59 protein-coding genes and 1 pseudogene (2 of these 60 only partly in view) are annotated in these 53,948 nt (G+C 69.8%); 32 read left to right on the top strand and 28 right to left on the bottom strand.

Translation table 11 applies throughout. The features are described from left to right. The 3 genes from cofC to HFP15_RS25825 form a co-directional block, all read left to right on the top strand. On the top strand, window positions 1–328 hold the 3' portion of the coding sequence (gene cofC, locus HFP15_RS25835; RefSeq protein WP_168519340.1) for a 2-phospho-L-lactate guanylyltransferase. The gene continues 296 nt to the left of window position 1, outside the view; the window shows 328 of its 624 coding nt (coding positions 297–624); its start codon lies beyond the left edge, outside the window; it ends in the stop codon at window positions 326–328. Window positions 329–444: 116 nt separating this feature from the next. Further along, window positions 445–2,646 (top strand): RNA degradosome polyphosphate kinase, encoded by a 2,202-nt coding sequence (locus HFP15_RS25830; protein WP_376768893.1) that lies wholly within the window; start codon window positions 445–447, stop codon window positions 2,644–2,646. Further along, window positions 2,643–3,593: an NUDIX hydrolase gene (locus HFP15_RS25825; protein WP_168519339.1), complete on the top strand. Its 951-nt coding sequence runs from the start codon at window positions 2,643–2,645 to the stop codon at window positions 3,591–3,593. The genes HFP15_RS25830 and HFP15_RS25825 overlap by 4 nt, the downstream gene beginning before the upstream one ends. 339 nt (window positions 3,594–3,932) lie before the next feature. On the opposite strand, the gene HFP15_RS25820 is transcribed toward HFP15_RS25825, so the two are convergent. The 3 genes from HFP15_RS25820 to leuC all read right to left on the bottom strand — a co-directional run bounded on the left by HFP15_RS25820 (window position 3,933) and on the right by leuC (window position 6,805). Beyond that, window positions 3,933–4,553 carry an HU family DNA-binding protein gene (locus HFP15_RS25820; RefSeq protein WP_168519338.1) on the bottom strand — a complete coding sequence of 207 codons (621 nt, stop codon included), beginning with the start codon at window positions 4,551–4,553 and terminating at the stop codon, window positions 3,933–3,935. A gap of 217 nt (window positions 4,554–4,770) precedes the next feature. Then, the gene (gene leuD / locus HFP15_RS25815; protein ID WP_168519337.1) at window positions 4,771–5,373 is read right to left on the bottom strand and encodes a 3-isopropylmalate dehydratase small subunit; all 603 of its coding nucleotides are present in this window, start codon (window positions 5,371–5,373) and stop codon (window positions 4,771–4,773) included. A 16-nt stretch (window positions 5,374–5,389) separates the two neighbouring features. After that, window positions 5,390–6,805 carry a 3-isopropylmalate dehydratase large subunit gene (gene leuC / locus HFP15_RS25810; protein WP_168519336.1) on the bottom strand — a complete coding sequence of 472 codons (1,416 nt, stop codon included), beginning with the start codon at window positions 6,803–6,805 and terminating at the stop codon, window positions 5,390–5,392. Between the two features lie 140 nt (window positions 6,806–6,945). On the opposite strand from leuC, the gene HFP15_RS25805 reads away from it, so the two are divergent. From HFP15_RS25805 to HFP15_RS25795, 3 genes and pseudogenes are all read left to right on the top strand, one after another. Next, window positions 6,946–7,665, top strand: coding sequence for an IclR family transcriptional regulator (locus HFP15_RS25805; RefSeq protein WP_168519335.1), 720 nt, complete (start codon window positions 6,946–6,948; stop codon window positions 7,663–7,665). 150 nt (window positions 7,666–7,815) lie between these two features. Continuing rightward, window positions 7,816–8,063: pseudogene (locus tag HFP15_RS25800) on the top strand (alpha/beta fold hydrolase); the annotation flags it as partial. Between the two features lie 144 nt (window positions 8,064–8,207). Further along, window positions 8,208–8,834, top strand: coding sequence for an alpha-ketoglutarate-dependent dioxygenase AlkB (locus tag HFP15_RS25795; RefSeq protein ID WP_168519334.1), 627 nt, complete (start codon window positions 8,208–8,210; stop codon window positions 8,832–8,834). A 5-nt stretch (window positions 8,835–8,839) separates the two neighbouring features. On the opposite strand, the gene HFP15_RS25790 is transcribed toward HFP15_RS25795, so the two are convergent. The 3 genes from HFP15_RS25790 to HFP15_RS25780 form a co-directional block, all read right to left on the bottom strand. Then, window positions 8,840–9,481 carry an Rv1733c family protein gene (locus HFP15_RS25790; protein WP_168519333.1) on the bottom strand — a complete coding sequence of 214 codons (642 nt, stop codon included), beginning with the start codon at window positions 9,479–9,481 and terminating at the stop codon, window positions 8,840–8,842. A 211-nt stretch (window positions 9,482–9,692) separates the two neighbouring features. Further along, a complete protein-coding gene (locus HFP15_RS25785; RefSeq protein WP_168519332.1) occupies window positions 9,693–10,460 on the bottom strand; it encodes a crotonase/enoyl-CoA hydratase family protein in 768 nt (255 codons plus the stop codon). A 102-nt stretch (window positions 10,461–10,562) separates the two neighbouring features. Then, window positions 10,563–11,147, bottom strand: a complete 585-nt coding sequence (locus tag HFP15_RS25780; RefSeq protein ID WP_210717851.1) for a helix-turn-helix transcriptional regulator — start codon at window positions 11,145–11,147, stop codon at window positions 10,563–10,565. 130 nt (window positions 11,148–11,277) lie between these two features. Between HFP15_RS25780 and folE the strand changes: the two genes are divergently transcribed. The 3 genes from folE to HFP15_RS25765 are packed head-to-tail and all read left to right on the top strand — an operon-like array spanning window position 11,278 to window position 13,249. Next, window positions 11,278–11,874, top strand: coding sequence for a GTP cyclohydrolase I FolE (gene folE, locus HFP15_RS25775; RefSeq protein ID WP_168519331.1), 597 nt, complete (start codon window positions 11,278–11,280; stop codon window positions 11,872–11,874). A 1-nt stretch (window position 11,875) separates the two neighbouring features. Continuing rightward, on the top strand, window positions 11,876–12,232 hold the full coding sequence (locus HFP15_RS25770) for an ArsC/Spx/MgsR family protein (RefSeq protein ID WP_168519330.1): 357 nt from the start codon (window positions 11,876–11,878) through the stop codon (window positions 12,230–12,232). A gap of 24 nt (window positions 12,233–12,256) precedes the next feature. Further along, window positions 12,257–13,249, top strand: a complete 993-nt coding sequence (locus HFP15_RS25765; RefSeq protein WP_210717835.1) for a hypothetical protein — start codon at window positions 12,257–12,259, stop codon at window positions 13,247–13,249. Between the two features lie 15 nt (window positions 13,250–13,264). Here HFP15_RS25765 and HFP15_RS25760 read toward each other — a convergent pair whose 3' ends face one another. Continuing rightward, window positions 13,265–14,374 (bottom strand): NAD(P)/FAD-dependent oxidoreductase, encoded by a 1,110-nt coding sequence (locus HFP15_RS25760; RefSeq protein ID WP_168519329.1) that lies wholly within the window; start codon window positions 14,372–14,374, stop codon window positions 13,265–13,267. 170 nt (window positions 14,375–14,544) lie between these two features. Here HFP15_RS25760 and HFP15_RS25755 point away from each other — a divergent pair, with 170 nt between their 5' ends. Further along, window positions 14,545–15,102, top strand: a complete 558-nt coding sequence (locus HFP15_RS25755) for a hypothetical protein (protein ID WP_168519328.1) — start codon at window positions 14,545–14,547, stop codon at window positions 15,100–15,102. Here HFP15_RS25755 and HFP15_RS25750 read toward each other — a convergent pair. After that, window positions 15,099–15,830, bottom strand: a complete 732-nt coding sequence (locus HFP15_RS25750; protein ID WP_168519327.1) for an ANTAR domain-containing protein — start codon at window positions 15,828–15,830, stop codon at window positions 15,099–15,101. The genes HFP15_RS25755 and HFP15_RS25750 overlap by 4 nt on opposite strands. After that, on the bottom strand, window positions 15,827–16,561 hold the full coding sequence (locus tag HFP15_RS25745; RefSeq protein ID WP_168519326.1) for a GAF and ANTAR domain-containing protein: 735 nt from the start codon (window positions 16,559–16,561) through the stop codon (window positions 15,827–15,829). The genes HFP15_RS25750 and HFP15_RS25745 overlap by 4 nt, the downstream gene beginning before the upstream one ends. Before the next feature lie 192 nt (window positions 16,562–16,753). Between HFP15_RS25745 and HFP15_RS25740 the strand changes: the two genes are divergently transcribed. After that, the gene (locus HFP15_RS25740; RefSeq protein ID WP_168519325.1) at window positions 16,754–17,044 is read left to right on the top strand and encodes a hypothetical protein; all 291 of its coding nucleotides are present in this window, start codon (window positions 16,754–16,756) and stop codon (window positions 17,042–17,044) included. A 93-nt stretch (window positions 17,045–17,137) separates the two neighbouring features. After that, window positions 17,138–17,992, top strand: a complete 855-nt coding sequence (locus HFP15_RS25735; protein ID WP_168519354.1) for an SAM-dependent methyltransferase — start codon at window positions 17,138–17,140, stop codon at window positions 17,990–17,992. A gap of 60 nt (window positions 17,993–18,052) precedes the next feature. On the opposite strand, the gene HFP15_RS25730 is transcribed toward HFP15_RS25735, so the two are convergent. Continuing rightward, entirely contained in the window at window positions 18,053–19,270 is a 1,218-nt protein-coding gene (locus HFP15_RS25730; RefSeq protein WP_168519324.1) for an FAD-dependent oxidoreductase, read from the bottom strand. 150 nt (window positions 19,271–19,420) lie between these two features. Next, a complete protein-coding gene (locus HFP15_RS25725) occupies window positions 19,421–20,068 on the bottom strand; it encodes a PadR family transcriptional regulator (protein ID WP_168519323.1) in 648 nt (215 codons plus the stop codon). A gap of 133 nt (window positions 20,069–20,201) precedes the next feature. Here HFP15_RS25725 and HFP15_RS25720 point away from each other — a divergent pair, with 133 nt between their 5' ends. Further along, complete coding sequence (locus HFP15_RS25720; protein ID WP_168519322.1) at window positions 20,202–21,125, top strand: MEDS domain-containing protein; 924 nt, start codon at window positions 20,202–20,204, stop codon at window positions 21,123–21,125. On the opposite strand, the gene HFP15_RS25715 is transcribed toward HFP15_RS25720, so the two are convergent. Continuing rightward, the gene (locus tag HFP15_RS25715) at window positions 21,122–21,598 is read right to left on the bottom strand and encodes a MarR family transcriptional regulator (protein WP_168519321.1); all 477 of its coding nucleotides are present in this window, start codon (window positions 21,596–21,598) and stop codon (window positions 21,122–21,124) included. The genes HFP15_RS25720 and HFP15_RS25715 overlap by 4 nt on opposite strands. Before the next feature lie 143 nt (window positions 21,599–21,741). Here HFP15_RS25715 and HFP15_RS25710 point away from each other — a divergent pair, with 143 nt between their 5' ends. Next, entirely contained in the window at window positions 21,742–22,623 is an 882-nt protein-coding gene (locus HFP15_RS25710) for a helix-turn-helix domain-containing protein (protein ID WP_168519320.1), read from the top strand. A gap of 67 nt (window positions 22,624–22,690) precedes the next feature. Beyond that, complete coding sequence (locus tag HFP15_RS25705) at window positions 22,691–23,038, top strand: SAM-dependent methyltransferase (protein ID WP_168519319.1); 348 nt, start codon at window positions 22,691–22,693, stop codon at window positions 23,036–23,038. 4 nt (window positions 23,039–23,042) lie between these two features. On the opposite strand, the gene paaE is transcribed toward HFP15_RS25705, so the two are convergent. Genes paaE through paaZ form a run of 6 tightly spaced genes read right to left on the bottom strand, consistent with a single transcriptional unit; the run spans window position 23,043 to window position 28,717 of the window. Continuing rightward, complete coding sequence (gene paaE, locus HFP15_RS25700) at window positions 23,043–24,104, bottom strand: 1,2-phenylacetyl-CoA epoxidase subunit PaaE (RefSeq protein ID WP_168519353.1); 1,062 nt, start codon at window positions 24,102–24,104, stop codon at window positions 23,043–23,045. A 10-nt stretch (window positions 24,105–24,114) separates the two neighbouring features. Beyond that, complete coding sequence (gene paaD / locus HFP15_RS25695; RefSeq protein WP_168519318.1) at window positions 24,115–24,603, bottom strand: 1,2-phenylacetyl-CoA epoxidase subunit PaaD; 489 nt, start codon at window positions 24,601–24,603, stop codon at window positions 24,115–24,117. Beyond that, complete coding sequence (paaC, locus tag HFP15_RS25690; RefSeq protein ID WP_168519317.1) at window positions 24,597–25,466, bottom strand: 1,2-phenylacetyl-CoA epoxidase subunit PaaC; 870 nt, start codon at window positions 25,464–25,466, stop codon at window positions 24,597–24,599. The genes paaD and paaC overlap by 7 nt, the downstream gene beginning before the upstream one ends. Before the next feature lie 7 nt (window positions 25,467–25,473). Further along, window positions 25,474–25,755: a 1,2-phenylacetyl-CoA epoxidase subunit PaaB gene (paaB, locus tag HFP15_RS25685; RefSeq protein WP_168519316.1), complete on the bottom strand. Its 282-nt coding sequence runs from the start codon at window positions 25,753–25,755 to the stop codon at window positions 25,474–25,476. After that, complete coding sequence (gene paaA / locus HFP15_RS25680; RefSeq protein ID WP_168519315.1) at window positions 25,752–26,693, bottom strand: 1,2-phenylacetyl-CoA epoxidase subunit PaaA; 942 nt, start codon at window positions 26,691–26,693, stop codon at window positions 25,752–25,754. Before paaA ends, paaB begins: the two co-directional genes overlap by 4 nt. Further along, window positions 26,690–28,717 carry a phenylacetic acid degradation bifunctional protein PaaZ gene (gene paaZ / locus HFP15_RS25675; RefSeq protein WP_168519314.1) on the bottom strand — a complete coding sequence of 676 codons (2,028 nt, stop codon included), beginning with the start codon at window positions 28,715–28,717 and terminating at the stop codon, window positions 26,690–26,692. Before paaZ ends, paaA begins: the two co-directional genes overlap by 4 nt. 55 nt (window positions 28,718–28,772) lie before the next feature. Between paaZ and HFP15_RS25670 the strand changes: the two genes are divergently transcribed. From HFP15_RS25670 to HFP15_RS25645, 6 genes are all read left to right on the top strand, one after another. Then, window positions 28,773–29,552 (top strand): enoyl-CoA hydratase/isomerase family protein, encoded by a 780-nt coding sequence (locus tag HFP15_RS25670; protein WP_168519313.1) that lies wholly within the window; start codon window positions 28,773–28,775, stop codon window positions 29,550–29,552. A gap of 70 nt (window positions 29,553–29,622) precedes the next feature. Continuing rightward, window positions 29,623–30,021, top strand: coding sequence for a hydroxyphenylacetyl-CoA thioesterase PaaI (gene paaI, locus HFP15_RS25665; protein ID WP_168519312.1), 399 nt, complete (start codon window positions 29,623–29,625; stop codon window positions 30,019–30,021). Further along, entirely contained in the window at window positions 30,018–31,364 is a 1,347-nt protein-coding gene (gene paaK, locus HFP15_RS25660) for a phenylacetate--CoA ligase PaaK (RefSeq protein ID WP_168519311.1), read from the top strand. The genes paaI and paaK overlap by 4 nt, the downstream gene beginning before the upstream one ends. Window positions 31,365–31,388: 24 nt before the next feature. After that, complete coding sequence (locus HFP15_RS25655) at window positions 31,389–31,997, top strand: TetR/AcrR family transcriptional regulator (protein ID WP_168519310.1); 609 nt, start codon at window positions 31,389–31,391, stop codon at window positions 31,995–31,997. 68 nt (window positions 31,998–32,065) lie between these two features. Next, complete coding sequence (locus HFP15_RS43955; RefSeq protein WP_168519309.1) at window positions 32,066–32,695, top strand: helix-turn-helix transcriptional regulator; 630 nt, start codon at window positions 32,066–32,068, stop codon at window positions 32,693–32,695. 8 nt (window positions 32,696–32,703) lie between these two features. Then, window positions 32,704–33,486, top strand: a complete 783-nt coding sequence (locus tag HFP15_RS25645) for a 2-keto-4-pentenoate hydratase (protein ID WP_168519308.1) — start codon at window positions 32,704–32,706, stop codon at window positions 33,484–33,486. A 7-nt stretch (window positions 33,487–33,493) separates the two neighbouring features. Here the strand turns inward: HFP15_RS25645 and HFP15_RS25640 are convergent, their stop codons facing one another. The 3 genes from HFP15_RS25640 to HFP15_RS42245 all read right to left on the bottom strand — a co-directional run bounded on the left by HFP15_RS25640 (window position 33,494) and on the right by HFP15_RS42245 (window position 37,520). Beyond that, a complete protein-coding gene (locus HFP15_RS25640; RefSeq protein ID WP_210717834.1) occupies window positions 33,494–33,688 on the bottom strand; it encodes a ferredoxin in 195 nt (64 codons plus the stop codon). Between the two features lie 49 nt (window positions 33,689–33,737). Further along, window positions 33,738–34,925 carry an NAD(P)/FAD-dependent oxidoreductase gene (locus HFP15_RS25635; RefSeq protein ID WP_168519307.1) on the bottom strand — a complete coding sequence of 396 codons (1,188 nt, stop codon included), beginning with the start codon at window positions 34,923–34,925 and terminating at the stop codon, window positions 33,738–33,740. Window positions 34,926–35,003: 78 nt separating this feature from the next. Further along, on the bottom strand, window positions 35,004–37,520 hold the full coding sequence (locus HFP15_RS42245; protein ID WP_210717833.1) for a helix-turn-helix transcriptional regulator: 2,517 nt from the start codon (window positions 37,518–37,520) through the stop codon (window positions 35,004–35,006). 125 nt (window positions 37,521–37,645) lie between these two features. Between HFP15_RS42245 and HFP15_RS25625 the strand changes: the two genes are divergently transcribed. From HFP15_RS25625 to HFP15_RS25615, 3 genes are all read left to right on the top strand, one after another. Beyond that, window positions 37,646–38,230 carry a dihydrofolate reductase family protein gene (locus tag HFP15_RS25625; RefSeq protein WP_168519306.1) on the top strand — a complete coding sequence of 195 codons (585 nt, stop codon included), beginning with the start codon at window positions 37,646–37,648 and terminating at the stop codon, window positions 38,228–38,230. A 260-nt stretch (window positions 38,231–38,490) separates the two neighbouring features. After that, a complete protein-coding gene (locus tag HFP15_RS25620; protein WP_168519305.1) occupies window positions 38,491–39,357 on the top strand; it encodes a DMT family transporter in 867 nt (288 codons plus the stop codon). Continuing rightward, a complete protein-coding gene (locus tag HFP15_RS25615) occupies window positions 39,345–40,505 on the top strand; it encodes a glycosyltransferase (protein ID WP_168519304.1) in 1,161 nt (386 codons plus the stop codon). The genes HFP15_RS25620 and HFP15_RS25615 overlap by 13 nt, the downstream gene beginning before the upstream one ends. Before the next feature lie 35 nt (window positions 40,506–40,540). Here the strand turns inward: HFP15_RS25615 and HFP15_RS25610 are convergent, their stop codons facing one another. Then, window positions 40,541–40,972, bottom strand: a complete 432-nt coding sequence (locus tag HFP15_RS25610) for a limonene-1,2-epoxide hydrolase family protein (RefSeq protein WP_168519303.1) — start codon at window positions 40,970–40,972, stop codon at window positions 40,541–40,543. Between the two features lie 232 nt (window positions 40,973–41,204). Between HFP15_RS25610 and HFP15_RS25605 the strand changes: the two genes are divergently transcribed. Further along, on the top strand, window positions 41,205–41,654 hold the full coding sequence (locus tag HFP15_RS25605) for a nitroreductase family deazaflavin-dependent oxidoreductase (protein ID WP_246272028.1): 450 nt from the start codon (window positions 41,205–41,207) through the stop codon (window positions 41,652–41,654). A gap of 11 nt (window positions 41,655–41,665) precedes the next feature. Here HFP15_RS25605 and HFP15_RS25600 read toward each other — a convergent pair whose 3' ends face one another. The 3 genes from HFP15_RS25600 to HFP15_RS25590 form a co-directional block, all read right to left on the bottom strand. Then, window positions 41,666–42,421: an N-acyl homoserine lactonase family protein gene (locus HFP15_RS25600; RefSeq protein ID WP_168519302.1), complete on the bottom strand. Its 756-nt coding sequence runs from the start codon at window positions 42,419–42,421 to the stop codon at window positions 41,666–41,668. Then, window positions 42,418–43,761, bottom strand: a complete 1,344-nt coding sequence (locus HFP15_RS25595) for an MFS transporter (protein ID WP_168519301.1) — start codon at window positions 43,759–43,761, stop codon at window positions 42,418–42,420. The genes HFP15_RS25600 and HFP15_RS25595 overlap by 4 nt, the downstream gene beginning before the upstream one ends. 205 nt (window positions 43,762–43,966) lie before the next feature. After that, a complete protein-coding gene (locus HFP15_RS25590; RefSeq protein ID WP_168519300.1) occupies window positions 43,967–44,620 on the bottom strand; it encodes a TetR/AcrR family transcriptional regulator in 654 nt (217 codons plus the stop codon). A gap of 118 nt (window positions 44,621–44,738) precedes the next feature. On the opposite strand from HFP15_RS25590, the gene HFP15_RS25585 reads away from it, so the two are divergent. Together HFP15_RS25585 and HFP15_RS25580 are read left to right on the top strand one after the other, a co-directional pair. Then, window positions 44,739–45,602: a shikimate dehydrogenase gene (locus HFP15_RS25585; protein ID WP_168519299.1), complete on the top strand. Its 864-nt coding sequence runs from the start codon at window positions 44,739–44,741 to the stop codon at window positions 45,600–45,602. Beyond that, a complete protein-coding gene (locus HFP15_RS25580; RefSeq protein WP_168519298.1) occupies window positions 45,589–47,388 on the top strand; it encodes a bifunctional sugar phosphate isomerase/epimerase/4-hydroxyphenylpyruvate dioxygenase family protein in 1,800 nt (599 codons plus the stop codon). Before HFP15_RS25585 ends, HFP15_RS25580 begins: the two co-directional genes overlap by 14 nt. Here HFP15_RS25580 and HFP15_RS25575 read toward each other — a convergent pair. The 3 genes from HFP15_RS25575 to HFP15_RS25565 are packed head-to-tail and all read right to left on the bottom strand — an operon-like array spanning window position 47,372 to window position 49,759. Then, window positions 47,372–47,962, bottom strand: a complete 591-nt coding sequence (locus HFP15_RS25575; RefSeq protein WP_168519297.1) for a hydrolase — start codon at window positions 47,960–47,962, stop codon at window positions 47,372–47,374. The genes HFP15_RS25580 and HFP15_RS25575 overlap by 17 nt on opposite strands. Continuing rightward, a complete protein-coding gene (locus HFP15_RS25570; protein WP_168519296.1) occupies window positions 47,943–49,319 on the bottom strand; it encodes an MFS transporter in 1,377 nt (458 codons plus the stop codon). Before HFP15_RS25570 ends, HFP15_RS25575 begins: the two co-directional genes overlap by 20 nt. Then, window positions 49,316–49,759: a MarR family winged helix-turn-helix transcriptional regulator gene (locus HFP15_RS25565; protein ID WP_210717831.1), complete on the bottom strand. Its 444-nt coding sequence runs from the start codon at window positions 49,757–49,759 to the stop codon at window positions 49,316–49,318. The genes HFP15_RS25570 and HFP15_RS25565 overlap by 4 nt, the downstream gene beginning before the upstream one ends. Before the next feature lie 106 nt (window positions 49,760–49,865). Between HFP15_RS25565 and HFP15_RS25560 the strand changes: the two genes are divergently transcribed. The 5 genes from HFP15_RS25560 to HFP15_RS25540 form a co-directional block, all read left to right on the top strand. Next, window positions 49,866–50,270, top strand: a complete 405-nt coding sequence (locus tag HFP15_RS25560; RefSeq protein WP_168519295.1) for a GntR family transcriptional regulator — start codon at window positions 49,866–49,868, stop codon at window positions 50,268–50,270. Between the two features lie 19 nt (window positions 50,271–50,289). After that, a complete protein-coding gene (locus HFP15_RS25555) occupies window positions 50,290–51,177 on the top strand; it encodes an ABC transporter ATP-binding protein (RefSeq protein WP_168519294.1) in 888 nt (295 codons plus the stop codon). After that, entirely contained in the window at window positions 51,174–52,136 is a 963-nt protein-coding gene (locus HFP15_RS25550; RefSeq protein WP_168519293.1) for an ABC-2 membrane transporter-related protein, read from the top strand. Before HFP15_RS25555 ends, HFP15_RS25550 begins: the two co-directional genes overlap by 4 nt. A gap of 134 nt (window positions 52,137–52,270) precedes the next feature. Continuing rightward, window positions 52,271–53,446 (top strand): pre-mycofactocin synthase MftD, encoded by a 1,176-nt coding sequence (gene mftD / locus HFP15_RS25545; RefSeq protein WP_168519292.1) that lies wholly within the window; start codon window positions 52,271–52,273, stop codon window positions 53,444–53,446. A gap of 41 nt (window positions 53,447–53,487) precedes the next feature. Further along, window positions 53,488–53,948, top strand: the 5' portion of a protein-coding gene (locus tag HFP15_RS25540; protein ID WP_168519291.1) for a mycofactocin-coupled SDR family oxidoreductase. It continues 364 nt past the right edge of the window; 461 of the gene's 825 nt are visible here — the first part of the coding sequence; its start codon is at window positions 53,488–53,490; the stop codon falls past the right edge of the window.

Genomic DNA, 53,948 nt, shown 5'->3' with positions numbered 1-53,948 from the left:
GATCGGCGCGCTGCAGGCGGACCTGCCGGCACTGCGCACCGACGAATTCGCCGCGGCACTGGCGGAAGCCGGCGACGACCGGGCGTTCGCCTCGGACTGGGAGGGCACCGGCACCACGTTGCTGTTGTCCGCGCCCGGCGGCGCACTCGATCCCCGGTTCGGCCCGCGATCGGCCGATGCGCACCGCGATTCCGGTGCCGCGCCGCTGCGGCTGGCCGCACCGACACTGCGCCGTGACGTGGACACCCCCGCCGATCTCGCGCACGCGCGGCGGCTCGGTCTCGGTGAGCGGACCGCGGCGCTGCTGTTTCAAGGGTGCGTAGCATGAACGTCACCGGTCCGCTCGGCCAACTTCTCCGCACCGTCCTGCGGACGGGCGGCGGGGTGCTGAACGCGGCAACAGGCGTAACAGCATTTCGCGCCGAAGTAAGGAACAATGCTGGTGTGAGCAGCGACGAGACCTTTCCACGGGACATAACGGACGCGACAGACCGGTCGCCGGGCAACGGCGCCGGCACGGGGCCACGCTTCCGGGCCGTGCCCTCGGCGCCGCCGGCGGTCACCGCCCCCACCCCGGTCGCCGCGCCCGAGTCGCTGCCCGACGACCGCTACTTCAACCGCGAGCTGTCCTGGCAGGACTTCAACGCCCGCGTGCTGGCACTGGCCGAGGACGCGTCGCAGCCACTGCTCGAACGCGCGAAGTTCCTCGCCATCTTCGCGTCCAATTTGGATGAGTTCTACATGGTCCGGGTCGCCGGGTTGAAGCGAAGGGACGAGACCGGGCTGCCGGTACGCAGTGCGGACGGGCTCACGCCGCGCGAGCAACTGGCCTACATCGCCAAGCGCAACCAGGACCTCGTCGAACGCCACACGCTCGCCTTCGAAGATCACGTGCGGCCCGAACTGGCCGAGCACGACGTCCGGATCGTCACGTGGGCCGATCTCGACACCCACGACCAGCTCCGGCTGTCGAACTACTTCAGCGAGCAGATCTTCCCGGTGCTCACCCCGCTCGCCGTCGACCCGGCGCACCCGTTCCCTTATATCTCGGGGCTCTCGCTCAACCTCGCGGTCACCGTGCGCGATCCCGAGGAGGGCACCGAACGTTTCGCGCGCGTCAAGGTGCCGAACAACGTGCCGCGGCTCATTCGCGTGGAACAGCAACGGGGCAGCCGCGTCGCGACGTTCCTGCCGCTGGAGGAACTCATCGCCTCGCATCTGGGCGAGCTGTTCACCGGCATGGAGGTCACCGAGCACCACATCTTCCGGGTCACCCGCAACGCCGACTTCGAGGTCGAGGAGGACCGGGACGAGGATCTGCTGCAGGCGCTGGAGCGCGAGCTCGCGCAGCGGCGGTTCGGCCCGCCGGTGCGGCTGGAGGTCGCGCAGGACATGAGCGAGCACATGCTCGAACTGTTGCTGCGCGAACTCGACGTCGATCCGCACGACGTGGTCGAGGTGCCCGGCCTGCTGGATCTGACCTGCCTGTTCCAGCTGTCCGGTTTGGACAGGAAGGAACTCAAGGACCGCCCTTTCGTCCCGGCGACGCATCCGGCCTTCGGTGAGCGCGAGACGCCGAAGAGCGTGTTCGCCATGCTGCGCGAGAACGACGTGCTGGTGCACCACCCGTACGACTCGTTCTCCACGAGCGTGCAACGTTTCATCGAGCAGGCCGCGAACGACGACAAGGTGCTCGCGATCAAGCAGACGCTGTATCGCACCTCGGGTGACTCGCCGATCGTGAACGCGCTCATCGACGCGGCCGAGGCGGGTAAGCAGGTCGTGGCGCTGGTGGAGATCAAGGCACGCTTCGACGAGGAAGCCAACATCACGTGGGCGCGCACGCTGGAGCGGGCGGGCGTGCACGTGGTGTACGGGCTCGTGGGCCTCAAGACGCACTGCAAGGTTTCCATGGTGGTGCGGCAGGAAGGCTCGACCATCCGCCGCTACTGCCACCTGGGCACCGGCAACTACAACCCGAAGACGGCGCGGCTGTACGAGGATCTCGGTCTGCTCACCGCCGATCCGGCGATCGGGGCGGACCTGACGGATCTGTTCAACGTCCTCACCGGCTACTCGCGCCAGGAGACCTACCGCAACATCCTCACCTCCCCCAACGGGATCCGGCGCGGCATCCTGCGCATGATCGGTGAGGAGATCGAGCACGCGCAGGCCGGCAAGCAGGCCGGGATCCGGCTCAAGGTCAACTCGCTGGTGGACGAGCAGGTCATCGACGCGCTCTACCGTGCCTCGCAGCAGGGTGTTCCGGTGGACGTGGTCGTACGCGGTATCTGCGCGCTCAAACCGAGAGTGCCGGGCCTGAGCGACAACATCCATGTCCGCTCGATCCTCGGGCGGTTCCTCGAACACTCCCGCGTCTTCCACTTCCAGGCCGGTGGCACGCACTGGATCGGCAGCGCGGACATGATGCACCGCAATCTCGACCGGCGGATCGAGGCGCTGGTGTGCGTGAAGGATCCGAAGCTGACGGCGCAACTGGACGAGGTGCTGGACTCGGCGCTGGATCCGGCCACCCGCTGCTGGGTGCTCACGTCTTCGGGAGAATGGTCGCCCTCGCCCTCGGACGAGTCCGAGGTGCGCGACCATCAGGTGGAACTGTTGAAACGGCACGGGGCAACTGGGTGAGTTCTATCGTTCGCGCGGCCGGCGCCGTGCTGTGGCGGAATCGCGGCGACGGCGTCGAGGTGGCGGTGGTGCACCGGCCACGGTATGACGACTGGTCGCTGCCGAAGGGAAAACTCGATCCCGGCGAGACGCTGCCGTTCACGGCGGTGCGGGAACTGCACGAGGAGACCGGGTACCGGGCGGTGCTGGGGCGGCATCTGAAGACGGTGCGCTATCAGGTCGCCGGCGGGCCCAAGGTCGTCGAGTACCACAGCGCGGCGGCGGTGTCCGGTTCGTTCGTGCACAACGGTGAGGTCGACGACCTGCGCTGGCTGCCCGTCGCCGCGGCACGGGAACTGCTGAGCTATCCGGCCGACGCCGAAGTGCTGGACGCTTTCGAGGGCCTGCCTGCCGCGCTGAGCACCCTTCTGCTCGTGCGCCATGCGAAGGCAGGCAAGCGCGAGGAATGGAACGGAGACGACGATCTGCGCCCGCTTTCGCCCGCGGGCCAGCGGCAGGCGAACGCCGTCCGTGCGTTCGCGCCACTGTTCGGCGCGAACCGGGTGTACTCGGTGCCGCGGTTGCGTTGTGTCCAGACCGTGCAGGGCATCGCGGACGATCTCAGTGTCGATCCGCGTCACGAGCCGTTGCTGTCGGAGGAGGACTACTGGCGGGATCCGGCGCGCGGACTGGCGCGGCTGCTCGCCATCGTCGCCGCCGGGGGCACGCCCGTGGTCTGCAGCCAGGGTGGCGTCATTCCCGATGTGGTGGCGGGATTGGCCGAACAGGCCGGAGTCCGGCTGCCTGCGGAGAAAGGCGGGAACGCGCCGAGCAAGAAAGGCTCGGTGTGGGTGCTGTCATTCAGTCCCGGCGAGTCGAATGGGGGTCCGCATCTGGTGGCCGCGGACTACTACTCGAGCGCACTCCCGCATCCCGCTCCGACGCGATCGGGTAAGCGAGCCCAATAGGTCATTCGCTCTTTACCCGAGCCCCACGCTCAATTGACCGGCTCCATTCGAACGCCGCCGGTTCGACACTCACGATCGCGGTTTTACTGGGAGTGGAATTCCGGCGCCCGTCAGCCCGAGTCCAATTCAGTCGCGGGTCCTTCGCGGCGTGACTGCCGTGCGGGACGCCCTCGTGGCGCACGGGGCCGTGACGGGTTCCGCACGGCACGAGGAGGCAGGGGTCGGGTTTCGGCGCCCAGAGCGGGGATCTGGGCGCGCTGCGGCGTACCTGGAAATGCGGCAGGGCCCCCACGAGTAGCTCGCGGGGGCCCTGCCGGCCAAACCGTTCGTTGAACGGGGTTACTTCTTCTTCGCGCGGGTGGTGGTCTTCTTCGCCGCGGTCGTCTTGCTCGCCGTGGCCTTGGCCGCGGTCTTCGGGGCGGCCTTGGTCGCCGTCGTCTTCTTGGCCGTGGTGGCCTTGGAAGCGGCGGGCTTCGCGGCGGTCTTGGTGGCGGCGGCGGCCCGCGTGCGCGTGGTGGTGCTGCGCGTGCTGGTGCTACGGGTGGCCGTCGGGCGGGTCGCGGTCGCGCGGGTGCCGGCGGCGCGGGTACCGGTCGCACGCGTGCTCGCGGCGCGCGTGGTGGTGCCGGTGCTGCGCGTCGTGGAAGCGGCGCGCTTGACCGCGGTGGCCTTCGGCAGCTTCTTCGCGCCGCTGATGACGTCCTTGAACGTCGTGCCCGCACGGAAGGCAGGCACGTTGGTCTTCTTCACGCGCACGGTCTCACCCGTACGCGGGTTGCGCGCGGTACGGGCGGCGCGGGCGCGCTTCTCGAACACACCGAAGCCGGTGATGTTCACCTTCTCGCCCTTGTTGACCGTACGGATGATGATGTCGACGAGACCGTCGACGGCCTCCGACGCAACCTTCTTGTCGCCCAAACGCTCGGAGAGCGCCTCGATCAGCTGGGCCTTGTTGGCCATTCCAGTCCTCCATGAAGAACTACTTCTCACACGGCCACATCGGCCGACTTGCGGACACGGTATTACCAACTGCCCGGAAATTCCAAACGGCGCGCGGAATTTTTTCGTGGCCGGGGGGTGCTTTCCGCCCTCCGAGCGACCCCTTGCGGGGCTTCCGCGCGCCGTTCGGCGTGATGTGGTGTTGCCGCGATTCCCTTTCTGAGCAGGGAATCTGCGGTCAGGAAGAGGCTTGCGGGATGGTCACCGGCTTCCAGTTGGGACGCTCGGACTCGAACTTCGCGATCTCGTCGGCGTGTCGCAGGGTGAGAGCGATGTCATCGAGCCCTTCGAGCAACCGCCAGCGGGTGTAGTCGTCGATCTGGAAGCTCGCGACGAAGTCCTTGGCCCGCACGGTCTTCGCCTCGAGGTCCACCGTGACCTCCGTGCCGGGGTCGTTCTCGAGGATCTTCCACAGCTGCTCGACATCCATCTGCTCGCACTGGGCGGCGACCAGACCCTGCTTGCCGGAGTTGCCACGGAAGATGTCGGCGAAGCGGGACGAGATGACGACCCGGAAGCCGTAGTCCATCAATGCCCAGACAGCGTGTTCGCGCGAGGAACCGGTGCCGAAGTCCGGCCCCGCCACCAGCACGCTGCCCGCCTTGAACGGCTCGGAGTTGAGGATGAACGTCTCGTCCCCGCGCCAGGCGGCGAACAGGCCGTCCTCGAAACCGGTGCGGCTGACCCGCTTGAGGTAGACGGCCGGGATGATCTGGTCAGTGTCCACGTTGGACCGGCGCAGCGGCACTCCGACGCCGGTGTGAGTCTTGAACGGCTCCATGGTGGTTTCGGCTCCTTCAGTTGAGGTCGTCGGGAGAGGACAGCGTGCCGCGCACGGCCGTCGCCGCCGCCACGAGCGGGGAGACGAGGTGAGTGCGCCCGCCCTTGCCCTGCCTGCCCTCGAAGTTGCGGTTGGAGGTCGACGCGCTGCGCTCGCCCGGCTTGAGCTGGTCGGGGTTCATGCCAAGGCACATCGAGCAGCCCGCCTGCCGCCACTCGGCGCCCGCGTCCGCGAACACCTTGTCCAGCCCCTCGGCCTCCGCGGCCTGGCGCACGCGCATCGAGCCGGGCACGACGAGCATCCGCACCCCGTCGGCCACCTTGCGGCCCTGCAGGACCCCGGCGGCGGCGCGCAGATCCTCGATCCGGCCGTTGGTGCACGAGCCGAGGAAGACAGTGTCGACCCGGATGTCACGCAGCGGGGTGCCCGGCTGCAGGTCCATATAGGACAGGGCCTTCTCGGCGGCGAAACGGGCGGTCTCGTCGACGATCTGCGCGGGGTCGGGCACCGACTCCGACAGCGGCAGCCCCTGGCCCGGGTTGGTGCCCCAGGTGACGAACGGGGTCAGCTCGTCGGCGTCGAGGTGCACCTCGACGTCGAACTCGGCGCCCTCGTCCGTGCGCAGCGACTTCCAGTTCTCCACGGCGGCGTCCCAGTCGGCGCCCTTGGGCGCGTGCGGACGGCCCTTGAGGTAGGCGAAAGTCGTCTCGTCCGGAGCGATCATGCCGGCGCGGGCGCCCGCCTCGATCGACATGTTGCAGACGGTCATCCGGGCTTCCATCGACAGCGTCTCGATCGCGCTGCCGCGGTACTCGAGCACATAACCCTGGCCGCCGCCGGTACCGATTTTCGCGATCACCGCGAGGATGATGTCCTTCGCCGTCACGCCCGGCCGCAACTGACCGTCGACGTTGATCGCCATCGTCTTGAACGGACGCAGCGGAAGCGTCTGGGTGGCCAGCACGTGCTCCACCTCGGAGGTGCCGATGCCGAACGCCATCGCGCCGAACGCACCGTGGGTGGAGGTGTGACTGTCGCCGCACACCACGGTCATCCCGGGCTGTGTCAGGCCCAGCTGCGGGCCGATGACGTGCACGATGCCCTGCTCGGCGTCGCCCATCGGGTGCAGCCGGATGCCGAACTCCTTGCAGTTGCGGCGAAGGGTGTCGACCTGGGTGCGCGACACCGGGTCGGCGATCGGCAGCTCGATGTCCACCGTCGGCACGTTGTGGTCCTCGGTGGCGATGGTGAGGTCCGGGCGGCGGACGGGGCGGCCCGCCAGCCGCAGTCCGTCGAACGCCTGCGGGCTGGTGACTTCGTGCACCAGGTGCAGGTCGATGTAGAGCAGATCCGGTTCGGCGCCTTCGCCACGGCGCACGGTGTGCGCCTCCCACACCTTCTCGGCCAGTGTGCGCGGCCGTGTCGCGGTCATCTGTGCTCCTCCCACGAGGTTGCTTGGGAGCAAAGGAACTCGATCACGGTCCGGCGGGTCGAGCCACGACTGTCCGCGACTCGAGTTCGATGTTTCCCAGATTGTGGACTTCCCATACTTCGGGAAGCTAGTATCGCGTCGTGGGACAGCATAGCCCTTCAAACCAGCACAGCGGTATTGGAGTTCTCGACAAGGCGGTCGCCGTGCTGCAGGCGGTGGCCGAAGATCCTTGCGGACTGGCCGAACTGTGCACGCGCACCGGCCTGCCCAGGGCCACCGCGCACCGGCTCGCGGTGGGCCTGGAAGTCCACCGGTTGCTGCGCCGCGGGCCGGACGGGCGGTGGCGCCCCGGTACCGCGCTCGCCGAACTCGCCGGCGGCACCGCCGATCCGTTGCTGGACGCCGCCGGTTCGATTCTGCCCAAACTCCGGGACATCACGGGCGAGAGCGTCCAGCTCTACCGGCGCGACGGTGTGCAGCGGGTGTGCGTCTCCACGGCGGAGCCGGTGAGCGGGCTGCGCGACACCGTGCCGATCGGTTCGCGACTGCCGATGACGGCCGGTTCGGGCGCGAAGGTACTCGCCGCGTGGGCGGATCCCCATACGCAGCGGGCGGTTCTGGCAGACGCCGTGTTCGGGGAACGCACCTTGCTGGAGGTTCGCCGCCGGGGCTGGGCACAAAGCGTCGCCGAACGCGAGCCGGGCGTAGCGAGTGTTTCCGCGCCGGTACGGGATTCCTCGGGAACGGTCGTCGCGGCGGTCTCGGTTTCCGGTCCGGTGGAACGCATCGGCCGCAAACCCGGCGCCCGCTGGGCGGCCGATCTGCTGGCCGCGGCCGAAGCCCTCCAGGAACGACTCTGACCCTTACGCCGACCCGGCAAGGCTCGAGGCGGCTCGTCTTCGAACGCGTCCTCGTCGTAGAGGAAACGAGCGGAGGTGCAGAAGGTCTCCAGTCGCGCCGGCGGTTCCGGCGCATCGGCTCTCGAGTAGGGCGCGATTCGATGCTGCCGTCAGGGCCGGATCTTCGCGGACCTGCTGCGCCACTGGGAACTTGCCGGGCCGGCCGTTTGTGGCGCACGACTTCGGCGGCGCGGTGGCACTGCGCGCGCATCTGCTGCACGGCGCCGCGTACACCCGGCTCGCGTTGGTCGACCCCGTCTCACTCGCCCCGTGGGGCACGTCGTTCTTCCGCCTCGTCCGCCGAGCCGTGGCTCGGTGAGGACGGCCGGCCCGCGTTCTACCGGCAGATCGCACACTCGTGCCGGAAGACGCCCCGGCGCAGTTGATCGCCTTACTGCTCGATTTCCTGCCGGTCCGGAGTGGACAACGACCGTGGCCGAGGCCGCTGATGCGCGTCGACAATGTTCAAACATACGTTCGAAGAAGCGTGTAGACTGCGCGCCATGACCGTGGGGTTGCAGGGCTCGCTGTTCGGCCAGACCGGCGATCTGGCGCTCGGCTCGCTGCGTGGACTGCGCCGCGTGCCGCTGAGCGAGGGCGCGTGGATCGATCTGCTGCCGGACTGGCTCAGCGGCGCGGACGCGTTGTTCGAACGGCTCGCCGAGGCCGTGCCGTGGCACGCCGAACGGCGCCGGATGTACGACCGGGTCGTCGACGTGCCGCGCCTGCTGTGTTTCTACGGCGAGGACGACGAACTACCCGAGCCCGTGCTCGCCGGCGCGCGCGAAGCGCTGTCCGCGCATTACGCCGACGAGTTGCGCGAACCGTTTCGCACGGCCGGATTGTGCTTCTACCGCGACGGGCGCGACAGCGTCGCCTGGCACGGCGACACCATCGGCCGGGGCTCCCGGGAGGACACGATGGTCGCCATCCTGTCGGTCGGCGCGCCGCGCACGTTGCTGCTGCGGCCGCGCGGCGGAGGCCGGACCGTACGGCAGTCGCTCGGCCCCGGCGATCTCGTCGTCATGGGCGGCTCGTGCCAGCGCACCTGGGAGCACGCGATTCCCAAGACCGGCAAACCGGTCGGCCCCCGCATCAGCATTCAGTTCCGGCCGCGCGGAGTTCGGTGATACAGCTAGAACCTCGCCCAGCGACCGCCGGCATGGGCCCATTCGCGGTCCCAGCGGTTGGCGCGGCGACGATCCAGGATCAGGCGCACCGTCCAGAACACGGCGGCCAGCCCCAGCGCCACGACGAGCCACGCGAAGATCCCGGCGAGCACACTCGTGGTGGCCGCGTCGGAAGCGCTCATCGGAGCGGGCACCGGATCACCGGCGTCGGACAGCCAGACCGGCACCTCGCTGCCCGCGGTGGTGCCGGGCTCGGTGCTGATGGTTCCGACCTTTTCCGCACCGCCCGCGACCGGCCATCGTGCGAGCACTCCGGACGAAGCACCGCTCGCGGCACCGAGATAGGCGCCGTCGGAGGCGGGCACGGGGTTCGGGGCGTCCTGCATCAGGGTGGCGGTGGTGAGATGACGCGTGGCACGCTGCTGATCCGACAGCGCGAGCTGGCCCCCATAGGTGTTGGTACCGACGATCGCGGCGAGCGGAATCGCGATCAGCAGACCGAGCACGACGACAAGGAGCATCGCGGCTTCGACTCGGTCGGAACGTCTTGCCAGCGGGTTTCGACCTAGGTGGACACGGCGCCAGAATCGAGCTGTACGCCCGAATGGTCCGTTCACGGTCTCCAGTCCCCCTTTCTTGAACTTCATGGCGAACACACGGCTTTCCCTTGACCACTGTGCCGCGCCGCACGGAAATTGGCTCGCGAACGAGACCAACGCCGCTGTGAGCCGCCGGTCACACCGGCAGGAAACATGCGTATCACGGTGATCTACCCACACACAATTGGCTTAACCAGGCCAATTTTCCGGGCAGTGGAAGATTACGCGGAGTGACCTCCGCCGATCGCTATTCGAATGGTTATTCGAAGGAGCCGCCGCGGCCCGCGCCACCGGTAAAGCGTTCCACCCCGGACCCGGCGTCCGCGAAGGAAGTCATTCCATGGTGCCACTCAATGGAAAGCGCTTCCTGTTCGGTGCGGCCGTGCTGCTCCAGCAACGACATCCGGTCCTCGCGCATACAGGTCTGCGGGAACCGGGCCAGTTGCGCCGCCAGTTCCTCGGCCGCGGCACGTTCCGTGCCCGCCGGAACGACACGGTTGGCCAGCCCCATCCGCAGTGCTTCGGCGGCGTCGACCGGCCTGCCGGTGAGCACCATGTCCATCGCCTGGCTGGTGCCGATCAAGCGCGGCAGCCGGACCGTGCCGCCGTCGATCAAGGGCACGCCCCACCGCCGGCAGTACACGCCGAACACCGCGTCTTCGGCGACAACGCGCAGGTCACACCACAACGCGAGTTCCAGGCCGCCGGCGACCGCGTGCCCGGCGACGGCGGCGATCACCGGTTTGCCGAGCCGCATCCGCGTCGGCCCCATCGGACCGGGACCGTCCTCGGCGAGCCGGTTCATCCGCTGCGTGCCGACCGCCTTCAGGTCGGCCCCCGCGCAGAACGTGCCACCCTCGCCCCACAGCACGGCGACCGACGCCGAGGCATCGGCGTCGAAGGCCTCGAACGCCTCGGCCAGGGCCGCGGCGGTCGGCCCGTCGACGGCGTTGCGCGCGTCCGGGCGGTGGAGGATCACTGTGTAAACCGGCCCCGCACGTTCGACGCGCACCGCCCGTTCAGCCATTCACCGGACATTAGCAGCCGATCCAAGATCGGTGATCCGCCATTTTCCCACTGTTTTTCGGGCCTGAACGCGTCGCCGAACATCACTCGAAAGGGTGGTTGTTCAGGTGTGCAACTCCACACAGCACTCGCCCGGCCGGGGGCTGGGCACCGCGCGCAGGCCGCTGCCTTCGGTGAACCCGCTCAGAAACGCGTGGTTGAGACCACACACCAGCTCCGGTGCACGCGAGGTGAGCGGCCGGAACGGGCAGTTGCGCATGCGCAGGCAGCCCTCCCCCACCCGGTACGGCTCGAAGCCCTCTCGCGTCAGCATCCGCTCGGCCGTGACGAGGTCCGCCCGTTCCCTCGGGGCCAGCCGTTCGCCCGCGGTCCTGGCCACGCGCACGGCCGACTCGGTGGCACGCTCGTCCTCGCGCTCCTCGAGCACCGCGTCCAGCAGGATCTCGCTCAGCAGATCGCCCGAGCGGGCCGGGATCGCGACCCTGATCTCCAGGTCGGTGGGCCGGTAGACCTTGGGCGCGCGGCCGACCCTGCGCACTCCCCCGACCGGCTCGTAGTCCGCGCGCAGCAGCCCGACGTCGACCAGTTTGTCCAGGTGGAACGCCGCGAGCTTGCGGGAGATGCCGACGCTGGCCGCGGCCTCGTCCCGGGTGACGGGACGGCGCGCGCGGCGGATGTAGAAATACATCGAGCCGCGCAGGTCATCCTCCAGCGCGGCGACCGCGGTGATCGACGTGCTCAGGCTGGGTTCCACCCGGTCAAGAATAACGCCTATAGTCGTTGGTGAAATAGCGGCGGTCAGAGACGAGGAGCCCACGGTGCAGACGAACACGGCGCTACACGTGGTTCATGTGTCCGAAGATGTCGACCTCGACGCCGCGGAACAGGCCGCCGAGCAGTTCCTTCACGCGCTGGGTATCTCGACCGAGAGCGAGAGCCTGCGCAACACCCCGCGCCGGATGGCGCAGGCGTACGCGGACCTGTTCTCGCCACGGCCGTTCGACCTCACCACGTTCCCCAACGACGAGGGTTACGACGAGCTGGTGCTCGCGCGTTCGATCCCGGTGCGGTCGGTGTGCGAGCACCATCTGCTGCCGTTCACCGGCATCGCGCACGTCGGCTACCTGCCCGGCGAGCGGATCCTGGGGCTGTCGAAGCTGGCGCGCATCACCGAGTACTTCTCCAGCAGGCCCCAGGTGCAGGAGCGGCTGACGAAGCAGATCGCGGACTGGCTGTCCGAGCAGCTGCTGCCCAAGGGCGTCGGCGTGGTGATCGAGGCCGAGCACACGTGCATGACGTTGCGCGGTGTGCAGGCGGTCGGTTCGACCACGGTCACCTCGACGCTGCTGGGCAGGCTGCGCACCGACGCCCGGTCGCGGCAGGAGTTCTTCGCGCTGGCCGGGGTGCAGCGCTGACATGGAGATCTGGGTCAACCCGGCTTGCTCGAAATGCCGCTCGGCCGTGTCGATGCTCGACGAGGCCGGTGCCGGCTACACCGTGCGGCGTTATCTCGACGATCCGCCGACGGCCGAGGAGCTGTCGCGGGTGCTGGACCGGCTCGGCCTGCAGCCGTGGGACATCGCGCGGCTGGGTGAGGCCGTGGCCAAGGAGCTGGACCTGCGCTCGTGGCCGAAGGAGCCCTCGGAGCGGGCGCGGTGGATCGAGGCGCTGGTCAAGTATCCGAAGCTGATCCAGCGGCCGATCATCACCGCCGATGACGGCACGACCGTGGTGGCCCGCACGCCGGAGGCGGTTCGTTCCGTCTTGAACTGACCGGTTCGTGCTTCACTGGGGGCGATGGACCTGGACTCGGTGTCGGACGAGCTCTACGCCGCCAAACGCGAGGAGTTCACCGCGCTCCGGGACGAACGGGCCAAGCAGGCGCGGCCGGACCGGCAGCTGGGCCGGAAGATCGCGGAACTGCGGAAGCCGACCGTCGCGGCGTGGCTGGTGAACCAGGTCAGCCGCGCCTGCCCGGAGGAGATCGACCGGCTGGGCACGGTCGGCGAATCGATGCGGGCGGCGCACCAGCGGCTGGCGGGGGCCGAGCTGCGGGCACTGTCCAAGCAGCGGCACGAGGTGATCGAGCTGCTCACGAAGCGCGCCCAATGGCTGGCCCGCAAGGCGGGCTACCCGTTCAGTGACGCGACCCAGCGGCAGGTGACCGACACGTTCGAAGCCGCACTCGGCGACGAACGGGCGCTGGAGGCGATCCGCGCGGCCCGGTTGAACACCGCGCTGGCACCGGGTTCGCCGGAAATGTGGCTGACGGCGGCGACGGTCCCGGCGAAGTCCGCGGCGCCGGGGAAGGCGCCCCGGCGCAGGAGCCCGGAGCGCGCGCCGGAGGACACGCGACCGGGCGCGAAGAAGACCCGGCGAACGGCGAGCGCGGGCGAGAAGACGCGGCGGGACACCGGCGGTGCGGCCGCGAAAGCGCGCCGCGAAGCCGACAAGGCACGGCGCGACGCGCAGGACGCGGCCGCGAAGGCCCGCCAGGAAGCCGACGAGGCCGCGCGCGAGCAGGAGTCGGCCGAGCAGACACTGGCCGAGGTGGAAGAGTCGCTGGCCGACGCCGAACAAGCCGCGGAGGACGCCGCCGCCACGGTCCGCGATCTCCAGGCGCGCCTCGAAGACGCCCGGACCGCCGAGCGGGAAGCGCGCGCCGAGGTGACATCCGCCCGCCGGTCCGTCACCGCCGCCCGCCGCGCCGCCAAGACCGCGCAAGAACGCGCCACCCGCGCCGACGACCGCGCCACCGACGCCGAGAACCACCTCACCGGCCTCGACTGACTCTCCGGCGTCCCCCTAGAACCCCGCCGGGAGCGTCGGATGCCGTTCGAAAAGGACGGTGCCGCGGACGATCGTCTCCTTGTACCGCGCCGCCAGCCTGCCGGTCAGCACGGCCTCCCTCGGACTGTCGTCGGCACGCACGAACTGGATCAGGCCGTCGCGGCGGCCCAGGCTGATGCACTGGTTGACGTACCGGAACCGCACCGGCTTCGGGGCCCGGCCGTCCAGGCGGGCGGCCAGCGCGCGCACCGCGGTCTGGGCCGTCGGCAGTCCCGTCGCGCACGCCATCCGCAGCTGCTGCCCGTCCGCCAACCGGATCGCGGCCGCGTCCCCGACCGCCGTCACCTCCGGATGCGACACCGACCGCAGCGTGTCGTCGACGAGCATCCGGCCGTGCGCGTCCACCGCGAAACCGGCCTCGCGCGCCACCGCGGGCACGGTGAACCCGGCTGTCCACACCACCGTGTCCGCCGCGAGGTGCTCCCCCTGCTCCAGCACCACACCGTCCTCGCGGACCTCCGCGATCCGCACCCCATCCCGCACCTCGACCCCGAGCCTGCCGAACGTCCGCCGCAGGTACCGCCGTGCCCGCTCCGACAGCGCGTCCCCGAGCACACCGCCGGACACCAGGCGCACCTTGAGCGCCGGGCGCGTCTCCGCGATCTCGGCGGCCGCCTCGATCCCGGTCAGCCCGCCGCCCGCGACGATCACCGACTGCGCATCACCCAGCCGCTCCCGCAGCATCCGCGCCCGGTCGAAACCGGCCACGGTGTAGGCGTGCTCGGCGACACCGGGCACCGAGGTCATGTCGGCGTGACTGCCGAGCGCGTAGATCAGCCGGTCGTAGCCGAGGCCGTGCCCGCTCGCGGTATGGACCTCCCGCGCCGCGGCGTCGACGCCGGTGACCCGGTCGACGACCAGTCGCACTCCCGTGCCCTCGAGCAGTTCCGCCAACGGCCTGTCCCGCAGCTGCTGACCCGCCGCGAGCTGGTGCAGCCGGACCCGTTCCACGAACCTGTCGTGCTCGTTGACCAGTGTCACCGCGCCGCCGGTCCACCGTGCCGCGAGTTTCGCCGCGGCGAGACCCGCGTAGCCCGCACCCGCAACCACAATCCGTACCGTCATGTCCCCGTCCCTTCCACGGTCGTCGCCATCCAGACGAAATCGCGGCTTCGGATGTGACAGGCCCGCCAGTTGCGCGTATCTCTTCCCAGGCCGGTGCGCGCGAGTTATCGTTTTCCTGCGGTCGCCCCGGACTTCGGTGATCAGAATCCCGATCGGTTCCAGGTGAGGCGATGACGCACTCCGAGCAGATGCCGACGACCAGGCGCTGGCTGGCCGCGTGCAGGCATCTTTCGCGGTGCCCGCGCGAGCCGCTCACCGATACCGCGCGCGAGGTGCGCACGCTCGTCGGCGCCGACACCGTCACGGTGTGGCTGACCGACGGCGACTTTCCGGGTCCGTTGTGGACGGACGTGAAAGCCGCCGCGCGCCGGGCGATGGCCGAGGCGTCGCCGAGCGTGGTCACGGGTGCGGGCGGTTCGACGCTCGTCGTGCCGATCGGCCTGCCAGGGCACGTCCGCGGCGTGCTGGTGCTCGGCCGTGGACCGCATCGCGCCCCGTTTCCGGAGGTGCTGGGGATGCTGGCGCAGAGCTACGTCTCGTACAACACCTCGCGTGAGGTCGCCGAACTCGGCGACCGCCTGATCCGGCTGGCCTTCAGCGCCGGCCTGTCATTGTCCGGCTCGCTGCAGCACACCGACGACCCGAGGGTGGAGGAAGGGATCAGGGCCGCGCTCGCGTCACTGGACGAGAGCGTGGCCCTGATCCGGGCTTACGTGCACGCGGCCTAGCGAGGCGGGCGGTGAGCGGCGACCACCGCGTCGCCCTCGGGGCCACCCTCGACGACTCCCCTGGCGACCTCGACGATGCGGCGGTTGCGGCTGCGTGCGTAGGAACGCAGCACGGAGAACGCCTCGCCGACGTCGACACCCAGCCGTTCGGCCAGCACGCCCTTGGCCTGCTCGATCGCGATCCGGCTGGTCAGCGCCATCTGCAACTGGTCGACCAGGGTTTCCTGCCGCCGCTGGACGCGCTGGTGCACGAGCCCGCTGGCGGCGACGCCGGCGAGCGCGTGCCCGATCCCGCTCTCGTCCGCCGCGATGGCGTGCGCGGACAACAGCGTGACCGCGCCGATGACCTCGTCCCGCTGCCGCATCGGGATCGCCAGCACCGCCGTGAATCCGGCCTCGATCGCGGCCGCCGCGAAATCGGGCCAGTTCCCGTCCGTGTGCGCGAGATCGTCGCACCGGACGGCATCACCGCTGGCGCGACTGTCCACCCCGGGCCCCTGCTCGTGTTCCAGTTCGAGTCGTTCGAGATCGCGCACGGTCTCCGTGGTGCCTTCGGCTGCCCGGACGTCGCCGTCGGTCACCAGCACACCCGCCGCCTCGGCCCCGAGCACCTCGGCGCAGCGCAGCGCGAGATTGCGCAGGAACGCGGCGAGGTCGAATCCGGGCCCGGTGGTGTCGGTCAGTTCCACGAAGGTGCGCGCGAGCAGGCTTTCCTGCACGCTCGTCACAATTCCTCCCAGTGCACTCCGCCGACGGGTGAGAACCGCAGCCTGCGGTGGACGACGGCGTTCGCGACGTCACCCAGCCTGCAGCCGGCGGCGTAGGCGTGGCCGCGCAACCGCACCATCGCCTCCCCGACGGGAACCCCCAGTTGTACCGACACCATGCCCGCGGCCTGATGCAGTTCGGCACCGCGGTCGAGGAACTCGTCCTCGGCGAACGTCCAGTGGCCCTCGGCGCCGGCGCGGGCGTTGAGCACCACGGCCAGCGCCGCGTCGGCGTAGATGACGGCGTCGGCCAGCGCGTCGGCGGGCAGCTCGCCGGAACGGGTGCGATGCAGGTCGAGCGCGCCGAGCCGGACGGCACCGACCCGCAGCGGTATCGCGAACTGCGCGCGCGCACCCGTGCCGACGGCGTCACCGGTGTAACCGGGCCAGCGGGTGAGGCTTTCCGGGCTGTCCAGATCCGCGGCGAGCACCGGTTCGAACCCGACGGCGGCGTCGAGCGCGGGCCCCTCGCCGTAGGTGACCTGGAGCTCCACCAGCTCACCGCTGAGCGGATCGGTGGCGAACGCGAGTTCCGGCGTGTTCCCCGCGCCGCCCAGCAGGATCGCGGCCCCGGAGACCGGCAGCGCGTCCGCGCAGGCCTGGCAGACATGACGGAGCGTGGCGGCGGTGTCGTCGCGATGTGACAGCCCGATGATGGACGACCACACGCGGGCCGCCCTGCTCTCGTTCATTTCGTCATTTACCGCCTTGGTGCTCGCCAGGTCCGGGAACAATCCTAGGGGGTGCGGAACCAGTTTGGGCGTCCGAATGCCATATCGGGGGTATCCGGCCGGGGGCGAGTTCAACCTCGCTCCGGAGCAATTGGCTGACCCGCCCGGAGCAAAGGGCGTTTTCTCCCGGTCCGGCGGGGCATCCGGTCAGGCATGACGAGAACACATGTTTACCGTGGCCGCGCGAGCGCCGCCAGGGTGATCAGCGGAATCGGCGCGGCGTTCGCCGTCGTCGAGGTCGTGCACCTGCTGATGGTCTTGTTGCACGCGAATCCCGCCAACGCCTTCGTGCAGTTCGTGCGCTCGATCGCCGATCCGCTGGCGCTGTTTTTCCCCGGCCTGTTCCCCATCGCCAATCCGCAACTGGCCGCTGTGGTGACCTACGGGCTCGCGGCAGCGTTCTGGCTGGCGGTGACGACGCTTATCGCACGCATCGTCTCCTGAGCGCGGCGAGCAGTCGGATGCGGCGTTTACCCACTGAACGTGGGGCACTACGCTGAGTCGGTCAGCCGCTCGACCATCTTCTGCGAGGCAGCAATGTCCGGTGCGCCGCAAGCTCAGTCGCCCAGCCAGGTCCCGGTCGGCGTGGATCCGAACCGGCCGAGCATCGCTCGGATCTACGACGGTTTCCTCGGGGGCAAGGACCACTACGAGGTCGACCGCGTAGTGATGGGCAAGATCAACGAGGCCGTGCCGGAGGCCGTCGACATCGCGCGCGGCAATCGTGGCTTCCTCAACCGCGCGTGCCGGTTCCTCGCGTCGCAGACCACGATCGACCAGTACCTCGACTGCGGTTCCGGCCTGCCGACCGCCGAGAACACGCACCAGATCGTGCAGCGCGCCAAGCCCGACGCGCGCGTGATCTACGTCGACAACGACCCGGTGGTGCTCGCGCACGGGCGCGCGCTGCTGGAGGAGAACGACAACGTGCACATGGTCGAGGCGGACATCTTCAACCCGCCGAGCGTGCTCAAGAACGAGGTCGTGCTGCGGCACCTCGACTTCTCCGAGCCGCTGGTGCTGCTGCACGTCGGCACCCTGCACCACTTCGAGGGCGACGGCGGGCCCGAGGTGATGCGCCAGTACATCGATTCGCTCGCGTCCGGCTCGTACGTGGTGTTCTCGCACTTCTACGACCCCGAAGAGCCGGAGCTCACCGAGATCGCCAAGAAGATCGAGGCCATCCTGGTGCAGGGCCCGATGGGCGCCGGCCGGTTCCGCACGAAGGACGAGATCCTCGCGATGCTGCCCGGCCTCGAGATCGTCAAGCCCAACGCGACGACCGGACCGGATCTGGTGGCCTGCGACGAGTGGTGGCCGGACGGCCCCCGGCTGACCCCGCTGAGCAAGGCCGCGCGCTGCATCGCGGGGATCGTGGCCCGCAAACCGTAAGTGCTTCATCGAAGAACCGCCGCCCCTGGCTCACCGAGGGGCGGCGGTTCTTTTTCTGTGTCAGCGTGCGGCAGCCAGCTCGCCCGGGTCGACCGTTTCGTCCCAGTCGATGTGGTACTCGGTCTGCCACGCCATCTTTTCCGGCTTCGCGAGCAGTTTCATCGCCACCGGCAGCACCGCGTCGCGCACCACACGGGCGACCGGGCCCGCCGCCTTGTCCCTGTTGGTCCTGGCGCCGGCGGCGATGACGCGTTCCACCCGCGCCCGCCGCAACCGCTCGTACGCGGCGAAGGCGCCCTCCGCGGTCGGCACGTCGCGCAGGCAACGGGCCAGGTGCAGGGCGCTCTCGATCGCCTGTGACACGCCCTGCCCGGAACTCGGCGACGTCGCGTGCGCCGCGTCCCCGACGAGCACGATCCGTCCCTTGCTCCACTGTGGAACGTTCGGCAGATCCTCCAGCGCGCCAACGACAACCAGCTCCTCGGGCACGCACTGCCGCAGGATCTCGAGCGCCGGTATGCGGTCACCGGCGAACACGTCGGTCAGCACCCGCAGCCATTCCGTCCCGCCGACCGCCCGGGCCTCGGCGAGCGACATCGGTTCCCGGCGCGGGAGATTCGCGAACCAGCCGGTGCGGCCGTCGTCCTCGACCTGGTAGGCGAAGAAGGCGCGCTTGCCGAACACCATGTGCATCGACCCGTTCGTCGAGGGCAGGCCGGTCGCCTGCGACAGCATCGCCCCGAAACCGAGCAGCCCGGTGTAGCGCGGCCGGATATCCGGGAACAGCTGACCGCGGACGGCGGAGCGGATACCGTCCGCGCCGATGAGGATGTCGGCGGTGGCATTGCTGCCGTCCGCGAACGTGGCCGTGACGCCGTCGCCGTGGTCCTCGGCGTGGACGAAACGTTTGCCGTGCTCGATTTCGATACCGCGTGACGCGGCCTCGTCGTAGAGCGCCCGGTAGAGGTCCGCGCGCCACACCGCGTGGAACACCGGCTCCGGTCCGCCGCCGAACTCGGCCAGCCGTTTCCCGGTCCAGCTGCGCATCACCATCGAGGCGACGGGCGTTCCGATGTCCCGCACGGCCGCGTCCGCGCCGAGCACGCCCAGCGCGTCGAGGCCGTTGGGGGCGAGGCCGACCATCGCGCCGACGCCGTCGGCGGGCTCGTCGTACGCCTCGTACACCCGGGACTCGATCCCGGCGCGCCGCAGCGCCATCGCGGTGACCGGGCCGGCGATCCCGCCGCCGATGATCAGGGCGGTTCTGTTCTCCGTCATGGTTTTCTCCCTGTCGGGTGGTCACAACCGTGACGGGAAGGCGGACCCGGCTATCGTGATGAGTGCCAGCTCTCGGCCCGGTCCGCTTCGCGCTCCGGTTGCGAGGGTTGCCGGGTCCCGGCGCGTGTTGCAGCACCGCCGGGCCCGTTCCTAATCGCTTGTGCTCCCCCTTTCGGCGAGCTCTTCGTATTCCGGTGGAATGCGTCCGGTCTTGTGGTAGTCACGCCATTGCGCGAGGTCCGGGAACGTGCCCTCGGACAGCTCTTCGAGCAGCCCGCGCACCCATCGGGCTTCCGCCTCGCGCACGGCGAGGTCGTACTCGTTCTCGATCAGGAACAGCCTCGGCAGCTCCGCCCGGTGCTGCTCCAGCGCCTTGCGCTGCCCGGCGAGTTGCTCTTCCAGCAGCTCGAGCCTGTGCCGCAGCAGCTCCGTCGCGTCGTCGGGGGTCAGCGCGGCGAGCAAGGACAGGCCCGCCTCGAACCGCGGCTGTTCCCGTTCCGGTGTGGACACCAGCTCACGCACCCAGTCGACGAGTTCGGCACGCCCGGCCTCGGTGATGCGATAGACGGTCCGTTCGGGACGCGCGCCCTGCCGTGCGGTTTCGGCGGCCTCGATCAGGCCGTGCTTCTCGAGGTTGGCGACGACGGTGTAGAGCGATCCCCACTTGATCTTCATGTCCTGGTCCTTGCCGCGCTCACGCAGCATCGAGGCCATTTCGTAGGGATGCATCGGCCGCTGCACGACCGTGCCCAGCACGGCGAGCGCCAGCAGGTTGGCCACCCTTCGCCGCTTCGCCATCACGCCTCCCGAATATTCGTCTACGAGTATACGTCGGCGGATAGAGTGGGGCAAGTATCTTCGGCCCGGCTTCCGCCGTCCGGCCCAGGCGGTACCTTGGAAGATCGAAGGGCCGCGTCGACAGGAGAGGCACATGGCGAGCGAGCCGGGGTTCACCCACTCCGCCCTGATCGTCGACTCCCCGGACGCGCTCGCCGCCCGGCTGGTGCCCCTGCTCGAGCGCCAGATGGCCGAAGAACGGCCGGTGCTCCTGGTCGTCGCCCCGGAAACCGAGGATTTGGTGCGCGCCGAACTCGGTGCCCGGGCCGAGCGCCTGGAGTGGGGCCAGCGGTCCGGCTTCTACCAGCAACTGGGTGTGGCGTTCGAGCGGTTCCGCCGCTACCTCGCCGACCAGCGCGCGGCGGGACGACGAGTCCACGTCGTCGCCGAACCGCTCGTCACGGGCGACCGGGCCACGGCGTACCTGCCCTACGAGGCGGTGTGCAACGACGCGTTCGCCGCCTACGACTGCCCGGTGACGTGCCTGTGGGACAGCCGCCGCCATCCGGCTTCCCACATCGAGGACGTGCGCCGGGTGCACGGCTGGGAACTGGGCGAGACGGAGTTCCTGCGCAGCGGCACATTCGTGCCGGCGGGTACGTACCTGGCCGGGTTCGCGCGCACGCCGCTGCCGCAGCCGCCGCCGGCGACGCTGCTGGACCGGCTCGTGCTCGACGTGCACGATCTGCCCCGGCTGCGCGAGCGAACGCGCTTCCTCGCGCAGACGGCGGGAACCGCGGCCGAGGACGTCACCCTCGCGGTGAACGAGGTGGTGACCAACGGGCTCCTGCACGGCGAACCGCCGGTGCGGATCCGGGCGTGGCCGGCACCGGGCGCGCTGATCGTGCAGATCGAGGACGCGGGCGGGGTCGAAGTGCCACCCGCCGCGGGCTACCTGCCGCCCGATGTGGATCAGTACGGCGGGCGCGGCATGTGGCTCGCGCGGCAACTGGCCGACATCGTCACCACGCACACCTCCGGCGACCGCACCGCGGTCCGGATGTCCTTCCCGTCCTAACCCTCGGCCAGCTCGTCCGTGGCCTGTCTGCCCGCTTCGGCGACCCGGTGCAGGAAGCCGGATATCAGGTCGAGTTCGGCCTCGCTGTAACCGGAGCACACGTCGTCCATCGACCGGTTCATCCCGGCGTAGAGGCCCAGCAGTTCCGCGCCACGCTCCCGCAGCACCCGCACCCGCACGGCGCGGCGGTCATCCGGGTCGCGTTCCCGCGTCACCCAGCGGTCGCGTTCCAGCCGGTCGAGTACGCCGGTGATCGTGGCCGGATGCAGGCCCGCCCGCCGGGACAGTTCCGTCGGGCCCAGCGGGCCGAAGCGGGCGATCAGATCGAGACAGTCCAGATCGGTGTCCTTGAGCTTCGCCCGCGCGCCGACCTGATGATTCAGCAACGACAACTGAATGCTCAGCTCCCGCATCGACTCCTTGATGGCGACGGTGAGCCGGCGTTTGCGGCGGGCCGCCTCACGGGATTTCATCCGGACTCCGTACTTTACGACTTCCGGAGCAGATTACACCGGCGACGATCCGAGCGCGCTCACCGTGCGGGCGACCGGGGGCGTCGTCCGCACGGCCGGATCCGGCACTTGCCGCGCACACGGCCGGCGCCTAGGTTTTCCCGGTGCCCCTTCCCGCGGCGGCCGCTACCCCGACGGGCCGCAAATGCCAGCTGGGCGCTCTGCTGCGGCATCTTCGCGATCGTAGTTCGCTGACGCAGGACGAAGCCGGCGCGTATGTCTGGCCCAACGGCAAGATCCGCCGGGTGCAGAACAAAATCGCGTTGCTGGAAAACGGCGGGGGCGGCATCGGCAACGCGGACCTGCGCGCGTTGCTCGACGCCTACCGGGTGGACGACCCCGAGACGGTCGCACTCGCCAAGCAGCTCAACGACAACACCTCCCAGCGCGGCCGCTGGCTGGGCCATCGCGCGATCCATTCCACGTCGGCGCGCCAGTTCCTCGATCTGGAACAGGACGCGAGTCTCGTCCGCATGGTCGCCGTGGAGCAGGTACCGACACTGTTCCAGTGTGAGTTCTACATCCGCGCGGGATTCAAGCCCAGTGTGCCCGCGGACGAAGTCGCGGCTCATGTCGCCGCGTGCCGCGAGCGGTGGCGAGTACTGGGCCGGGCGGAGATCTTCGCCGTACTGAGCGAATCCTGCCTGCGCCGGATGCGCGGCGACGAGCACGTGATGCGTGAACAGATCGACCATCTGATCGCCTTGTCGGAACAACCCAACATCGTGCTCCAGCTGGTGCCCTTCGTCCTGCCGCCGGGACGCCGCGACAACTGCGGGCTCGAACAGTTCGCGTTGTTCCGGCTGCCGTGTCCCGGCGTCGGCTCCGGCGACCAGCAGCATCTGGACTTCGCGTTCGCCAGAATAGACGCCCGGCCCCTGCGCGATGTCAAACTTCAGGCGTACGAACGCCTGTGGTCGGATGCGACCAACGCCGGCCTGGGCCCGGACCGGACGCGACGTTTCCTGCGATCCGTCAAGGAGTGACACCGATGTCCGCTGCCCCCGGACGCGCGTGTGGTGTATGTGGACCGGTCGGCCTGCTGATGCTGTCGTGCTGCCGTTCGTGCCCGGCTTCGACGAGGCTCGCACGGTCGTGGGGGGCTACCGGGCCCGGCTCGCCCCGGGCAGCCACCTCGCGCTGACCCATCTGACCCCGGCACGCGGCGCGACCACGCTGGCGCGGCAGGAAGAGGTGAACAAGGTCTACAACCGCAACGTGGCCGAGCAGGTCGCCAGCCGCTCCCCCGAGGAGATCGCGGAGTTCTTCACCGGCATGGAACTGGTTCCGCCCGGGCTCGTGCCGGTTCCCGGCTGGCGCCCCGACGAGCCCGGCTACGTCCCCGACGAGGAGGACGAGGCACGCAAGGTCGGGCTCGCCGGGATCGCCAGGAAGCCGTGATCGCTCACGAGTCGTAGTCGACGGTCACCTTCTCCGACACCGGCAAGGACTGGCAGGTGAGCACGAAACCCTCCTCGACCTCGCCGGGGTCGAGTGCGAAGTTGCGGCGCATGTCGACCTCGCCGAGGGTGACCTGCGCGCGGCATGTGCCGCACACCCCGCCCTTGCAGGCGAACGGCAGGTCGGGCCTCGCCCGCTGGGCGCCGTCGAGCACCGCGGTGTCGCGCGACAGGGTCACCGTGGTCGACCGTCCGTCGAGGACGACGGTGACCTCGCTGGTCAGCCCCTCGATGGGTGCTTCCTCGTGGCGCACCGGCGGTGGCGGCGCATTGTCCACATAGAACAGTTCCTGGTGGATGCGCTCGGTCGCGATCCCTTCCGCGGTCAGCAGGTCCCGCGCGTCGGTGACCATGCCGAACGGGCCGCACAGCCACCAGTGGTCGGCCTTGCCGAGCAGGCCGAGCATCGCACGTAGCTTCACCGCGTCCAGCCGCCCGGTGAACAGTTCCGCCTCACGTGGCTCGCGCGAGAGGACGTGCATCAGCTCCAGCCGCGTCGGATACCGGTCCTTGAGGTCGGCCAGTTCGTCGGCGAACATCACGGTGTCGGTGCGCCGGTTGCCGTACACGACGGTCACGGTGGTGGCCGGATCACGCAGCACGGTGGCCGCGATGGAGAGCACGGGCGTGATGCCGGAACCGGCCGCGATCAGCACGTGGTGGCCGGATTCGGCCAGATCCGGGCTGAAGTTGCCGGTCGGCGTGCCGACCTCGACCTCGTCGCCGGGCCGCACGTCGCGCACGAGCCACGTCGAGAACAGCCCGTCCGGCACCTCGCGCACGCCGATGCGCGGCGCGGCGCCCTCCGGCGCGCAGATGGAGTAGGAACGGCGTTCCTCGCGGCCGTCGATCGTGCGCCGCAGGGTCAGGGACTGGCCGGCGCGGAACGCGTACGCCTCTTCGAGGCCGGGCGGGACGTCGAAGGTGACCGCCACGGCGTCGTCGCAGAGCCGGGAGACCCCGGCTACGGTGAGCCGGTGGAAATCGCCCCGCAGGCGGGATTTCATGGCCGTCACGTCAGATCTCCTTGAAATGCTCGAACGTCTCGTCGCAGGCGCGGCAGCGGCGCAGCGATTTGCACGAGGTGGGCCCGAACTCCGACACGAGCACGGTCTCTCCCGCGCCGCAGTGCGGGCAGGACACGCGGCGCACGGCCGGGCCCAGCGTCAGCGGGATCGGGCCGCGGCGGCGCGGTGCGGCACCGGGCGGGGCGATGCCCGCCTCGGCGAGCTTGCGGCGGCCTTCGTCGGTGATCCAGTCCGACGACCACGCCGGCCGCAGCACCGTGCGCACCTCGACCTCGTCGTACCCGGCACCCCGCAGCGCGTGCACCAGGTCGTCGCGCATGGTGTCCATCGCGGGGCAGCCGGTGTAGGTGGGCGTGATCGCCACGACGACATGTCCGTCCTCTTCGGACACCTCACGCAGCACCCCGAGGTCGGCCAGCGTGAGCATCGGCAGTTCGGGGTCGGTCACGGTTTTCGCGACGGCCAGCGCGCTCACCATGTCGCCTCCGGGTACGCCCTGGCGACGCTCTGCAGCTCGGCGAGCAGGTAGCCCATCGCCTCGGTGTGGATGCCGTCGCGGCCCATCCGGCCGGACACGCCGACGCGCGGCGCGATGCCGGGAACGGTCAGCGTCGCCGCCGAGCACACCTGCCCCAGCACGTCGTCGAACTCGGCCCGCAACGTCGAGGGGTCGACGCCGACGCGGCGCTCGATCTCGTGCGGGGTGAACAACTCCCCGACATAGGGCCAGATCCCGTCCAGCCCCGCCTGCATCCGCTCGTGCGAGTACTCGGTGCCGTCGCCGAGCCGGACGGCCCACTGCGCGGCGTAGTCCCGGTGGTAGGTGACCTCCTTGACACCCTTGGCCGCGATGGCCGCGAGCACCGGGTCCGGCGAGTCGCGCAGGGCCTGCAGCAGCGCGAGCCGCCAGGTGGAGAACACCAGCAGCACGGCGACGAACTGGCCGAAGTCGCCGCGCGGTAGCTCGGCGAGGCGGACGTTGCGGAACTCCTTCTCCGGCCGGAGGTAGGCGTAGGAGTCCTCGGAGCGGCCGCTGCCGTCGGCCTTGCCCGCGCGGGCGAGCAGCAGCCTGGCCTGTCCGAGCAGGTCGAGGCCGATGTTGGCGATCGCGACCTCGTCCTCCAGCTCCGGCGCGTTGGTGATCCACTCCTGCAGTCGGTGCGAGAAGACCAGCGCGTCGTCGCCGAGCATCAGGCAATATGCCGACAAATCAGCACCGTCCATTCCGGACGGGACTGTGGTGTCCACTCCGGACAGCGGGTCTTCGAAGCCGGTCCCGAAGGCCCACCGCGAGTCGTCGTGGGCGTCGGCGAGCGCCTCATAGGCGTTGTCAAAGGACATCAGGCACTCACATGTGGGGAACGTTGTCGGGAATGTCGTAGAACGTGGGGTGGCGGTAGACCTTGTCCGCGCTGGGCGAGAAGAACGGGTCTTTTTCGTCCGGGCTGGACGCGGTGATGTCCGACGCCTTCACCACCCAGATGCTCACGCCCTCGTTGCGGCGGGTGTAGAGATCGCGGGCGTTGCGCAGCGCCATCTTGTCGTCCGCCGCGTGCAGGGACCCCACGTGCACGTGGTTGAGCCCGCGCTTGCCCCGCACGAAAACCTCGTACAACGGCCACTCGTTCATGCCGCCACCTCACTCGTCTTGCGCGCGTGCGCGGCCGCGGCCTCACGGACCCACGCGCCGTCCTCGTGCGCCTTGCGCCGGTGCGCGACGCGCTGTTCGTTGCACGGCCCGTTGCCGGACACGACCTGTTTGAACTCGGCCCAGTCGATCTCGCCGAAGTCGTAGTGCTGCCGCTCGTCGTTCCAGCGAAGCTCCGGATCGGGCAGCGTGACGCCGAGGATCTCGGCCTGCGGCACGGACATGTCGACAAAGCGCTGGCGCAGTTCGTCGTTGGTGTGCCGCTTGATCTTCCACGCCATGGACTGCGCGGTGTTCGGGGAGTCCGCGTCGGGCGGGCCGAACATCATCAGCGACGGCCACCACCACCGGTTCACCGCGTCCTGCACCATCTCCCGCTGCGCTTCGGTGCCCTTCATCATCGTCATCAGCAGTTCGAAACCCTGCCGCTGGTGGAAGGACTCCTCCTTGCAGATCCGCACCATCGCCCGGGCGTACGGGCCGTAGCTGCTGCGGCACAGCGGAACCTGGTTGCAGATCGCCGCGCCGTCCACCAGCCAGCCGATCGCGCCGACGTCGGCGAAGGTGAGCGTCGGGTAGTTGAAGATCGAGGAGTACTTCTGGCGCCCGGAGACGAGCCGCTCGGTCAGCTCCTGCCTGCTGGTGCCCAGGGTTTCGGCCGCCGAGTACAGGTAGAGCCCGTGCCCGGCCTCGTCCTGCACCTTGGCCAGCAGGATCGCCTTGCGCCGCAGCGAGGGCGCGCGGGTGATCCAGTTGCCCTCCGGCTGCATGCCGATGATCTCCGAATGCGCGTGCTGCGCGATCTGGCGGACCATCGTCTTGCGGTAGCCCTCGGGCACCCAGTCCCTCGGCTCGATCCGCTGGTCCTTGGAAATCGTGTGCTCGAAATGCGATTCGAGATCGGGCACGGTCGCGGTCATTCGGTCTCCTTGGCCACGAGGGTCAGCACGTCGTACTTGGCGACGGAATCGCCGTCGGCGTTGGTCACGTCGGTGTCCCAGCGGACCTCGCCGTAGTCCTGGTCGATGCGCGGGGTGATCTGCTTGCAGGTCAACGTCACCGTCAGCTCGTCGCCGGGCTTGACCGGGGTGAGGAACCGCAGGTTCTCCAGGCCGTAGTTGGCCAGCACCGGACCCGGTTCGGGCGAGACGAACAACCCGGCCGCGAACGAGAGCACCAGGTAGCCGTGCGCGACGATTCCGCCGAACAGCGGGTTCGCCGCGGCCGCCGCCGGATCGGTGTGCGCGTAGAACGTGTCGCCGGTGAACTCGGCGAAGTGGTCCACATCGGACTGGGTGACGGTGCGCGGACCCGCGACCACGGTGTCGCCGACCTTGAGCTCGGCCAGCGACTTCCGGAACGGGTGCGTGCCCTCCGCACGGGGCGCGCCCGCGATCCACCGGCCGGTGACGGCCGAGAGCACCTTCGGGCTGCCCTGCACGGCGGTGCGCTGCATGTGGTGCAGCACGCCGCGGATGCCGCCCATCTCCTCGCCACCACCGGCGCGGCCCGGTCCGCCGTGCACCAGCTGCGGCATCGGCGAACCGTGCCCGGTGGACTCCTTGGCGTCGTCGGAGTCGAGCACCAGCAGCCGCCCGTGCCACGGCGCGGTGCCGAGCACGACTTCCCGCGCGAACTCGGCGTCGCCGGTCACGATCGACCCGGCGAGGCTGCCCTGGCCGCGTGCGGCGTAGTCGATGACCTGGGCGGTGGAGGTGTAGGGCAGCAGCGTGGACACCGGGCCGAACGCCTCGACCTCGTGCGGTTCCGCGCGCTCGGGGTCGCCCTTGAGCAGGACCGGCGAGAGGAACGCGCCGCGCTCGGTGTCGGCGTCGACCACTTCGACCTGATCCGGGTCGCCGTAGACGACGCTGCCCGCCGCCAGCAGCGCCTTGAGCGAGCGGCGCACCTCCTCGCGCTGTTCGAGGCTGGCCAGCGCGCCCATCCGCACGCCTTCGCTGCCGGGGTTGCCGACCGTGACCTTGGCCAGCCGGGCGCTCGCGGCCTCGGCCACCGCGTCCAGCTGCTCGGCGGGCACGAACGCACGACGGATCGCGGTGCACTTCTGCCCCGCCTTGACGGTCATCTCGGTGGTCAGCTGCTTGACGAACAGATCGAACTCGGCCGTTCCCGGGGTGGCGTCCGGGCCGAGGATCGAGCAGTTGAGCGAGTCGGCCTCGGCGTTGAACCGCACGGCGTTGCGCACGATCACCGGATGCGCGCGCAGCCGCTGCGCGGTGGAGGCGGAACCGGTGAACGACACCAGGTCCTGCGGGGTCACGTGGTCGAGCAGATCGCCGACGCTGCCACAGATCAGCTGCAGCGAACCTTCGGGCAGCAGCCCGGATTCGATGATCAGCTCGACGAGTTTCTCGGTCAGGTACGCGGTCTGGCTCGCGGGCTTGACCAGGCTCGGCACGCCGGCAAGGAACGCGGGCGCGAACTTCTCCAGCGGGCCCCAGACCGGGAAGTTGAACGCGTTGATCTGCACCGCGACGCCCCGCAGCGGGGTCGCGATGTGCTGGCCGAGGAACGTGCCGCCCTTGCTCAGGGGCTCGACGCCGCCGTCGACGTAGACGGTGTCGTTGGGCAGTTCGCGCTTGCCCTTGCTCGCGTAGGCGAACAGCACGCCGATGCCGCCGTCGACGTCGAACTTCGAGTCGCCGAGCGTGGCGCCGGTGCGGGCCGACAACGCGTACAGCTCGTCGCGGTGCTCGCGCAGGTGCGAGGCCAGCGCCTTCAGCAGCGCCGCACGCTGGTGGAAGGTCAGTTCGCGCAGCGCGGGCCCACCGGTACGGCGGCCGTAGTCGAGCGCGGCCGCCATGTCCACCCCGGTAGAGGAGATACGCGCGACCTCCTCGCCGGTCACCGCGTCGTGCAGAGGCGTGCCCTCATCGGGGGCGGTGTGCCAGCCGCCGCTGACGTAGCTGCGCAGGAGCGCCATCGATCCTCCTCGAATTACCAACCGAACGTTCAGGAAGTCATGGTAGCTTGCTCGCATGGCTGACGAAAGCAGGGACAACGAAGTTTCCGTCGCGCGAGCGGGCGCGGTGGCCACCGTGACACTCGGCAGGCCTGCGCTGACCAGCGGCATCAAGGCCGCGCTCCGGGACGCCCTGGAGGACCTCGCGGGAGATGATTCGGTGCGGGCGGTGGTGCTCACCGGCACCGGCAAGGCGTTCTGCGTCGGACAGGACCTCGCCGAGCACGCCGAGGCGCTGCGCGCGGATCCGGCCACCGCGTTCGCGACCATCGAGCAGCACTACAACCCGATCGTGACGGCGCTGGCCACGATGCCGAAGCCGGTCATCGCGGCCGTCAACGGCACGTGCGTCGGCGCCGGACTCGGGTTCGCGCTCGCCTGCGATCTGCGCGTCACCGCGGACACCGCGAAGTTCGGCACCGCGTTCACCGCCATCGGCCTCACCCCCGACTCCGGGCTGTCGGTGACCCTGGCCCGCGCGGTCGGTTCGGCGCGCGCCGGCGAACTCGTCCTGCTCGGCGAGTCCTTCACCGCCGCGCAGGCCGCGGAATGGGGCATCGCCGGGCGCGTGGTTCCCGCCGACGAGGTCGCGGAGACCGCCGCCGAGCTCGCCGCGCGGCTGGCCGCAGGCCCGACCCGCGCCTACGCCGAGGCGAAGGCCGGGCTCGCGGGACCGCTGGCCCAGGTGCTGCGTGACGAAGGCGCGGCGCAGGCGCGGCTCGGCCTGACCGAGGACCACCGGATCGCGGTGGAAGCCTTCCTCGCCAAGGAGAAGCCCGCCTTTACGGGTCGGTAACCCTTGACAGCGGTTCCGTCAGGGCTCAAATTAATAACCGTCCATTCGGTCAGTTAGCAAGGAGACGCCAGTGTCGCAGTCCCCGGCCGCACAGGCGACGTTCGACGACGACGTCGCCTCCCGGTCCATCGGCATCGAGCTGCTCGAAGCCGTCGACGGGAAGGCCGTGGCGCGCATGCGTGTCACGGATCAGATGGTCAACGGCCACAAGATCGCACACGGCGGTTACCTGTTCCTGCTGGCCGACACCGCGTTCGCCTGCGCGTGCAACAGCCACGGCCCGGTCACGGTCGCGGCGGGCGCGGAGATCTCCTTCGTCTCCAGCGCCCGGCTCGGCGACGAACTGGTCGCGATCGCCGAGGAACGCACCCGCTACGGGCGCAACGGAATCTATGACGTCACCGTCCGGCGCGGCGAGGAAGTCATCGCCGAGTTCCGCGGCCGGAGCCGCACGATTGGAAAACAATGACGACCATGCACAGTGAAGTGCCCAGCGCGAAGCGGCTCGGGACCGCGCCCGCGGTGGACGATCTGACCCCGCCCGAGCGGATGAGCGTGGACGAGCTGCGGGCCGTCCAACTGGAACGTCTGCAGTGGACACTCCGGCACGCGTACGCGAACGTGCCGTTCTACAAGCGGAAGTTCGACGAGTCCGGGGTGCATCCCGACGACTGCCGCGAGCTCGCCGATCTGGCGAAGTTCCCGTTCACCACCAAGCAGGATCTGCGGGACAACTACCCGTTCGGCATGTTCGCCGTGCCGCAGGAGCAGGTGCGGCGCATCCACGCCTCCAGCGGCACCACCGGCAAGCCCACCGTCGTCGGCTACACCGAGCGCGACATCGACACGTGGGCGAGGGTGATGGCGCGCTCGATCTTCGCCGCGGGCGGGCGGCCGGGGCACAAGGTGCACGTCGCCTATGGCTACGGGCTGTTCACCGGCGGGCTCGGTGCCCACTACGGCGTGGAAAAGCTCGGCGCGACGGCCATTCCCGCGTCGGGCGGGATGACCGCACGGCAGGTCCAGATCATCAACGACTTCCGGCCCGAGGTCATCATGGTCACCCCGTCGTACATGCTGACCCTGCTGGACGAGTTCGAGCGCCAGGGCATCGATCCGGCGACGAGTTCGCTGCGGGTGGGCATTTTCGGGGCCGAGCCGTGGACCGAGCAGATGCGCCGCGAGATCGAGGAGCGGATGAACCTCGACGCCGTGGACATCTACGGCCTGTCCGAGGTCATGGGCCCCGGTGTGGCGCAGGAATGCGTCGAGACGAAGGACGGGCTGCACATCTGGGAGGACCACTTCTATCCCGAGGTGATCGACCCGGTCGACGAGAACGTGCTCGACGGCGGTGTCACCGGTGAGCTGCTGTTCACGTCGCTGACCAAGCAGGCACTGCCGGTCATCCGGTACCGCACCCGCGACCTGACGGCGCTGCGGCCGGGCACCGCGCGGCCGGCGTACCGGCGGATGGACAAGGTCACCGGCCGCAGCGACGACATGATCATCCTGCGCGGGGTCAACGTGTTCCCGACGCAGATCGAGGAGATCGTGCTCGCCACCGACGGGCTCGCGCCGCACTTCCAGCTGCGGCTGACCCGCCGGGACCGGATGGACCACCTGACGGTGCTGGTCGAGGCGCGGTCGGACACCCCGCGTGATCGCCGTCCGATCGCGGCGGCGGAGATCTCCGCGCGGGTCAAGGACGGGGTCGGGGTCAGCGTCGCCGTGGAGGTGCTCGACCCGGACACGCTGGAACGGTCCGTCGGCAAGATGCGCCGGGTGATCGACCAGCGGCCCAGGGACTGATCGCGGCTTGGGATACTCGGGATCATGACGAGCGCCCCACCGGCCCGGCCTGCCCGGCGCGGCAGGCCGGGATACGACCTGGAGTCCCTGCTGGCGGTCGCCGTCAAGCTGTTCAACGAGCGCGGCTACGACGGCACCAGCATGGAGGACCTGTCGCGGAAGCTGGGTATCACGAAATCCGCGATCTACCACCATGTGCCGAGCAAGCAGGAACTGCTGCGGCTGGCGGTGAACCGGGCGCTGGACGGCCTGTTCGCGGAGGCGGCGAAGGTCGATTCGGCCGACGGGCGGGCGGTGGACCGGCTCGAGCAACTGGTGCGCGGCAGTGTGGTGGTGCTGGTCGAGCGGTTGCCGTTGGTCACGTTGTTGCTGCGGGTGCGGGGAAACACGAAGGTGGAGCGGGACGCGCTGGCCCGCCGCCGCGAGTTCGACCACATCGTCAGCGAACTCGTCGGAAAGGCCGTCGCCGAGGGCGATCTGCGGTCCGATGTGGACCCCTCCACTGTGGCGCGTCTGCTGTTCGGCATGGTCAACTCGCTGATCGAGTGGTACAAGCCCAGAGGCGGCGTCAGCGCGGAGACACTGGCCGACGCGGTGGCCAACGTCGCTTTCGACGGCCTGCGCGTGCGCTGAGCCCACGATGTTCCGGCGGCCCCCAGACAAAGTGTCCAGCACCTGAGCCGGACGTCTAAGCTGAGCGCGTGGATTCCGCGGACTCAATCCTCGACGCCCTCAAGGACGTCATTCCCGGGCTGGCCGCGACCTTCGGCCGCTCGTGCGAGGTCGTCCTGCACGACTACCGCGGCGGGGACCGGTCGGTGGTCGCGGTGGCCGGCGACGTCACCGGGCGGCACGTCGGCGGCGCGATGAGCGAGATCGGCTTGCGGATGCTCGCGCAGGGCGACGACGCCGAACCCGAGCTGAACTACCTCACCCGCACCGAATCGGGCCGCACCGTCAAATCGTCCACGATGCCGTTGCGGGACGCGCACGGCACGGTGTTCGGCGCGTTGTGCGTCAACCTCGACGTGACCGCGCTGCGCCAGGTCGGGGACATGCTCGGCGACCTCGCCGGGACCGCGCCGGCCCAGCTGCCGACGACCACGTTCACCGACGACTTCGACGAGGTCCTCGACGCCGTCGTGCGCGCCGAGGAACTCGCGCTGGCCAAGCCGGTCACCAGCCTCACCCGCCAGGAACGCCTGCCGCTGCTGCGCACGCTGGACGAACGCGGCGTGTTCACGGTGCGCGGCGCGGCCCCGAAAGTCGCGGCGCGGCTCGGCATCTCCCGCGCCTCGTTGTACACCGACCTCGCCGAATGCCGGAAGTGAGCAGCCCCATGACCGACTGGACCATCACGCGCGCGACGACCGAGCTTCTCGACCGCGAAACGGCCCGCCGCGACGGCGGCCGCATCACCGACGAGTGGCCCGAACTCGACCTGCGCACCGCCTACGAGATCCAGGATGCGCTGCTGCGCGAGAAAACCGCCGCGGGCGAGAAGCTCGTCGGCGTCAAGCTCGGGCTGACCTCGCGCGCGAAGCAGGAGCGCATGGGCATCTCCTCGCCACTGACCGCGTGGCTGACCGACGCGATGTCGCTGTCGGTGGGCGAACCGGTGAAGCTGGACGAACTGATCCACCCGCGGGTCGAACCGGAGATCGCCTTCGTGATGCGGGAACGGCTCGCCGGGCCGGGCGCCACGGCCGCGACGGCGCTGGCCAGCGTCGGCAGCGTGCACGCCGCGTTCGAGGTGATCGACAGCCGGTTCTCCGGCTTCAGCTTCGCGTTGCCCGACGTCGTGGCCGACAACGCCTCCGCGGCCAGGTTCGTGGTGGCGCCCGGCTCGCTGCGGCCGGAAGCGCTCGACCTGGCGCTGGAGGCTTGCCTGCTGGAGGTCGACGGCGAGATCGTGGCGACCGCGACCGGCGCCGCCGTGCAGGGCCACCCTGCCGAGGCGCTGGCACTGGCCGCGAACGCGCTGAGCGAACGCGGGCTGGCCATCGAGGCGGGCTGGATCGTGCTCACCGGTGGCCTGACCGACGCCGTCTTCGTCGAGCGGGGGCGCACGATCACGGCCCGGTTCGGCAACCTCGGCACGCTCAGCGTGACCGGGGCCTGAGGCCGCTTCAGTCCAGCTTCAGCGCCTGCAACGGGCACGCGTCGACGCCGAGTTTCGCCGTCTCCTCCTTGCCCGCGGGCACGTCCACGCCCTCGACGGGGACGGTCGTGTAGCCGTCCTCGTCAAGCGGAAACAGGTTCTCGTCCACCATCTCGCACTGGCCGTGAGCCTCGCACGCATCTTTGCGGCTGCTCAGTCGCACGGGAAACCTCCTACCAAGCGGTCGCCAGGAGAACAAATAATAACAGGTTCTACTCAAGCGCGAGGGCCTCGGCGCGGTCGGCGCCCTTCGCGACGAGCGCGCGGTAGCGGGCCACCCACTTGGCGGCACCGAAACCGACCACACCCATGAGCCGGCCGCCCGCGAAGTACCCCGCGACGGTGCCCTTGACCGCACCGCCCGACAGCCCCTCGCCCTTCAGCCGGACGACCTCGTCGCCCAGTTCGGGCCGCCCGATGCCCTGGATCTTCAGCCCGAACTGGTCCGACCAGAAGTACGGGACGGTCTCCGGCGGCGGCTCGGCGCCGGCGATGTCCCGAGCCACGACCGCGGCCTGGTCGGTCACGCTGGTCCAGTGCTCGTTGCGGAAATGCCTGCCCCGCACGGGATCCTCCCACGCGGCGACGTCACCGACCGCCCACACGCCCGACGTGCCGAGCACCCGGCCGTGCCCGTCGCAGGCGACGCCGTTCGCGGTGTCCACGCCCTCGCGCCGCAGCCACTCCAGCGACGGCGCCGCACCGATGCCGACCAGGATCACGTCGGCGCTCAGCCGCTCGCCGTCGGCCAGCTCGACGGTGTTGGCGTCGATGAACCGGGTGAGCTTGGCGCCCAGCCGCAGGTCCACCCCGCCCTCGCTGATCAACCGTCCACACAGGACGCCGACCTCGGGGCCGAGTGCGCGTTCGCACGGCACCGGCAGCGCTTCGAGCACGGTCACCTGCAGGCCCTGCGCGACCGCACCGCTGGCGACCTCCGCACCGATGAACCCGCCACCCACCACGAGCAGCGACTTCGCTCCCTCCAGAGCCCTGCGCAGCGACAGCGAGTCGTCCAGCGTTCGCAGTGTGTGGACCTCGTCCGGCTGGCCGGGCAGCCTGCGCGGATCGGCGCCGGTGGCGATCACGAACGCGTCGGCCCGCAGCGTCGTGCCGTCGGCGAGTTCGACGGCACCATCGTGCAGCGCGACGGCAGGCACGCCGAAATGCGTGTCGACCTTCAGCTCCGCGAGGGCGTCGTGGTCGCGCAGCACGATCCGCTCCGGCGTCCACGCTCCGGTGAGCACCTGCTTCGACAGCGGCGGCCGGTCGTACGGTGCGTGCGGTTCGGCGCCGACCAGGCTGATCGTGCCCTCGAACCCCGCGGTCCGCAGCTGCTCGGCGGTGCGGACACCACCGAGCCCGGCACCGATCACGACGACGTGTCCGGGCTGGCTCACGCTTGCTCCTCTGCTGTCGCGGCGACGCTCGCTCCGTGCGGTCTTGCTCTTTCGAAAGGTACGGGAGTGACGCCGCTCTCATTCAGTGCGCTTCGCCACAGCGGCCAGTTCGGTGCGGTTGGTGACGCCCAGCTTCGCGTAGACGTGCGACAGGTGCGTTTTGACCGTGCTGCGGCTCATGTACAGGCGCGATCCGATCTCGGGATTGCTCAGCCCCTCGGCCGCGAGCCGGACCACGCTCTGCTCGGCCGGGGTCAGGCTGGCCCAGCCGCTGGAGGGCCGTCCGCGCTTGCCCCGCGCCCGCCGCGCGTACTCGATCGCCTCACGCAGTTCGAGCACGCGCTCCTCCCCCGAATCCGCCGGCGTGTGGGGCAGCCCCATCTCCTGCCGCGCCCGTGCGCAGGCGGCCGACAGCCGCGCCGCCTCGACCTCGCTGCCGAGTGCGGCCAGTGCTTCGAGGCTGCGCACGCAGTCCGGCCACAGCCCGTGCTCGGCGCGGATCGCCAGCGCCTCGTGGTGCAGGTCCCCGGCGCGCTCCCCGGCCAGGAACGCCGACTCTTCGAGCGCGTCGCCGATCACCTTGGGCATGCCGAGCCGCCGCCCGGCTTCCAGCGCCCGCTCGCAGAGCTGCGCCGCATCCACGCTGTCCCCCGACAGGCGCCGGGCGGTCACGAGCCCGAGCAGCGTCTGCGGCGCGAGGTCCCCGAACAGGTCGGATTCACGGCCGAACCACCTCAGCGCGTCATCGAGCCGGTCCTGCGCGAGCCGCAGGTAGCCCATCGCGCGCGAAAGGCCGGGTACGAACGGCGGGGTGTCCGCGCTCTCCACGAGCCGGAGCATCGGGGACAGCGCCGCGGCCGCGTTGTCGACGTGTCCCGCGGCCAGCTCGGCCATGGCGAGTGCGCTGCGCGCGAGCCCGATGCGGTGGTAGTCGCCCAGCGGCGCCGCCATGTTCACCGCCTCGAGGGCGAATCGACGGGCCTGTCCGAGATCGCCGGTGTACAGCTCGCTGGTGGACAGGAACGCCAGCGCGGTCGAGCCGACTCCCCGGTCCTTGCGCGCGATGAGGCCCTCGACGGCCTCCTTCAGCAGGGGCACTGCCTCGTCGTGCCGGTCCTGCAGGTGCCGGACGATGCCGGTCAGCGCGATCGCGCCGTCGGTGACGAAACCGGAGCCCGTCGCCTTGGCCTGCTCGGCGAGTTTCGCCGCACCTTCGAGATCGGTGAAGAACCGACCGATTCCGCTCAGCAGCAAGGCGAGCCCCGCGGTCGAGGGATCCTTCGTGATCTCCAGCGCCGCCTGCGCCGCGTCGTATTCGAGCCCGGCAGGCCGCGTCGTGTCGGCGACGAGCGCGAGCCCGGTCAGCAGGCGCGCCTGCAGTTCGCTCCGGTCCCCGTGTTCGATCGCGCGCCGCAGGAACGCGATGCCCTCCTCACCGCGGCCGCCCAGGTGCCACAGCCACGCCAGCGCCGCGGCGAGCCTGCGCCCGCGATCGCGGTCCTGGGCCGCGAGCCCGGTTTCGAGCGCGGCCCGGAACTCGTCCTCCTCGGCACGAACAAGGTCGAGCCAGGCGTCCTTGTCCCGTTCCAGCAGGGGCTCGGCTTTCTCGGCCAGCGCGAGGAAGGCGTCCAGATGCCGGTCCCGGAGCAGCTCGGCCTCCCCCGCCGCGGCGATCCGGGAAACGGCGTACTCGTGGACGGTCTCCAGCATCCGGTAGCGGGTCGTCGCGGCCCGGGTGTCGGCGATGACCAGGGATTTGTCGACCAGCCTTCCCAGCCCGCCGAGCACGTCCAGCCCGTCGGTCCCGCACACCGCCCGCGCCGTCTCGAGCGTGTACCCTGCGGCGAACACGCCGAGCCTGCGAAACAGCACGCGATCGGTCTCGTCGAGCAGATCGTGACTCCACGCCATCGACGCGGCCAGGGTCTGATGCCGCGCCGGAACGCCGCGCGGCCCCCGGATCAGCAACGAGAACCGGTCGTCGAGGCCGCGCAGGATCTCCTGCGCCGACAGGGTTCCGGCCCACGCGGCGGCCAGCTCGATCGCGAGCGGGATGCCGTCCAGGCGCGCGCACGCGGTGCGCACCGCCTCGCGTGCCTCGCCCGGCACCGCACCCGCGCGTGCCTCGAACAACGCGACCGCGTCCGCGGCGCCCAGCGAAGGCATGCGCCACACGAGTTCGCCGGCGACGCGCAGCGGTTCACGGCTCGTGGTCAGCAGCACCACGTCAGGGCAGGCCGCCAGCAGCTCGATCGCCAGATCCGCGACCACCCCGAGCACGTGTTCGCAGTTGTCCAGGCACAGCACGAGTTCGCGCCCGGCGAGCTGCCGCGCCAGCTGGACGGGCTCGTTCGCGGCGAGCGCGACACCGGTCACGCGCGCGACCTCGGCCACCGGGTCGCTCGCCGCCGCGAGATCGACCCACAACGGCGATCCGGGCTGGCGTTTCATCGCCTCGATGGCGAGCCGGGTCTTGCCGGACCCGCCAGGGCCCGCGACGGTCACCAGCCGCGCGTTCGCGAGCGCCTCGCACAACGCGGTCAGTTCGGCCGCTCGCCCGACGAACGAGGTCGGCGGCACCGGCAGGGTTCTCATCGCAGGTCAGTCTGCCAGCCTCGGCCCGGCCCGGTGGCCATATCGGCCAGCTGGCCGATTTTCCGGGCGAGCCGCGACGGCAGAGTTCTCGGTGTCCACAACGGAACATCTACTGGGAGACAGCAATGAACCAGGTCATCGCCAACATGTCCGCTTCGCTCGACGGCTTCATCGCCGACCAGGCCGACGGGATCGACCAGCTCTTCGGCTGGATGGGCAACGGCGAGGTGGAGGTGCCCACCGCGGTCGAGTGGGCGACGTTCAAGATGTCGCCCGCCAGCGCCCGGTACATGCGGGACGCGCTGGCCGGCGTCGGCGCGCTCATCGCGGGGCGGCACCTGTTCGACATCACCCAGGGCTGGGGCGGCACCCACCCGCTCGGCGTGCCGGTCGTGGTCGTCACGCACGAGCCGCCGCAGGACTGGCCGCACACCGAGAACTTCACCTTCGTCGACAGTGTCGAGAAGGCCGTCGAGGTGGCCAGGCAGGCCGCCGGTGACAAGAACGTCGTGGTCGCGAGCGCCAAGATCGCCCAGCAGTGCCTGAACGCCGGCCTGCTCGACGCGATCAACGTCGACCTCGTGCCCGTACTGCTCGGCGAGGGCGTGCGGTGGTTCGAAAACCTGTCCACGGCGCCCGTGCGGCTCGGCGACCCTGCCGTCATCGAGGGCAACGGGGTGACCCACCTGGCCTACCCGGTCATCAAATGAGCTGAGCTCCCAGCCTGCCTGATGACGAAGGCAACCCTGTCGACGACCGGCGCACCGGGCCGCGTGAAGTAAGTCCGCGGTCCGGTACGCCAGCGGCATCCCGCCGAGGCAGTCCCCTGCCACCGGGCGTCACCCAAGGGATCACATCCGGGTAATTCCCGGATGCGGGCCTTGGCCGGCCCGATACCATTTCGAACGTGGGGTTTCCGCTGAACTTCGTAGCGAGCACTCCGATGCTCTCGAGCAGAGGCGCCTGAGCCATGTTCGCGGTCGCGGTCGTCCTGGCTGCGATCGGGGCGTTGCTGCTGGCGGCCGGTGCCGCGATACAGGAGCGCGCCGTCGTGACCGCGCTGGACTCGACGCGGTTGCGGTTTTTCCTGCGCCTGCTGCGAAACCGGCGCTGGCTGCTCGGTGGTCTGTGCGCGGTGGCCGGGGTCTCGCTGCATGTGGTGGCGCTGAGCAACGGGCCGGTCAGTGTCATCCAGCCCGTCGGCACGCTCGGCCTGTTGTTCGCCGTCGTCGCGAAAGCGGTGCTGGACGGGCGCAAGCTGCAGGCGACCGCGATCGCCGGGTGCTGTGCGGTCGTCGCGGGGCTCGCCGGGCTGCTCATCGTGCTGCCGCGCACCGCGACGCAGCCACACGTACCGACCGGCATCGCGTTGCTGCTCGCGTCGGTCACCATCGCGGTGATCTGCGTCGTGCTGATCACCGCCGCGCCGCCCGGGGTGAAGGCGGTGCTGCTCGCGCTCACCGCCGGATCGGCGTTCGGTATCGCGTCCGCGTTCATCGGGGTGATCGGCCACCGGATGGCCGAGAATCCGCTGGCGTTCGTGCACTGGCTGACGTTGCTGATCATCGCGCTGCTGGCGACCGGTGGGGTCTCGCAGCAGCAGGCGTACCGGATGTCCCGGTTCGCGCTGGCCTACGCCGTACTGCTGATCGCCGATCCCGTCGCGGCGTCCGCCGTCGGGATCCTGCTGATCGGGGACCCGCTGCCGTCGAGCCCGTTCCTGCTCGGCTGGATGGGGGTGTCCGCACTCGTGATCGTGCTGGGCGTCGTCGTACTCGCCCGGTCCTACGCCGTCGAATCCGAGCGCATCGAGGAGAGCCGGACATGCGCATCCTGATCTCAACCGACACCTATCCCCCGGACCTGTCCGGAAGTTCGTTCTTCACTTACCGGCTGGCCACCGGCCTGGCCGAGCTGGGGCACGACGTGCATGTGGTGTGCGCGTCGGATTCCGGGCCGCGCAAGGATGTTCCCGAGGACGGCGTGCGGATGCACCGGCTCAGATCGGTGCCCTTGGTGATCCATCCGACCGTGCGGTTCGTGCCGCCGGTCGGCGTGCCAAGGGCGCTGCGAGGGCTGGTGGCGGAGCTGATGCCGGACGTGCTGCACACGCAGGACCATTTCACGATCGGCCGGGCCGCGATGGCCGCGGCGCGGCGGCACGGGATTCCGGTGGTCGCGACCAACCACTTCATGCCGGACAACCTGCTGCCGTATCTGCCGGGCTGGTTGCACAGGCCCGTGAAGAGCGTGGCGTGGCACGATTTCCGGCGCATCTACGCCCGTGCCGATCACCTCACGACGCCGACGCAGGCGGCCGCGGACCTGCTCGCCCGGTACGGCTTCGGCCGGTACGTGGAGCCGGTCTCGTGTGGCGTGGACTTCGGCCGGTTCCACCCCTCGGAGCGGCCGAAGGTGGTGGCACGCAAGGAGTTCCACCTGCCGGATGTGCCGACGATCGCGTTCGTGGGCAGGCTCGACGCGGAGAAGCGGCTCGACGAGGTCATCCGCGCGCTGCCCGGTGTGCCGGCGCAGTTCGTGCTCGCCGGGCGCGGGGTCCGCCGGTTCGAGCTCGAGCGGCTGGCGCACCGGACGGGCGTGGCCGACCGCGTGTTCTTCCTCGGTTACGTCCCGGACGCGCAGCTACCGTTGGTCTACGCGGCGGCGGACGTGTTCGTCATGCCGGGGATCGCGGAGCTGCAGAGCATCGCCACCCTGGAGGCGATGGCCTCCGGCCTCCCGGTCGTCGCGGCCGACGCGGTCGCCCTGCCACACCTCGTCCGCCCCGGGGAAAACGGCTTCCTGTTCACATCGGGCGACGTCGACGGACTCGCCGCCGCACTGAACCGCGTCCTTTCGTCGGAGCACGAACGCGCCCGAATGGCCGAAGCAAGCCACGCCATGGCCCGGAGCCACGACGCGACCCGCACGGTCACCCGCTTCGAGGAGATCTACCGCGGCGTCCTAAGCGGACTGAAGCGGTAGTTCCGGAGGGGAGCCGCGGTTGTGTCCGGCGCCGGTCAGCCGACTGCCTGCCGCGTCCGCCGGCGGGAGATCGTGGAGACCAGCGCCTTCCCGGCCCCGCGTGCGCTGGCGGCGAGCAGGGTGGTCCAGTCGAAGTAGTCCCGCCAGAGGGCGATCTTGTCGTCGCGCACCTCGAAGGTGCCGCACACCCAGAACTCGGCCTCGAAGGCCCCGGCGCGCAGGACGTCGGTGCGTTCGGTGAGCACCACCTGGCCGTCCGCCGCGATGTGGTGCGTGCGTGCCTCGAAGCCGGTGCCGTACTTGGCCATCATGCGGAGTTGCTTCTCCACGGCCGCCTTGCCGCGGGCCGCCGGCAGCGGCACGTTCTGGTAGACGATGTCGTCGGTCACGAGGGTGAGAGCGCCATCGATGTCGAGTTGTTCGAGCGCCGCGAGGAACGCGGTCACCGTTTCCTTGGGATCCGCCATACCGCCAGTGTCCACCACTTCCGCGCCCGGAGCCAGATCAGCAGGTCGCGCCCGCGTTGGCACACATCGTGCACGAGGCGACAGCGTTGTTGTGGCTTGGGCACCAGGACTGCCCACGCCGGCGCTTCCTCCGCCGCGCGACCTTTTCGGGTTGAGGTTTCTCCCGCGACTGGCCCACTCACACCCAAAATATCCACTGGAGATCATATGAGTTCCGTACTACATTCGAGGCATGACACAGCAGGCGCAGAGATACCGCCGGATGGTGAACCGGATCAACAAAGTGATCACCGCACTTCAGCGGGCCGGCATCGCGTTCGGGCCGATGCAGTTGCTCACCGTCGCGGGGCGGCGCACCGGGCAGCCACGCACGTTTCCGATCGCCGTGCTCGAGATCGCCGGCGGGCGCTACATCATCCAGGCCTATCCGCACGCCGCGTGGGTCGCGAACGTCCGGGCGGCCACCACCGTCACCCTCAGCCGCGGCCGCCGCTCCTCGACCGCCCGGCTTGCCGAGGTACCCGTCGAAGAGCGGCGCCCGCTACTCCGCGAACTCGTCACCAAGAGCCCGGCGAGTGTCGGTAAGCGCTACGTCACCACGGGCCTCGCCGACTCCCCCACCCCCGACGGGGTGGCCGCCGCCGCGGAGCGGATCGCCGTGTTCCGCGTCGAGCCAGGGTAAGGACCGAACCGTCACGCGATGCGCGCGATCCGCTCGGTCTCGGCCGGGAAACGCCGCAGCACCTCGGGGTCGTGACCTGCGACGACGAGCGACGGATCACCGGCGAGGGCGTTGATGCGGTCGAACGCCGCGTACATCCCGGGCATCGAATGCAGGATCGGGAAGGGCCGGTCGTCCTCGATGTTCTCGTAGAAATGGCTCGCATCCGAGGCGAGCACGACCGGCCCCCGCGCGGTCGCCACGCGCACGACCTGCATCCCGGCCGTGTGCCCGCCAACGAGGTGCACGCTCAGCCCGGGCAGCACCTCGGCATCGCCGTCGACGAGGTCCACGCGTCCCGAGCCCAGCACCGCGTCGAGATCTTCCTTGTCCAGCAGCCACTGTTCCCGCGAGATGCGGGACGACCACGGACCGGTCCAGTAGTCCACTTCGGACTGCTGCAGAACATAACGCGCCGAAGGGAAGGAACCCGCGGTGCCGGTGTGGTCGTAGTGCAGGTGGGTCAGCACCACGCGGTCCACCTCACCCACCCGCACCCCGATGTCCTCGACCAACCGCACCGGGTTCACGTAATCGGAGAAGCCATCGGCACGGGACGGGCCGATCCCGGTGTCGACCACCACGGTGTGCTCGTCGGACACCGCCAGCCACACGTAGTAGGCCGTGGGATGCGGCTCGTCCCAATGCTCGTCATAACCGCAGAAGTTCTGACCCCGCCGCCCGGTCCGCCGGGCGTAGCAGAGCGCGTAAACGCGGTAGCAGCTCAACGACCGACCTCGACCTTGGGCCCGCCCGACAGCGGCGAACGGTCCTTGAGCCCCAGCCGCTCCGTCGGGACCTTGTAGGTCTCGCGCCCTGTCGCCACGGCGAGCACGTTGACCAGGCACAACCCCGCCGTGAAGATCGACACCCCGAGCCAGGCGCCCTTGCCGGAGCCGGCGACGGCGGCGGCGATGCTCGGCAGGAAACCACTGATCGCGAACCCGATCTGGGTGCCGATCGCCATGCCCGACAAGCGAACGCGTGCGGTGAACATCTCGCCGTAGAACGCGGGCCACACGGCGCTGGTCATCGTGTAGACGACACCGAACATCCCGATACCGAGCACGAAGATCCAACCCCACGAACCGGTCGAGATCGCACCGAGATACGGGAAAATGAGCACGGCGCAGCCCAGTGAACCGATCACGAAGATCGACTTACGGCCGATCCGGTCGGAAAGCTTGGCCCACAACGGAATCGTGATGACGGCTGCGACGTTCGCGAGCACGCCGACCCACAGCATCGGCGTCTTGGCCAGGCCGACCGTGTTCACCGCGTAGGTCAGGGCGTACACGGTGAAGATCGTGCTCACCGAAGCGATCAGCGCGGCCACGACGACCCGCAGCACGTCGGCCCAGTGATCCCGCAACAGGACGGCCAGCGGCAGCTTCGCCTTGTCGTCCTTGACCTCCTGCTCGAACACCGGGGTCTCGTCGAGCCTGCGGCGGATCAGGTAGCCCACCAGCACCATGAGCGCGCTCAGCCAGAACGGCACCCGCCAGCCCCAGGACAGCAGGGCCGACTGCGGCATCGCGGCCACGGGCAGGAACACCGCGGTCGCGATGATCTGTCCCGCCTGCGTGCCGCTGAGGGTGAAGCTGGTGAAGTAGGCGCGCCGGTTGTCCGGGGCGTGCTCCAGGCTCATCGAGTTCGCGCTGGCCTGCTCACCACCAGCGGAAAGTCCTTGCAGGAGACGGAGAATCACCAGCAGGATCGGCGCCGCCGTGCCCGCGGCCGCGTAGCTGGGCAGGCAGCCGACGAGCACTGTGGACAGTCCCATCAGCAGCAGGGTGAGCACCAGCACGCGCTTGCGGCCGAACTTGTCGCCCATGTGGCCGAGCAGGATCCCGCCCAGCGGCCGGGTCACGTAGCCGACGCCGAAGGTCGACAAGGCGAGCAGCGTGCCCACGGCCGGATCGCTGCCGGGGAAGAACACCTTCCCGAACACCAGCGCCGCCGCGGTGCCGTAGATGAAGAAGTCGTAGTACTCGAGTGCGCTCCCGACCCACGCGGCCAACGCCGCTTTTCGTGGCGTGCCTGCTGTGGGGGTTGGTTGAGCGGTCACGGCTGTCTCCTCTGTCGCGCCATTGCAGGAGCAGGGCTGAACGAACTAGATAGTTATGTACTAGATGGTTAATTGCAGATGCTGAGTCACGCGCGGCGGCTTGTCAAGAGGCTCGCACGGTTTTGCCGGACCGGCCGAAGTGCGCCCTCACACCGGTGACCCCGGTCTCGCTACGCGTAGTCGCGGCCCGATGCCGGAAACCACCTCATTTGGCGGTGAGGTACTCCAGGACCATCTCGCCCAGCATCGTGCGGTAGTGCTCGCGGCGGGCCGGGTCCAGCATGTCCCGGTTGAAGATGGCGCGGAACGTGTAGCGGTTGGCGGTGCGGAAGATACAGAACGCGCTGATCATCATGTGCACGTCGAGCGGGTCGACGTCCTCGCGGAAGACGCCGTCCGCGCGACCCCGCTCCAGGATCCGGCCCAGTACGTCCACCACGGGCGTCGCCAGTCCGGACAGCATCGAGGACCGCTCGATGTAGGACGCGCCGTGGATGTTCTCGATACTGACCAGCCGGATGAAGTCCGGATGCGACTCGTGGTGGTCGAAGGTCGCCTCCGCGAGCCTGCGGATCGCCTCGACGGGGGCCAGGTGCTCGACATCGATTTCCTGCTCGATGTTGCGGATCACCGCGTACGCGCGCTCCAGCACCGCGACGTAGAGCCCCTCCTTGCTACCGAAGTAGTAGTAGATCATCCGCTTGGTGGTGCTGGTCTTCGCGGCGATTTCGTCCACCCGCGCGCCGGCGTAGCCCTTGTCGGCGAACTCGCCCGTCGCGACGTCGAGAATGTCGGCGCGCGTCCGGTCCCGGTCGCGGGATCGCTCGCCACCGGCGACTTCGGCAGGTTGTGCGCTCAAGGAATCCCCTCGCAAGGACGTGACCGGATGATGGCCACTGTAACGCGACTTCCGTAACAGGATCGGTGCACGCTACAATTAACTAGCTAGTTCGTTCATTACGTCGCGAGGAGGCCGAGTGAGTGCAAGCCACCTGATCGGACTGGTCGGAACCGGCATCGGCCCGTCGCTGACGCCCGCGCTGCACGAGCGCGAGGCCGACGAGCTGGGTCTGCGCTACCTGTACCGCCGGCTCGACCTCGACGTGCTCGGCCTGCCCGCCACCGCGGTCGGCGAACTGCTCGCCGCCGCGCGGCTCACCGGCTTCACCGGCCTCAACGTCACTCACCCGGCCAAGCAGCTCGTGATCGAGCACCTCGACGAGCTCTCCCCCGACGCCGCCGCACTCGGCGCGGTCAACACCGTCGTCTTCACCGATGGCAGGGCGATCGGGCACAACACCGACGTTTCCGGGTTCGCGCGCAGCGTCCGGCTCGGCCTGAAAGACGCCTCGCTCGACACCGTCGTGCTGATCGGCGCGGGTGGCGCCGGCGTGGCGGTCGCGCACGCGCTGCTGACGCTCGGCGCGGGCACTCTGCGCGTACTGGACACCGATCCCGACCGCCGCGAGGGCATGGCCGCGCAACTCTGCGAGCGGTTCGGCGCGGGCCGCGCGGAACCGGCCGAGGACCTGGCCGTCGCGCTCAAGGGAGCCGACGGGATCGCGCACGCCACCCCGACCGGGATGCGCGAGCACCCCGGTTCGGCCGTGCCCGCCGATCTGCTGCGGCCCGAGGTGTGGGTGGCCGACGTCGTGTACCGGCCGCTGGACACGGAACTGCTCACCACCGCCCGCGCCCGCGGCTGCCGCGTGCTCGACGGCGGCAAGATGGCGGTCTTCCAGGCCGTGGACTCGTTCCGCCTGTTCACCGGGCTGGAACCGGACGCGGACCGGATGCTGCGCCACTTCGACACGCTCGTCGGGGAGGATGCCCATGTCTGACCGCAGAAGCATCGCCACGGTCTGCCTGTCCGGCACGCTGGAGGACAAGCTGACCGCGGCCGCCGCGGCCGGGTTCGACGGCGTCGAGATCTTCGAAAACGACCTCATCGCCTCGCCGGAATCGCCCGCGCGGCTGCGCGAGCACTGCGCCGACCTCGGCCTGTCCATCGATCTCTACCAGCCTTTCCGCGATTTCGAAGCGGTGCCGCCGGACGTGCTGGCCGCCAACCTGCGCCGCGCCGAGCGCAAGTTCGACGTGATGGAACAGCTCGGCGCGGACACGATGCTGGTGTGCTCCACGGTCTCCCCCGACGCCGTCGACGACGACGATCTGGCCGCCGAACAGCTGCACCTGCTGGCCTCCATGGCCGCCGAGCGCGGCATCCGGATCGCGTACGAAGCCCTCGCGTGGGGCCGTTTCGTCAACACCTACGACCATTCCTGGCGCATCGTCCGGCGCGCGGATCATCCGGCGCTCGGGGTGTGCCTGGACAGTTTCCACGTGCTTTCGCGCGGCAGCGATCCTGCCGGGATCCGCACGATTCCCGCGTCGAAGCTGTTCTTCCTGCAGCTGGCCGACGCGCCGCGGCTGGACATGAACGTGCTGCAGTGGAGCCGCCACTACCGCCTGTTCCCGGGTCAGGGTTCCTTCGATCTCACCGGTTTCGTCAAGGCCGTACTGGACGCCGGATACGACGGGCCGCTGTCGCTGGAGGTGTTCAACGACGTCTTCCGCCAGGCCGATCCCCGGCACGCGGCGGTGGACGCGATGCGCTCGCTGGTGAGCCTGCGGGAAACGGTGGCCGCGACGAGCATCCCGGCGCCGCCCAAGCTGTCCGGGCATTCGTTCGCGGAGCTGAGCGTGTCCGGGCCGCAGGTCGCGCAAGCGCTTTCCCAGCTGGGCCTGAGCCACGTCGCGCAGCACCGGTCCAAGCCGGTCCAGTTGTGGCAGCAGGGCACCGTGCGGGTGCTGCTCAACGAGAACGCGGCGCCCGGCGAATCCGCCATCAGCGCACTCGCGATGGAAAGCGCCGATCCGGCGGCCTCCGCCGAACGCGCCGAGAAGCTGCTGGCCCCGCGCCTGCCGCGCGAGCACCAGGCCGACGAGGCGGATCTCACCGCCGTCGCCGCCCCGGACGGCACGTCGGTTTTCCTGTGCCGCACCGACAGCTGGCTCGCGGACTTCACACCCACCGGCGAGGCCGAACGCGACACCGGGCTGACCGCGATCGACCACGTCGCGCTCACCCAGCCCTTCGACCACTTCGACGGTGCCGCGCTGTTCTACCGCTCGCTGCTGGGACTGCATCCGGAATCGGCGGCCGAGTTCGCGGCTCCGTTCGGGCTCGTGCGCAGCCTGCCGATGGCCGACGCCGGTCATTCGGTGCGGATCGCGCTGAGCGTCGCCGTGCTCCGGCGCGGCGACTGGGCGCCGGGAGTCCAGGACCCGCAGCACATCGCGTTCGCCAGCGACGATGCGCTCGCCAGCGCGAAAGCCATGCGCGCACTGGGATTGCCGGTCCTGGAGATCCCGGCCAACTACTACGACGACCTCGAAGCGCGGCTGGCGCTGCCGCCGGGGTTGCTCGCCGAGTTGCGCGAGTACTCGGTGCTCTACGACCGCGACGCGAACGGCGAGTTCCTGCACTTCTACACCCCGCTGGCCGGTTCGCGCGTGTTCTTCGAGGTGGTGCAACGGATCGGTGGTTACGCCGGTTATGGCGCGGCCAACGCCCCGGTGCGAATGGCCGCGCATCGCCGGGCCCGGCTCAGCTCCGGGTCTTGACGAACAGCTCCACGATCTCGGCGGTGGTGCCGGTTTCGCCGAGCCGGGGGAAGATCTTCTCCACGCTGTGCCGGTGCGCGTCGGCGTCCAAATCGGACATCGCGTCGGTGGCCAGCGTGACGTGGTAGCCGTGCTCGAACGCCGCCCGCGCGGTGGAGTCCACCCCGATGCTGGTGGCGACGCCGCCGAGCACGATCTGGGTGACACCGCGGCGGCGCAGCTGCAGATCGAGGTCGGTGCCGTAGAAGGCGCCCCAGTTCCGCTTGGTCACGACGATGTCCCCGGCGTGCCCGGCGAGGTCGTCGACGATCTGGTCCCAGCCCTGCGGCGGGGTGCCGTTCGAGGTGCGCCCGCCCTGTTCGGTGCGGCCCGGCACCCAGTCGATCCCGTTCGGTGCGCGCGAGACCCGCACGAGCACCACCGGGGCACCGTGCTCGCGGAACACCTCGGCCAGTTCGACAGAGCGCGCCAGCACGTCCGCCGCGCTGTGCGGGGTGGCGGGGGCGCTCATGATCCCGTTCTGCAGGTCGATCAGCACGAGGGCGGTGTTGTCGTCAATCGTGGTGAGAGCCACGTATTTCTTCCTTTCCATACTTTTTCAGCGAACGGTCCACCAGCGTCGCCGCGAGCAGGACCACGGCGATCACGAGCAGGAACACGGCCAGGTGGTGCATTCCGGAGGTGCCGGCGTTCGCGCCGAGGAACCCGCCGTTCGCGACCGACGCGGTGATCGCGCCGAGGTAGCCGAACGTGCGCAGCAGACCGGCCGACGAGCCGATGCGTGCCGGATCCGCCTGGTGGTACAGGGCGTTCTGGTTGGCGAGGTTGTTCAGCCCCTGCGGGATGCCCATCAGCACCGCGACCACCGCCAGCAGCCACAGCGCGGTACCCGCGCCGACGATCGTCATGAGCACGCAGCTGACGATCAGGGAGATCGTGCCCGCGACGAGCTTGCCGCGTACTTCGACCCGGCGGCCGGTGAGCGCGGCCACGAGCACCGAGGTGCCGGACAGCGGGAGCAACAGCAGGCCCGCGACGGAAGCGCTCAGCCCGCGCCCCTCTTCGAGCCATTGCGTGTAGCCGTAAAGGAACGCGTAGGCCACGACGTAGAACAGCAACGTGCGCCCGTACGTGGCCAGCAGCGGACCGTTGCCCGCCAGCACGCGCAGGTCGAGGAACGGCTCGGGCGCACCCAGCTCGCGGATCACGAACCCCGTGCCCGCGGTGGCGGTGAGCACGAGCAGGTACCAGTCGCCGCCGCCGGGGTGCATCAGGAACAGCAGCAGCGTGATCAGCATCGCGGTGAACAGCGCGATCCCGGTGAAGTCGATGCTCTTCAACTGTCCCTTGTGGACTTCGGTGCCGGGCAGGTACAGCGCGCCGAGCACGATCGAGGCCAGCGACAGCGGGATGTTGACCGAGAAGATGGTGTGCCAGCCGCCGGCGCCGATGAGCAGTCCGCCCAGCGTCGGGCCGATGACCGCGATGGTCTGCGTGCAGACGGACAGCATCGTCAGCACCCACGCCTGCGTCTGCTGACCGGTGCGGTCGGATTCGCGGCGGATGAGGTACATCGCGGCCGGATATCCCGCGCACGTGCCGAGCCCCAGCAGAACCCGTGCGACGACGAGCACCCACAGCGAGGGCGCGACCATGCCGAGCACGCCCGCGATCCCCGCCAGTCCGGTGCCCGCGAGGAACAGGCGGCGTGGCCCGTAGATGTCGATCAGGCGGCCCACCACCGGCTGGCCGACCGCGGTGGCCAGGTACAGCCCGGACACCAGCCACGCGGTTTCCGCCGGGGGCGCGCCGAACGCGAGGCCGATCGGGATCAGCGCGACTGCCATCATCGACGAGTTGACCGGGTTCAGGATCGAACCCAGGATCATGGGCGCGATCAGACGCCGGTCGAAGCGCACCGCTGTGGTCATTCCGCGACCAGTCTTTCCAGCAGTGCCAGCGCCTCGGTGATGGTGGCGCGTTCGGCATCGCTGTAGCGCTCCTGCATCGCGCGGGCGAGCCATTCGCGGCGTGCCTGCCGGTCGCCTTCGAACCGTTCGCGGCCGGCGCCGGTGAGCGTGATGACCTGGCGGCGGCCGTCCTCGGGATCCGGGCTGCGCTCGATCAGCCCGTGCTCGCCGAGTACCGCGAGGATCGCGGCCATCGACTGCGGGCGCATGCCCTCGATCCCGGCCAGCTCGCTCGCCGAGAACGGTCCCTCCTTGCCCAGCCGGATGAGCGCCGACGTCTGCGACGGCGTGAGCCCGCCACCGGTCTTGAGCTCGCGAAACTTCCGCCGCAGCTTGCTGACCAGGGAACGCAGGTCGGCGGCGGCGCGCACGGCCTGCTCGGAGACGTCGATCTCTGCCATACCCCCACGGTAATTCCTTCAGTTAAAACTGTCCAGTTTCAACTGAAGACTCTTGACTTGTTCTATAGTCTTACTGTCGTAGTACAAGTAGTGAAGGAGTTCGCCGGTGATCGAGTTCGTGCTGGATGGCCGATCGAAGGTGAACACGTACGTGCAGCTGGTCCGGCAGGTCAAACAGGCACTCCGGGTCGGCCTGCTGGAGCCGGGCGACCAACTGCCGAAGGTCCGCGAGGTCGCGCAGTCGCTCGCGATCAACCCGAACACGGTGCTCAAGGCCTACCGCGAGCTGGAGCTGGAAGGACTCGCGGAAGGCCGGCCGGGCCGGGGCACGTTCGTCAAGGGCACGCTCGCGGGCGATTCGCTGGCCAACCAGGCCGAGCTGCGCGCCGATCTCGTGGCGTGGCTGCACCGGGCACAGGAAGCCGGGCTGTCCGAGGAAGACGTGATCGCGCTGGTCGAGACCACGCTGCGCGCCACGCTGACCGGGCCCGCACCACAGGAAACCGTTTGAGCACAGGGAGAAACACCCCATGGAAGTGGCGCTGGAGACCGGCGAACTCGGCAAGAGATACGGCAGCACGTGGGCGCTGCGGGACTGCACGTTCGAGGTACCGCGAGGCCGGATAGCGGCGCTGGTCGGCCCGAACGGCGCGGGCAAGAGCACGTTGCTGCACATGGCAGTCGGCCTGTCGCGGCCCAGCACCGGCGAGGTGCGGGTGTTCGGCCAGACGCCGTACCGCAACACGCGCGTCCTGTCCGACATCGGGTTCGTCGCGCAGGACACCCCGCTCTACCGGGACTTCACCGCCGCGGAGCTGCTCAAGATGGGCGAGAAGCTCAACAGCCGCTGGGACTCCGCACTGGCTCGCAACCGGCTGGCACAGCTGGGGCTGCCGCCGGACAAGGCCGTCGGCAAGCTCTCCGGCGGTCAGCGGGCGCAGGTCGCACTCGCGATGGCGCTGGCCAAACGCCCGCGTCTGCTCCTGCTCGACGAACCGGTGGCGAGCCTGGACCCGTTGGCGCGCCGGGAATTCCTGCAGGCACTGGCGGGCGCGGTCGCCGAAAGCGACACGACCGTGCTGCTGTCCTCACACCTGCTGGCCGACGTCGAGCGCATGTGCGACTACCTGGTCGTGCTGCATGCCAGCCGGGTGCAGCTCATCGGCGACGTGGACGACCTGGTCGCGCAGCACCGGCAGCTGATCGGGCCCCGCCACAACGGCGGCGGCGTCGCCGGGGTCGCCTCGGTGATCAAAGCGAGCCACACCGACCGGCAGTCGACGCTGCTGGTACGGGTCGACGGACCGATCGATCCACTGTGGACCGCGCACGAGCTCACGCTGGAAGACCTGATCCTGGCCTACCTGGCCGACGGCGATACGCGGACCAGCCACGACGCCTGGGGGGTGCCCGCATGATCTGGCTGACCTGGCGCCAGCATCGCAAGCAGTTGCTGTACACGGCCATCGGGCTGGCCGTGCTGGCGGCCGTGATCGTGCCGACCGGGCTCGCGATGCGCGGCGACTTCGACCGCGACGGGCTCGGCGCGTGCCTCGGGGTCGAGACCGACACGTGCGCCCACAAGATGAGCCTGTTCAACGACACCTGGGTCACCATGGGCAACATCGGGGTGCTGCTGCTGTTCCTGCCTTTGCTGCTGGGCCTGTTCTGGGGCGCCCCGGTCGTCGCCCGCGAGGTCGAGCACGGCACACATCGTCTGGTGTGGACACAGGGCATCAGCCGGCTGCGCTGGGCGGCGGCCAAATTCGGCTTCGCCGGCCTGGCGGCGCTCGCGTTCTCCGTCCTCTACGGGCTCGGTGTCTCGTGGTGGCTGAGCCCGCTGAACTCGACCGGCCAGCGCACCAGGTTCGACCCGTTCATGTTCGACATGCAGGGGATCGCACCGGTCGGCTACACGCTCTTCGCGGTGGCGCTGGGGATCGCGGCGGGCACGATCTGGAAACGGGTGCTGCCGTCCATGGGGGTCGCGCTGGCGGGATTCGTCGTCGTGCGCGTGGTGCTCGCCGTGCTCGCCCGCCCGCACTACGAGACCCCGGCGGAGCGCACTTTTCCCGTGCAGGGCGGCCAGCCGGGCGACCAGATCACGGCGAACTGGGTGCTCGACGAGGGCATTCGCGACGCGTCCGGGAAGATGGTCGCGCCGGGTGCGTCGGCCTTCTGCCCGGCCGGCGCGGTGGGCCCCAGCGGAAGGCCGTGCGGGGCCGATCTCGGGCTCACCCCCGGTTCCTACAACTGGCAGCTGTACCAGCCCGCCGACCGGTTCTGGACGTTCCAGACGATCGAGGCCGGGATCTTCGTGGTGCTCGCCGCGGCGCTGCTCTTCCTCGCGATTTCCCGGATCCGCCGCATCGCGTGACCAGGCAACCTGCTGCTCCCGGCCGTCGGGGGCGGGAGCAGCAGGTTCCATCCGGCACCCACTTGGCGTATATTGGCACCAGGTGCCAAAATGGTCCGCATCACAGCGGAACCACAACGAGGTGGAGTGCAACAATGGCCAACGCATGGTTCGAGACGGTCGCCGAGGCCCAGCGGCGGGCGAAGAAGCGGCTGCCGAAATCCGTCTACGGCGCGCTGGTCGCCGGCTCCGAGCGCGGACTCACGGTCGACGACAACATCGCCGCCTTCGGTGAACTGGGCTTCGCCCCGCACGTCGCGGGACTGTCCGACAAGCGCGAGCTGTCCACGACCGTCATGGGCCAGCCGATCTCGATGCCCGTCATCATCTCCCCCACCGGCGTGCAGGCCGTGCACCCCGACGGTGAGGTCGCCGTGGCGCGGGCCGCGGCCGCGCGCGGCGTCGCGATGAGCCTGAGCTCGTTCGCGAGCAAGCCGATCGAGGAGGTCGCGGCCGTCAACCCGCAGACGTTCTTCCAGATGTACTGGGTCGGTTCGCGCGACGTTCTCGTGCAGCGCATGGAACGCGCGCGCAAGGCAGGCGCGGTCGGGCTGATCATGACGCTGGACTGGTCCTTCTCCCAGGGACGTGACTGGGGCAGCCCGACCATCCCGGAGAAGATGGACTTCAAGACCATGGTGAAGTTCGCGCCCGAAGGCGCGCTGCACCCGAAGTGGCTGTGGGAGTTCGCGAAGACGCGCCGCCTACCCGATCTGACCACCCCGAACCTGACCCCGCCCGGCGGCGCCGCGCCCACGTTCTTCGGCGCGTACGGTGAGTGGATGGGCACTCCGCTGCCCACTTGGGACGACGTGGCGTGGCTTCGCGAGCAGTGGGGCGGGCCGTTCATGCTCAAGGGCGTCACCAGGGTCGACGACGCCAAGCGTGCCGCGGACGCCGGCTGCACCGCGATCTCGGTGTCCAACCACGGCGGCAACAACCTCGACGGCACTCCCGCGACGATCCGTGCGCTGCCGGCGATCGCGGAGGCGGTGGGCGAGCAGATCGAGGTGCTGCTCGACGGCGGCGTGCGGCGCGGCAGCGACGTCGTCAAGGCGGTCGCACTCGGCGCCCGCGCGGTGCTGATCGGCCGCGCGTACCTGTGGGGCCTGGCGGCCAACGGCCAGGCCGGGGTCGAGAACGTGCTCGACATCCTGCGCAGCGGGATCGACTCCGCCACCCTCGGGCTCGGCCGCGCTTCGGTGCACGAGCTCACCCCCGACGACGTCGTGGTTCCTCCCGGCTTCCGCAGGGACCTCGGCGCGGCCTGAGAAAAACCGTCACACAAAACCGAAAATTGGAGATGACAGCCATGTCAGGACGTGTGGAAGGCAAGGTCGCCTTCATCACGGGAGCGGCGCGTGGCCAGGGCAGAGCCCACGCCGTCAAACTGGCGCAGGAGGGCGCGGACATCATCGCGCTCGACATCTGCGCGCCGATTCCGAACGTCCCCTACCCGGCGGCGACCGAGGACGATCTCGCGGAAACCGTCAGGCAGGTCAAGGCGCTCGGCCACCACGTCGTCTCGCGCGTGGTGGACACCCGCGATCTCGACGCGCTCAAGGCGGCCGCGGACGAGGGCGCGAGCGAGCTCGGCAAGATCGACGTGGTGGTGGCCAACGCCGGGATCTGCATTCCCGGCGCCTGGCACACGGTGACGCCGGAGATCTTCCGCGACACCATCGACGTCAATCTCGTCGGAACCTGGAACACGATCATGGCGACCGCACCGCACGTGGTGCGGGCGGGCGGCGGCTCGATCATCCTGACCAG

The sequence above is a fragment of the Amycolatopsis acididurans genome (assembly GCF_012328925.1).
GTDB classification, from domain to species: domain Bacteria; phylum Actinomycetota; class Actinomycetes; order Mycobacteriales; family Pseudonocardiaceae; genus Amycolatopsis_E; species Amycolatopsis_E acididurans.
Note: the sequence above shows the minus strand (reverse complement) of the source record. Positions and strands in the feature narration are given on the sequence as shown.

What these genes read in the sequence shown, in the direction of transcription:
- HFP15_RS25785 (WP_168519332.1), bottom strand. Translation starts at nt 10,460, where the DNA reads ATGGCTGAACGGGCGGTGCGCGTCGAACGTGCGGGGCCGGTTTACACA.
- HFP15_RS25765 (WP_210717835.1), top strand. Translation starts at nt 12,257, where the DNA reads ATGGACCTGGACTCGGTGTCGGACGAGCTCTACGCCGCCAAACGCGAG.
- HFP15_RS25625 (WP_168519306.1), top strand. Translation starts at nt 37,646, where the DNA reads ATGAACCAGGTCATCGCCAACATGTCCGCTTCGCTCGACGGCTTCATC.
- HFP15_RS25730 (WP_168519324.1), bottom strand. Translation starts at nt 19,270, where the DNA reads ATGACGGAGAACAGAACCGCCCTGATCATCGGCGGCGGGATCGCCGGC.
- HFP15_RS25820 (WP_168519338.1), bottom strand. Translation starts at nt 4,553, where the DNA reads ATGGCCAACAAGGCCCAGCTGATCGAGGCGCTCTCCGAGCGTTTGGGC.
- HFP15_RS25760 (WP_168519329.1), bottom strand. Translation starts at nt 14,374, where the DNA reads ATGACGGTACGGATTGTGGTTGCGGGTGCGGGCTACGCGGGTCTCGCC.
- HFP15_RS25580 (WP_168519298.1), top strand. Translation starts at nt 45,589, where the DNA reads ATGCCCATGTCTGACCGCAGAAGCATCGCCACGGTCTGCCTGTCCGGC.
- HFP15_RS25605 (WP_246272028.1), top strand. Translation starts at nt 41,205, where the DNA reads ATGACACAGCAGGCGCAGAGATACCGCCGGATGGTGAACCGGATCAAC.
- paaA (WP_168519315.1), bottom strand. Translation starts at nt 26,693, where the DNA reads ATGACCGCGACCGTGCCCGATCTCGAATCGCATTTCGAGCACACGATT.
- HFP15_RS25745 (WP_168519326.1), bottom strand. Translation starts at nt 16,561, where the DNA reads ATGAACGAGAGCAGGGCGGCCCGCGTGTGGTCGTCCATCATCGGGCTG.
- HFP15_RS25735 (WP_168519354.1), top strand. Translation starts at nt 17,138, where the DNA reads ATGTCCGGTGCGCCGCAAGCTCAGTCGCCCAGCCAGGTCCCGGTCGGC.
- paaB (WP_168519316.1), bottom strand. Translation starts at nt 25,755, where the DNA reads ATGAACGAGTGGCCGTTGTACGAGGTTTTCGTGCGGGGCAAGCGCGGG.
- paaZ (WP_168519314.1), bottom strand. Translation starts at nt 28,717, where the DNA reads ATGGCGCTCCTGCGCAGCTACGTCAGCGGCGGCTGGCACACCGCCCCC.
- HFP15_RS25780 (WP_210717851.1), bottom strand. Translation starts at nt 11,147, where the DNA reads ATGTATTTCTACATCCGCCGCGCGCGCCGTCCCGTCACCCGGGACGAG.
- HFP15_RS25555 (WP_168519294.1), top strand. Translation starts at nt 50,290, where the DNA reads ATGGAAGTGGCGCTGGAGACCGGCGAACTCGGCAAGAGATACGGCAGC.
- paaE (WP_168519353.1), bottom strand. Translation starts at nt 24,104, where the DNA reads ATGAAATCCCGCCTGCGGGGCGATTTCCACCGGCTCACCGTAGCCGGG.
- HFP15_RS25670 (WP_168519313.1), top strand. Translation starts at nt 28,773, where the DNA reads ATGGCTGACGAAAGCAGGGACAACGAAGTTTCCGTCGCGCGAGCGGGC.
- HFP15_RS25610 (WP_168519303.1), bottom strand. Translation starts at nt 40,972, where the DNA reads ATGGCGGATCCCAAGGAAACGGTGACCGCGTTCCTCGCGGCGCTCGAA.
- HFP15_RS25645 (WP_168519308.1), top strand. Translation starts at nt 32,704, where the DNA reads ATGACCGACTGGACCATCACGCGCGCGACGACCGAGCTTCTCGACCGC.
- HFP15_RS25715 (WP_168519321.1), bottom strand. Translation starts at nt 21,598, where the DNA reads ATGAAATCCCGTGAGGCGGCCCGCCGCAAACGCCGGCTCACCGTCGCC.
- HFP15_RS25620 (WP_168519305.1), top strand. Translation starts at nt 38,491, where the DNA reads ATGTTCGCGGTCGCGGTCGTCCTGGCTGCGATCGGGGCGTTGCTGCTG.
- HFP15_RS25795 (WP_168519334.1), top strand. Translation starts at nt 8,208, where the DNA reads ATGACCGTGGGGTTGCAGGGCTCGCTGTTCGGCCAGACCGGCGATCTG.
- HFP15_RS25740 (WP_168519325.1), top strand. Translation starts at nt 16,754, where the DNA reads ATGACGAGAACACATGTTTACCGTGGCCGCGCGAGCGCCGCCAGGGTG.
- HFP15_RS25720 (WP_168519322.1), top strand. Translation starts at nt 20,202, where the DNA reads ATGGCGAGCGAGCCGGGGTTCACCCACTCCGCCCTGATCGTCGACTCC.
- HFP15_RS25770 (WP_168519330.1), top strand. Translation starts at nt 11,876, where the DNA reads ATGGAGATCTGGGTCAACCCGGCTTGCTCGAAATGCCGCTCGGCCGTG.
- HFP15_RS25790 (WP_168519333.1), bottom strand. Translation starts at nt 9,481, where the DNA reads ATGAAGTTCAAGAAAGGGGGACTGGAGACCGTGAACGGACCATTCGGG.
- HFP15_RS42245 (WP_210717833.1), bottom strand. Translation starts at nt 37,520, where the DNA reads ATGAGAACCCTGCCGGTGCCGCCGACCTCGTTCGTCGGGCGAGCGGCC.
- HFP15_RS25565 (WP_210717831.1), bottom strand. Translation starts at nt 49,759, where the DNA reads ATGGCAGAGATCGACGTCTCCGAGCAGGCCGTGCGCGCCGCCGCCGAC.
- leuD (WP_168519337.1), bottom strand. Translation starts at nt 5,373, where the DNA reads ATGGAGCCGTTCAAGACTCACACCGGCGTCGGAGTGCCGCTGCGCCGG.
- HFP15_RS25615 (WP_168519304.1), top strand. Translation starts at nt 39,345, where the DNA reads ATGCGCATCCTGATCTCAACCGACACCTATCCCCCGGACCTGTCCGGA.
- paaD (WP_168519318.1), bottom strand. Translation starts at nt 24,603, where the DNA reads ATGGTGAGCGCGCTGGCCGTCGCGAAAACCGTGACCGACCCCGAACTG.
- HFP15_RS25570 (WP_168519296.1), bottom strand. Translation starts at nt 49,319, where the DNA reads ATGACCACAGCGGTGCGCTTCGACCGGCGTCTGATCGCGCCCATGATC.
- mftD (WP_168519292.1), top strand. Translation starts at nt 52,271, where the DNA reads ATGGCCAACGCATGGTTCGAGACGGTCGCCGAGGCCCAGCGGCGGGCG.
- paaK (WP_168519311.1), top strand. Translation starts at nt 30,018, where the DNA reads ATGACGACCATGCACAGTGAAGTGCCCAGCGCGAAGCGGCTCGGGACC.
- HFP15_RS25655 (WP_168519310.1), top strand. Translation starts at nt 31,389, where the DNA reads ATGACGAGCGCCCCACCGGCCCGGCCTGCCCGGCGCGGCAGGCCGGGA.
- HFP15_RS25755 (WP_168519328.1), top strand. Translation starts at nt 14,545, where the DNA reads ATGACGCACTCCGAGCAGATGCCGACGACCAGGCGCTGGCTGGCCGCG.
- paaC (WP_168519317.1), bottom strand. Translation starts at nt 25,466, where the DNA reads ATGTCCTTTGACAACGCCTATGAGGCGCTCGCCGACGCCCACGACGAC.
- leuC (WP_168519336.1), bottom strand. Translation starts at nt 6,805, where the DNA reads ATGACCGCGACACGGCCGCGCACACTGGCCGAGAAGGTGTGGGAGGCG.
- HFP15_RS25725 (WP_168519323.1), bottom strand. Translation starts at nt 20,068, where the DNA reads ATGGCGAAGCGGCGAAGGGTGGCCAACCTGCTGGCGCTCGCCGTGCTG.
- HFP15_RS25550 (WP_168519293.1), top strand. Translation starts at nt 51,174, where the DNA reads ATGATCTGGCTGACCTGGCGCCAGCATCGCAAGCAGTTGCTGTACACG.